This is a genomic window from Jeotgalicoccus huakuii (assembly GCF_036665975.1).
In the GTDB taxonomy this organism is placed as follows: domain Bacteria; phylum Bacillota; class Bacilli; order Staphylococcales; family Salinicoccaceae; genus Jeotgalicoccus; species Jeotgalicoccus marinus.
Genome location: NZ_JAVIYN010000018.1, coordinates 1 through 56,852, shown reverse-complemented (window position 1 = coordinate 56,852; position 56,852 = coordinate 1). Strand labels below are relative to the sequence as shown.

The window sequence follows — 56,852 nt, the reverse complement described above, 5'->3', positions numbered from 1 at the left end:
AAAGGAGCTTGCCACTTTTTCTATAATTATTATGTTCTGTCTACAACTTCGCGAACATTTTTGATTACAAAGCCACTCTTAACGTATCCTGGGATACTGTTTAAGTCCACTTCTAAATCTTGTTCTGGAACATCATAAGTTATTTTTTCTGCAAAGTATTTCATTGTTTCTTCCATGATGATTACTGTGATCCATTCACCTGCACAACGGTGATTTGTCCAGTAATCTCCACCACCTTGTGGAATAAGGTCAAATGGTGATCCGTCCCAAGTTTCGAATCTTTCTGGGCGGAATTCATTTGGATCGTCCCAAAGTGATTCATCATGCGTTGTACCATAAACATCTAATGCAAGACCTACACCTGCAGGAATTGTAACGCCTTGGAAGTCGATGTCTACTTTCGCTTTACCTGGAAGGAATGGAACGAATGGATAGTAACGACGAACTTCTTGAGCGAATTTATATGCATAGTCAGGTTCTGATTTAATTTTTTCACGTGTGATTGGGTTTTCGTTCATCGCGTGTAAACCGAATGAAACGAATCTGTTGATTGCGATTAATGGGCGGAATGTGTTCATTAAGTCAATCGCACAAGTTCTTGAGTCCATTGGGTTACCTAAGTAGTCTTCCCAATGTGCAAATTCGTAAAGTGCTGTACCTTCTGGTGGATGAGTATTCCCTTTACGAGTCTCAATAATTTGTTCTTCTAACCAATCTTCAACACGACGACGTGCTTCTTTTGATGCCTTGTAACCTTTAAAGACACCACCAAGTGCTCTAAATGAATCGATCATGATGTCCATGTCTGTTGCGATTCTTTCGATATCTTCAGGTGGTGCTTGAACGCCTGCCCAACGTGTTCCTACTTTTGTAAGTAGTACGATAGATTCACGGTAAATATTTACCTCATCCATACTTTCCATACGTTGTGTGTTCGCATGCCATAATGTACGCGTTAATTCTCGTACATAATTCAAGTTACCTTCAGTCATCAAGCTCATGAACAATGCTTTTCTGTCTACGTGTTTTTTACCATCTACCGTATGGATTGCACCTTTACCAAAAAGCGTATTAACGATACGTTTAGGTAACATGCCTTCACGTTGAACAACATCATTGTTGTAGAACATTTCAGCGCCTTCCTTACCAGTCACAACTACGAATGGTTTACCACCGAGTGCTTTAGTTTGGAAAACTGATGTGTTTAGACGATTTCTCTGATTTGTTGTGTAAAGATAACCTTGCTTTAATACTTTCAAAGTATTATCTAGGCCCTTATCCCTCTTAAGTGTTGCCATAATTTCATTCCTCCAATTCGAATGTACTCCACCATTATATATAAACAGTAAAGCCAATGCCAATATTTACTTAATTTTCAACTGTTTCATTTATAACTTCTTCACCATCAACTTCTACTTTGTATGATCCATCCTGTCCTTCTTCAAGGACTAGAGAAATTGTGTGATTCGTATCTTCGGTAATTTCTATCGTCTCTGCTACTTCACCTATACCATTATCCTTATCGTCAATATAAATTTTTGCATCCACAGGTTCAGATTCCTCTTCTTCAGAGTCACTCTCTGATTCTGATTTTGAATCTGAACTTTCAGAACCAGATATTGATGATTCAGGATATGGTAGATTTAGTGAAATTTGATAGGTCGTTTCTTCTGGCGGTGCTTCTCCTAATGACACGATAACATTAATTTGTGATCCAGGTAAAAAATCTCCATAAGAAGGGTCTTGAGAAACTATCGCACCTTCTGCTACTGAATCACTGTAAACTTCTGTTGTCACATTTACGATGAAACCTTGAGCTTCTAATTCTGACTTAGCAGTGTCAAAGTCCGTACCTGTATAGTTAGTGATTGGTATTGGTTCATGTCCTTCTGAAACTGTCAAAGTCATCGTCTCTTCTTCTGGATAAACTTCTTCATCTTGTTCGATAGATTGACTAAGCACTGTACCCACTTCTTGATCAGAATATTCATACTCAGCGACCACATTTGAAAAACCAGCTTCTTCTAAAGCTGCTTTGGTTTCTTCAAAGTTCGCACCTGTATAATCTTCAACTGTAAATGGTTGTTTTCCTAAACTTACTAGAAAATCGATTTCACTTTCTCTTTCAACTTCGGATCCAGAAACTGGCGTCGTTTCTATAATTGTACCCTCTTCAAAGTTATCGTCATAGGTCTCCTCTATCTCACCTAAGACCAGAGACTCCGATTCAAGGTAAGATTCAGCTTCTTCGACTGTCATATTTTGTAGGTTCTCAATCTCTACAGTCGGCGGTATTCTATCCCATAAGAAGAAGGCTGCACTTGCTGAACTTGCTAACAACAAGAAGATAAGTAAAGCAATCCAAGGCCACTTACGCCTTTTCTTTTTTAGTTTTTCTTCTTTTGGTTCATTCACAACTTGAGAGTTTGCCATTTGTTGTTTAGGCGCTGTTTTCTCTTCTTTCTTAACTGGGACAACCGGCGGAGTTACGACCGTCTTGTCTTGGGTGATTTTTTTAACCGGCTGATATGGTTCTGTCATATCTTTATAATGTACGAGTGCAGAAAGTACGTCATTTGCGTGACGATAACGATCTCTTGGATCTTTCTCTGTACACTTCATAACAATATTTTTTAAACCGATTGGAATTTCTCTGTAATCATTGATGTCCGGAAAAGGATCTGAGATGTGTTTTAAAGCAACGGAAACAGCTGTCTCAGCTTCATATGGTAAACGTCCTGTTAACAATTCAAATAGCATAATGCCAAAAGAATATATATCCGTACGTTCATCAGTATTTTGCCCTTTCGCTTGTTCAGGTGAAATATATTGTACCGACCCTATGACTTGATTGGTTTCAGTCATGCGCGTCTCACTCAGTGCTTTAGCAATACCAAAATCAGTAATTTTGATTCTGCCTTTTTCATCTAAAAGTAAATTTTGAGGTTTGATATCTCGGTGAATAATCCCTCTATCATGAGCATGTTCTATACCCTTTAAAGTCATCATTGCAATACTGACTATTTCATCGATATCTAAAGGATTGTTTTTCATAATGTACGCTTTTAAGTTTGGCCCGTGGACGACTTCAGTCACAAGAATATGATATTCTTCAGTGTCATCCACATCGATTACGCTCACAATATTCGGATGAGAAAGCTGGATTGTACTCTCCACTTCTCTTTGAAATCTTCTTACTGACTTCTCTTTGTCTAACGGATCAGATTTAATCATTTTAACAACGACGTCTCTATCTAAAATTATATCTTTAGCCTGATAGACTGAACTCATGCCGCCGCCGAGATATTTTTCTATTTTATAACGCTCTGACACTACTTTTCCGATCAATTCCCGTCACCTCGTCTCAAGTCAGCAACGACAATACTAATATTATCTCGAGATTGATTGTCCTCTGCTGATTGAACTAGGTGTTCTGCCTTTTCTTCTAAGTTGAGCTTAGCACTGTACATCAACTTATGAATTTCGTCCGGTCGTAAAATATCCGTTAATCCATCTGTCGCAAGTAAGGCATAGTCATACTGACGTGCTCTTAATCGGAAGACATCGGCTTGAATCATCGGTTCAGTACCCATAGCACGCGTAATCAAATTACGTCTCGGGTGCGATAAAGCTTCTTCTTTAGTAATCTCACCACTGGCAACAAGTACATTAACGAAAGTATGATCTTCTGTAATCTGATCAATCTTACGATTGTTCATAACATAAGCCCTCGAATCACCAACATTCAAGACGAGCATACTCGTATCTATAACAGCAACTAATACCAAGGTCGTGCCCATACCTTTATACTTAGTGTTTTCTTCCTGATAGTCATACAGTTCACGGTTGGTCTTTACGACGAGGTCTCTTAAAAATGCTTCAGCCTCATCTATATTAAATAAATTCTTCTCTTCCCAAGCGTGCTTAATTTTATCATGTACGAATTGACTCGCCACTTCACCATATTGGTGCCCGCCCATACCATCAGCTATTAACAGCAGTTGTTGGCCGGTTTGGTTGGTAAAAAAACCTGTCATATCTTCATTTATTTCTCTGAATTGTCCACATATACTTTTCGAAGTTACTTCCAAGGTAAACCCTCACTTCCGTTGATCAACTTTGTGACTTCTTAAATCTTGCTATAAAAAAGCCATCTGTATCATGTTCATAGGGTAAGATTTGTCGGTACGGTCCGGTAAAATCAAAAGCTGGAATGGAGAAATCATCAAACTCTATGTCGTCGTGTTTCTTTTTGAAGGTAAAAGCAACATTTTCATTCTCCAACTGATGAATGGTACACGTTGAATAGATTAAAATCCCACCAGGTTTTAAGTGTTTTTTTACATTATCCAGTATTTCTAATTGTAATTCAACGAGTTCTTCTATACTGTCAGAAGATCGTTCATATTTAATTTCAGGTTTTCGCTTAATTACACCGAGTCCTGAACACGGTGCATCAACAATAATGCGGTCAAACTGTCTACCGTAATCAAAACTTTTCGCATCTGCTGATAACGCTTTATAATTGGTATGTTTTAGACGTGTTGCTTCATTGTTAATCAATGTAATTTTGTGGTCATGTAAGTCAGCGAAAACGACTTCTCCACCATGCATCGACTCTAAAGCATGCATGCCTTTACCGCCTGGTGCACTACATGCATCTAATATTACATCATTATCTTCTGGTTTTAGCGCCATAGCTACAAACATCGAAGAAACATCTTGTATTGCAAACAGTCCATCTTTATAACTTTGGGATAAAGTAATATTTTGTCCATTGAAACGAATCGCATCGGGATGCAAGTCTGATGGTGCCACCATGTATCCTTCAGCGGTTAATGTTTTGATTAAATCATCTCTATCAATTAATTTCTTATTCGTTCTTAAATACATTTGTGGACGCTCATTCAATGCATCTAAAATCTTTTCAGTTTCATCATAACTATAATGTTTAAACCAATGTCTAATAATCCATTTAGGCATGCTATACATTAATGATAACCTGTGTGCATCGTCTTTAATATTTGTAAAACCAGGACGTTCACTTCTTAAGTAAGCTCTTAATATCCCGTTAATTTGTTTAGCTGAGCCCGGACCACCTTCATCTTTAGCGATTTCCACCGCTTCATTGATAACCGCATAATCCGGTACTCTATCTAGATATTCTAATTGATAGACACTTATAAGGAGTAAGTGTCTTTGCCAACGTTTTAACTTAGTCCTAACAAATGGCTTAATAAAGTGCTCTAAAGTCAACTTTCTTTGTAAGGTACCATATAGTATTTCAGTCAAAAGTCCCTTATCTTCAGTTGATAGGTCTTCATATCTTAAGGCTTCATTTAAGGCGATATTACTATAGGCCTTATCCGTTATTACAGCCTCGAATAAGTCGAGTGCAATTGCTCTAACTGTCATGATCCACCCCTAGTCTTTCCCCTATTAGGTTCTTTTGATTATTTATAAAATCTAAGGCTTTTACACGCTTTTTACCAGCGAGTTGTACTTCTGTTAAATTGATGAGTAAACCATCTCCTGTCGCTACTAAAAAGCCATCGTCAGACAGTTTGACAATTGTTCCAGCAGGCTTGTTGGTTGTTTCATTTGTTAAGGACGCACTAAATATTTTTAAGCGTTTATCATCTAAGGTCGTATGTCCAACAGGCCATGGATTTAAGCCTCTAATTGTATTAAAGACATCTCTTGCGTCTTTAGTAAAGTCAATGATTTCATCCTTTTTAGAAATGTTAGCACTGAAAGTTGCTGCGTCATGATCTTGTTCTGTTCTCTCATTTTCTCCACTTAAAACTGAAGGTAAAGTTTTCATCAATAAAGATGCACCGACATAACTTAATTTATTAAATAAGGTACCCGTATCATCTTCATCTTTGATTTCAATACGCTCGCTACTAATAATATCCCCTGCATCTAGTTTTTTCGCCATATACATAATCGTCACACCAGTATGTGAGTCACCGCTCATGATCGCACGGTGAATGGGTGCACCCCCTCTATGTTTAGGTAGGAGTGAAGCATGCACATTTAAGGCACCGTATCTTGGTACTTCTAGAACGCTTTCAGGTAATAATTGCCCAAATGCAGCGGTGATAATTAGGTCTGGCTCAATGTCACTTACCTTTTGAAGGGCTTCATCAGTCTGCATTGTTTCTGGTTGATACACCTCTATACCGAGCAATTTAGCTGCAACTGCAACGGGTGGATCTGTCAGCACTTTTTTTCTGCCGACTGGTCTAGCAGGTTGAGAGATAACTAAATCAACACCGTATTCTTTTTGAAGTTCTTTTAAAATTGGCACCGAAAAATCAGGTGTACCCATAAATATTATTTTTGTCATAATTAAACTCCTACATTATGAATTGTGGATCGACATCAATTTTTAATGATATACCACTTTTCTTATATAACTCAGTATATTTTAAATCAAGCTGATTTAATACATCCATCAGGGCAGGCTCTCTCTTATATTTTAACAGGATTTGAAAGCGATGCTTGTTCTTAATCCTTTCAATTGGGCTTGGTGACGGTCCGATAATATAAGCAGAAGTGGATACACTATCAACAAGCGTTTGATGAATATCTGTCGTTGCATTTAAACAATCCTTAATCTGCTCACTAGATATGGTGAATAGGACATGAAAATAATACGGTGAATAACGCGCAAACTTTCTAAAGTCCATCTCTTTGCTATAAAAATCAATATAGTTATTGTCCTTAGCCATAGTGATTGTATAATGCGTTGGATTGTACGTCTGATAAATGACCTCTCCAGGTAGACTGTGGCGCCCTGCACGCCCTGCAACCTGAGTGAGCAATTGAAAGGTGCGTTCATTCGCCCTAAAGTCTGGCAAATTTAACATCGTATCTGCGTTTAGGACGCCGACTAAGGTCACATTGGGATAGTCTAAACCTTTAGCAATCATCTGAGTCCCAAGGAGAATGGGAACTTTTTGTTCTTCAAAAGTTTTCAGTAATTGTTCATGTGCTCCTTTATTTTGGGTAGTATCAACATCCATTCTGACGATATCGACACCAAAAGTATCTCTTAAAATTTCTTCAACTTTTTGTGTCCCAGTCCCTCTAAAGGTTACATCACTCGCGCCACAGTCTTGACACTGCTTCTTGACCGCTTCCTCATAACCACAATAGTGACACATCAAACTCTGATTCGTCTTATGATAGGTTAAGGAAATATCACAGTTCGGACATTGTGGTACATGTCCACAGTTTTGGCAGATTTGAAAGTTTGCAAAACCGCGTCGGTTTAACAAGAGCACGGTCTGTTCACCTTTGTCTATTCTCGAATGAATCGCTTCTTTTAAACGTGCCGATAAAATTCCAGCATTACCTTCTTTATGTTCCTCAGCCATATCGACAATTTCTGCGGTCGGCAATGGATTCATATTTGGACGTTCGCTTAAAGTAAATAAATCATACACACCTTTTTGTGCACGAGCAAAACTTTCTAATGACGGTGTCGCTGAGCCTAAGACGACTGGACAACTATGGAATTCCGCTCTTAATTTTGCCACTTCAGCAGCATGATACATCGGTCTTTCAGATTGCTTATAGGTCGTTTCGTGCTCTTCATCGATGATAATTAACCCTATATTTTTAAAAGGTGCAAATATGGAAGAACGTGCACCTACTGAAACACGCGCACGTCCATCACTAATCTTTCTCCACTCATCGTATTTTTCACCATGGCTTAAGGCGGAATGCAGTACAGCAACATCATCACCAAAACGCGCCTTAAAACGGTTAACCATCTGCGGTGTTAAAGCAATTTCAGGTACGAGCATTAACGCTTCTTTTCCTTCTTTTAGTGTTGTTTCAATGAGTTGTAAATATACCTCAGTCTTCCCACTACCGGTCACACCGTGTAAGAGATAGGTGTTAATTTGGCCCTCTATAACTGCTTGGTTAATCGACTTAAATGCTTCATCTTGTTCTTTGGTTAAGGTTTTCTTCTGGTCTGCTTCAAAAACCTTCCCATCAAACGGGTCTCTTTCAACGACAACGTCTAACTTTCTAACAAAACCTTTTTTCTCTAATTCTCTAACAATTGCTTCAGAATATCCTTGGTCCTTAAGATCGCTTAATAATACAGGTTCCTCAGCTTGTTCAACAGCATAGAGCGCTTCAAGTTGCTTGGGTGCACGTTCCAATGTTGATTTATTTAGGTAGAGTGACTCCACCGCTTTTTGGGTTTTCTTTCTCGTATGTTGACTCAGTTGAATATCCTCATAAACCTCACCCTGATTTATATAGGGTAAAAGTGATGCAAGTTCTTTCGTTGATAAACTTTTCGTCTCTATAAGTTGACCATTGTTTAAGGATTCATACATGAACCGAGCTTCTGCTGTCGCATTATCATTTAAATGTAAGACTTTTTTTGCTTTGGTCTTCAAGGCTGCTGGTAATATCGTTTCAATCACTGATATATAGGGTTCTATATAATAGTTCGCAAGCTTTTTTGATAAGGCGACTAATTCTGTTGTTAGAACCGGCTCAACATCCATGACTTTAACAATTTCTTTGACCTTATTTTCAGGGACATCACTAATTTCATTTAACGCCATGACATATGCTTGGATATGTCTCGGACCAAAGGGTACAAACACCCTGTGTCCGACTTTAATCACATTTCTTAAATGATCCGGTACCTTATAGTCAAACAAACGATTGACATCTTTTGAAGTCACACTCACGATGACGGATGCATACATTAATCTTTCACCCGTTCTTTTAACACTTCTAATATCTGATCAGCTAATTGACGTTTACTCATTTTTTGTAATGGGTGTTTTGTACCATCTTTAAATAGCATCGTCACTTCATTGTCATCTGAGTTCATACCAATTTCAGGATTTGATACATCATTCATAATTATTGCGTCAGCTTTTTTACTTTCAAGCTTACCAAGCGCATATGATTCAACGTCATGTGTCTCTGCTGCAAAACCGACAACATACATATTCTTTGAATTGTGACCCACATATTTTAATATATCTTGTGTTTCGATAAGTTCAATTGAAGGTAACTCACCATCGACCTTCTTCATCTTATTACTACTTACATCTTTTACTGTATAGTCAGAAACTGCCGCAGTGAAAACACCTATATCGTTATTCATTTGTGCTTTTACAGCCTCAAACATTTCCTCTGTTGACTCCACATCAATTCTTCTAACTCCAGTCGGAGTCGGGAGGTTGACTGGCCCACTTATTAAAGTGACATCTGCTCCCTGTGCTTGAAAGGCTTCAGCAATACTATAACCCATCTTGCCACTTGAAAAATTAGATAAGAAACGTATTGGATCGAGTTTTTCACGCGTTGGGCCAGCCGTAATTAACACTTTCTTACCAAGAAAATCTTGTTTTGCTGTGACCATTCCTTCAAGCTTATCCACAATCTTAACGACATCTGCTAAACGTCCTTTAGCATTATAGCCACATGCTAAAAAGCCTGATTCTGAGTCAATGAATGTCACGCCTTGTGCACGCAGTTTATCGATATTGTTTTGTACTGAAGGCTGATGTAGCATGTGTACATTCATTGCTGGCGCCATTAATACCGGCTTAGTATTCGCTGCGAGTACATTGAGTAACATGTTGTCATAGATACCATTCGCAAATTTCCCTATAGTATTTGCAGTCACTGGTACAACTGCAATTACATCTGCCCATTCACCAATTTTAATATGTGCAATTGAGGCTGGGTCCTCTTCTAAAAAAGTGTTGGTATAGACATGGTTACGACTGATAGCTTGAAAAGCGAGTGGTGTAACGAATTCTTGGGTATTATCTGTTAAAACGACTCGAACTGCATGGCCTCTTTGAACAAGTTTGCTCGTTAAATCGATCGCCTTATAACTGGCAATGCCGCCTGTAACACCGATTACGATATTTGCCAAATTTCCCACCTCTTTAAAAAAAGCTGACAATGACTTGTCAGCGTTATTTTTTGAACTATTTTTCTACTGTCACTTTGCCGGCCGCAATTTCTTCTAATGCAAAGCCAACATTTTTCTTAGAACGATATGAGTCTAAAAGCTTACGATCAGGATGCTCTTGTAAGTCCCTTGCACGCTTCGCTGCCATAGATACAACTAGATATTTTGAATCAACATGTTTTTTTAATTCGTGACCTGCTGGGTATAACATTAATTATTAGCCTCCAATAATAATTTTCTTAACTTATTTTCTACACGTGAACGCTCCAAATGACTCGCTTCAACAATGCACTGTACACTTTCTCTCGCTTTTGTAACATCGTCGTTAATTACGACATAGTCGTAAAGATTCATCATGTTCAGCTCACGTTTCGCTTCTCTAATGCGGTGGTCGATGACTTCTTGTGAATCTGTTCCACGGCCGATGAGTCGTTCTTCTAATTGACTAAGTGTTGGTGGTGCTAAGAAGATAAACAATGCCTCAGGGAACTTTTCTCTGACTTGTTTGGCACCTTCCACTTCAATTTCTAAAAAGACATCATGACCATTAGCAGTCGTTTCTTTTACATAATCCACTGGAGTACCGTAATAATTACCGACGTATTCTGCGTACTCGATAAACTTATCTTGACGAATTAATGTTTCAAATTCTTCCCTAGTTTTAAAGAAGTAATCGACACCATCAACTTCGCCTTCTCTTTTGTTTCTTGTTGTCATTGAAATTGAATATTTAAAGTTGGTCTCAGGATGATCGAAAATAGCTTTACGAACTGTGCCTTTTCCGACACCAGAAGGTCCTGAGAGTACGATGAGCAATCCTTTATCAGATACCATGGAATGTAACCTTTCTAATTTTGATTACTTCTTAATGTATCATAGATCATCTGAAATTTCATCAATATTGCCGACATTGACCCGACATTCATGATAAAATAATATGTAATCATTTTGAGGAGGAATACCCATGGCATTAGACGGAAATTTTACACATGCACTTGTAGACGAATTACAATTTCTAGTGAGTGGTAAAATTAATAAAATACATCAAATGGACCAGACTACCCTTCTCTTTAAAATGCGTGCGGCTGGTAAAAACCATCAGTTATTAATCAGTAGTCATCCGATGTTCTCAAGATTTCATATTACTGCAGAAAAATATGAATTTCCATTTGAACCCCCAATGTTTACTCGAGTATTAAGAAAACACATCGAGGGTGGCATCATCACTTCAGTAGAACAACAAGGTAACGATAGAATTGTTCATATTCATATACGTGCTATAAATGATATTGGCGATGATATCGAAAGAATTTTAATTTTAGAAATTATGGGACGTCACTCAAATATAATTCTTACTGATCAAACCTATAAAATTATTGAAAGTATCAAACACCTCACACCAAACAATAATGCACGTACTATCATGCCAGGCTTTAGTTACGAAAAACCGCCGACAGGTAAGAAGCTAAATCCAAGAACTTCAGAAATTGACGAGCTACCGAAGTTTATCGATTGGAATAAGGGTAAGGTCAACAAGCAAATTTTAAATCATATCGAGGGCTTCAGCCCACTCTTTATAAAAGAAGTTGAGTCTAAGGTAACCTATTTTAATAAGGAAAATATCGTCGATGCGATTAAAGATACCTTGGATGAAAGCCAAAAAGTGGAACCCGTTTTTTATAATCTTGACAAACCTGCCTTTTATTTTACTAGACTCCACCATCTTGGAAATCCAACAAAAACATACGATAATTTAAGTGAACTTATGGATGAGTTTTACCATCAGAGAGCTAAAAAAAGTATGATTAAACAAAAGGCGTCTGACTACTATCAAGTGATAGAACGTGAGCATGATAAGACACTTAGGAAGATTGACAAGCTTAAAGATGATCTAAAAGAAGCAAAAGAAAAAGACAAATATCAAAAGTATGGTGAATTGATAACGGCATATATGCACACGATTAAACCATTTCAAGAAAATGTTAAGGTACTCGACTATTACACAAATGAAGAAATCGATATTCCTTTAGATCAACAACGGTCACCATCAGAAAATGCACAGTACTATTACAACCGATATAATAAGTTGAAAAATAGGGAAAAGATTGCTGAAGAACAGCTAAAAATTGCGCATATGGATGTTGAATACTTTAATAATTTACTGCATCAGATGGAGAATATTTCGACAGAAGATGAAGTAGAGGAAATTAGACAAGAGCTTGTAGAAGAGAAAATCATAAAAGCACAAAAATCTAAGAAGAAAAAGAAACAGAAAAAGATTCAGCTACATGAATTTGTGACATCAAACGGCTTACCTGTCTTTGTCGGTAAAAATAATAAACAAAATGACTACCTAACTAACCGTCAAGCTCAGAACAACCATCTGTGGTTCCACACTAAAGATATTCCAGGTTCACACGTCGTTATTGCACATAATGCGAATGATATAGAAGAAGCGGATATATTAGAAGCAGCAATGTTAGCTGCATATTATTCTAAGGCAGGCCAATCTGCTGGAGTACCGGTTGACTATACAGAAGTCAAACATGTTAAAAACATACCGGGCACGAAACCAGGCTTTGTTAGCTATTCAGAACAGACGACAGTTAATGTGACTCCAGATAGCGACAAAATTAAAGCGATGGAAAAATAAATATTGATCTTATTTTAGGTCGGCTCACTGTGTGTTTTACAGTGAGCCGATTTTTGTTTGGCGGGCCGCTGTCAACTCCACAGTGGCACAATAATCCATAATCACGCCATTGTCGAGATCACAGTGGCGCAATAATCCATAATCACGTCACTGTCGAGACTACAATGGCGCAATAATCCATAATCACGTCACTGTCGAGACTACAGTGGCACAATAATACATAATCACGCCATTGTCGAGATCACAGTTGCGCAATAATCCATAATCACGCCGCTGTCAACTCCACAGTGGCGCAATAATACATAATCACGCCATTGTCGAGACCACAGTGGCGCAATAATACATAATCACGCCACTGTCAGATTCACAGTGGCACAAGACCTTACAATCCATCTCTAAATTCTAAAATCTGAGCATGCTCATCTGAATTAATGACGCCACAATCAACCGCTTCTCTTAAAATCGTATCTAAATTAGTCAGCACCTCTAATTTACAGTCTGCTTTGGAGAATTTTTCTTCTACTCCTGCAATACCGTAAGAAAATATAGCAAGTACGCCGACAACATTGGCACCTTCTTCTTTTAAAGCTACAACTGCATTAAGACTGGAGCCGCCGGTCGAAATCAAATCTTCAATCAATAATACATTTTTACCAGCGACCGGCGCCCCTTCTATTTGGCGTCCTGTGCCGTGTGATTTTTTACTGCTTCTTACATATGCGGAAGGTAAGTCTAATCGATCTGCTAACAATGTGGCATGCGGTATACCCGCTGTTGCTGTTCCGGCTACTACATCAATAGCGCCGTATCTTCCTGCCAAACTTTTAAACTTTTCAATAACTGTTCTATGGGAATTAATGTCTCCTAAAATTTGTCTGTTATCGCAATAGATTGGAGACTTTATCCCGCTTGCCCATGTAAAGGTTTCACGTGTCGATAGCTTAACCGCACCAAGTTTTAGTAGTATTTTGGCAATTTCTTTAGACAATTTACTTACCCTCCCATAGTTGTTTAATATGATGATACGCACTTCTTGGATCATCACTTCCCGTAATTGGTCGACCGACGACAATATAATCCGAAGTTAGCAGTCGTGCACGTTCTGGTGTGACAACACGTACCTGATCATCCGCCTTATTGTTAGTCAAACGTATGCCTGGTGTGACTGTTAAAAAATCATCAGCAATCTCGTTATGAATCAAGCGACTTTCTAATGGTGATGACACCACCCCATCCAAACCAGCTTTATAGGCAAGCTTGGCATAATGTAAGACGCTGTCTGTCATAGAAAGTGATGTTTGCTGTTCTTTTTGCATCGTTTTTTCATCAAAAGATGTCAATTGCGTCACTGCAATAATCTTGCCGTTCTGATTTGCTGCTTTAAAAGCTACACTTGCTCTGCTCATCATGTCGAAGCCACCTTGAGCGTGAACATTGATCATATCAACATCTAAATGACCTAAGACTGCCATCGTTCTCTCTACAGTTGTCGGAATATCATGTAGTTTTAAATCTAAAAACACCTGATGGCCCGCACCCTTTAGATAAGAAATCACATTCGCACCTTCTTGCATGTATAATTCCATGCCAACTTTGACATAGAGCGGCTCATCGAAATGATTTAAAAACTGTTTTGCTTCTTTTAAGTTTGGATAATCCAAAGCGATAATTAGTGAATTCGTCATTATATTTCTCCTCTTAGACAAGTGCGCGTCCTTTAATATCGTGTATGTGGTTTAAATTCATGTCACTCACTTTTTTTGATAAAAGCTCGATAAGCTCCTTACAAATAAAAGGATTCGTAAAATTCATTGTCCCTATTGCAACCGCATCGGCGCCCACACTGATGAAATCAATAATGTCATCAACGTTACTAATCCCACCCATAGCGATAATTGGTATATCTGGTAGTGCTTGACGCACTTGATAGACCATATTGATTGCAACAGGTTTTATAGCTGGCCCACTGAGTCCGCCAGTCTTATTATTGAGCAATGGTTTTCCGTTACTATCGAGCTTCATACCCACTAAGGTATTGATCATCGTTAGACCATCAGCATACTCACTCACACTTTTTGCCATCTCAACAATACTTGTAACATTTGGTGAAAGTTTTACATAGACCGGCTTTTGACTGACTTCTTTAACAGCCCGTGTTAATTCTTTTGCCGTCTTTGGATCTGTTCCAAATTGGATGCCACCTTCTTTAACATTTGGGCAAGATATATTTAATTCCAAAGCCTTTACTGTAGGTGAAGCTGAAATTTTTCTTGCAACCTCAACATAATCTTCGATTATTGTGCCCGCAACATTAGCAATGATAGGTACATCGTATGTATCTAGAAATTTTAATTCGTTTTCTATAATATGATCAACACCAGGGTTCTGTAGACCAATTGCATTCAACATACCACTTGATGTTTCTGCTACACGAGGTGTTAAATTACCCGCTCGTTCTTCTTCTGTTGCAGCCTTAATCATAATGGCGCCAAGTTCAGATAAGTTGTATAGTTTACTGAATTCCTGTCCAAAACTAAAGCAACCAGAAGCCGGCATGACAGGATTTTTTAAGTCTAGACCAGGTAAAGAGACCTTTAATTTGTGATTCATAGAATAATCGCTCCCTTTTCAAATACTGGTCCATCTGTACATATTTTAAGCTGCCCTTGTTTCCTACTTTGACACACACAGGCATAACACACCCCGATGCCACAACCCATTCGTTCTTCTAAGGAAATATAGCCATCGATAACTAATGTTTCATCTAGGACTTTTAACATTACCTTCGGACCACAAGCGTAAAACTTATCAAAAGCGTCACCGATTTCTTCAATGACATCTGTGACAAAGCCAGGATTGCCATAAGAACCATCAGCAGTGGCAATATAAGTTTCACCAAGCGCTTTAAATTTATCTTCGTAAAACACATCTTTTTCACTGTTAAAGCCGAGAATATGTGTCGTCCTTAACCCTCTATCATTTAATCTTTTAGACAATTCGTAGAGTGGCGGTACACCAATGCCTCCACCGATAATGAGGACACTATCTCCTTGGTTGACATCATCTAACTTATAGCCATTTCCTAGAGGTAACAATAGGTCTAGATGCTCACCGACAGCAGTTAGTGCTATTTTATTAGTACCGCTCGTTTGGTCACCAGCTCTAAAAACAAGCGTGATTGTATGATTGATTGTATCAACAGAAGAAATTGAAATCGGTCGTCTTAAGACGTGTTCTGTCGATTCCGAGACCCGTACATGCACAAATTGGCCAGGTCTAATTTCTATATTTTTGAGGTCGACTGCAATAACAAACTCAAACACATCTCTTGCTATGTAACTTTTAGCAACCACTTTACCTTCTCTAAGCATGAGGCACCCCTGTTTCACATATTTTGGTAGACGATACGACCTTGAGATATAGTTAAGACAATATCACTGTTTAGTTCCACACCATCAAAAGGCGTGTTCTGCGATTTCGATAAAAAGTCTTTTTTATTTAAGGTATAGGTTTTTTCTAAATCAATTAAAGTTAAGTCTGCTCGTTGACCAACCTCTAACTTCCCGCGATCTAAGTTGAAAACTTCAGCAGGTCTTACTGTCAACCAATCAAGCAGTTGTTCGAGTGTAAAGACGCCTGTTTGTACAAGTCTCGTGTATAGTAACTGGAAGGCATTTTCACTTCCGGTAATACCAAATGGCGCTTTTAATATGCCTACATTCTTCTCATCTTCATGATGAGGTGCATGATCAGTGGCAATAAAATCAATCGTCCCGTCTAAGAGCCCTTCTATTAGCGCTTGTTTATCTGTTGATGCTCTAAGTGGTGGGTTCATCTTAAAGTTAGGGTCTCGCGTTGTAATATCATTTTCGTCTAAAACTAAATGGTGCGGTGTGACTTCAGCAGTAACTTTAATTCCTGCACGTTTCGCATCTCTAATCACTCGAACACTTTCTTTCGTTGAAACGTGACAGACATGATAATGACAATCTGCCGCTTCAGCTAAGAGGACGTCTCTTGCGATCTGAACAGCTTCTGTAATCGATGGGATACCAGGAATATCTAATTTTTCACTTATCTTACCCTGGTGAATGACACCACCGTATATAAGAGAATTTTCTTCTGTATGCGCGACAATAGGCATATCAATTTCACTAGCCTTTTGCATAGCACGGTACATCATATCCGCACTTTGGACACCGACTCCATCGTCAGTAAATGCAAATGCGCCAGCTTTCTTTAAGGCAGGGAAATCAACGAGCGTATCCCCTTGTAACCCTTTTGTAATCGACACATAAGGCAATACCTCAATCACTGCATCTCTTTCTATAATTGCATTAAGCTTATTAAGTTCTTCGATAGAATCAATGATTGGGGATGTGTTTGGCATTGGACAGATGGTTGTAAAGCCACCACGAGCAGCAGCCTTTGTGCCTGTTGCAACAGTTTCTTTATGTTCAAAACCTGGTTCTCTTAGATGAACATGGACATCGACAAATCCTGCAGATAAAAGTTTCCCTGAACAATCAATCTCTTTGTCAACGCCAGTTAATGATTCACCAATTTCAGTGACAATACCATCTTCTATACGAACATCTCTCGTAATTTCAGACCCTTTATATAAGAGCGTAGCGTGCTTTAGTAGCATTGACATATGATTCTTCTCCTTCCAGTACACGTTCTAAAATACTCATACGCATGAAAACACCGTTTGACATCTGTTCAAAGATGACACTTTTTTCGCATTCAACCAGGCTATCTGTTATTTCAACACCTCTATTCATAGGTGCAGGGTGCATAATAATGGCGTGATCTTTCATTTCCTTTAAGCGTTTTTCATTCATGCCGTATAAGCGGTTGTACTCTGACTTATCCATCTCTTCAAAAGATTCATGTCGTTCATGCTGTACTCTAAGTAGCATAACAACATCACATGTTTTAACTGCTTCATCTAAATCGATATAAGGTACATTGAGTGACGCTTCTTGCAGGACTTCTGGTCCTGAGAAATAGACGTCTGCACCCATTTTAGAAAGCGCCTGTGCATTTGATTTAGCGACTCTCGAGTGCTTGATATCACCTACAATCGCAATTTTTAAGCCTGCAATCCTACCTAAGTTTTCATAGATGGTCATCATATCTAAAAGTGACTGTGTTGGGTGTGAACCACTGCCGTCACCGCCGTTGATTATGGGAATATTGATATTATCTAATTCTTGATAATACTTATTATCAGGATGTCTAATGATCAGTGCATCCGCTCCAATTGCTTCTAGTGTTTTACATGTATCGTAGAGCGATTCTCCCTTAGACACTGAACTCGTTGCGATATCAAAAGGTAGCTGGGTTAGGTTCAAGTTTTTCTCAGCCATTTCAAAGCTGACCTTTGTACGCGTTGAGTTTTCATAGAACAAGTTGACGACGGTTTTATCGTTTAACTTCATCACTGGCTTACCGTATTTAATCTCTAATGCTCTCGTAATTAAAGCTTCAATGTCATTTACGTTAACTTCTTCCATTGATAATAAGTTTTTCATTTAGTCCATCTCCTTGTTAGGTAAAATTAGATTTAATATTATGCCTGCTAAGGCTGCTAAGGCCATGCCCTCTAAGTTAAAAGGAATGTTTCCTATAGTGAAATCTAGATGCGCCTTACCGATACCGATGACGAGTATGACCGACGCGATGACGAGATTTCTCTTGTTATCAAGGTCAGTTCTCGCATCTATGAGCATGCGTAAACCACTGGCTGCGATGATCCCGAATAGCAGGATGGATACCCCTCCCATGACTGGTGAAGGGATACTTTGAACTACGGCTGTAAATTTACCAACAAAGCCGAGGATGATTGCAAGTACAGCCGCCCCGCCGATAACCCAGATCGAAAAAATTCTCGTTATCGCAAGCACCCCAATGTTTTCACCATAAGTTGTTGTTGGTGGACCGCCAATCGTGCTCGCAAACATGGTCGCAAGACCATCACCTAAGAGCGAACGGTGTAGACCAGGTTTTTTAAAGAAGTTCCTGCCGACAATCTTATTGATGACCACTTGGTGTCCAATGTGCTCTGAAATCGTTACGAAGACGATTGGTAGCATGACGATGAAGAGTCCGATATTCATCGCTGGTGTGTAGTCTACAAACGGTACGTACAAGTCAGGTAAAACAAACCAACCCGTGTCTCTGATAATACTCAAGTCGACGATGCCGAAGATTAAGGCTGTAATGTACCCTCCGACTATACCGATTAGTATCGGTATCAAGCCGAGTACACCTTTTAAGAATATGGAAGCTAAAATTGTAATCACCAAGGTAATTAGAGCGACAGTAATATAAGTCATGCTGTAACCTTGCTGATTCCCTGAGTCCGTGTACATGGCCATATCCACTGCAACTGGAGCCAAGCCAAGTCCAATCACCATAATGACTGGTCCTACAACTATCGGCGGTAACATTTTCATGATCCAATCGGTACCAGCGAGCTTTATTATGAAGCCTATCAATACGTAGAGCACACCACTAAAGAAGAGCGCAGTCAATACTTCACCAAGGCTATTCGCACCGAGTGCAATCGTAATCGGTAGTATAAAAGCAAAACTTGAACCGAGGTAAGCTGGTATCTGTCCCTTGGTGACAAGAATATAAATCAGTGTCCCGATTCCACTTGCAATCAGTGCCGCGCTGACTGGTAACCCAGTTAAGAAGGGTACTAGTACTGTGGCACCGAACATAGCGAAGAGGTGCTGTGAACTGAGCAATAGCCCTTGTAGCGGTTTGGGTCTTTCATGAACATCTAACTTTGGTTCCACCGTTCTTTCAAATAAGGCATCTTCGGTCGTTTTACCTGACATGTGTACATCTCCTTTTACTATTGGATTGTGACGCTCGTTTCCCCGTCGACTTCGTCAACCTTTACAATGACCTTCTCACTTTTAGATGTCGGTATATTTTTACCGATATAGTCTGGGCGAATTGGGAGTTCTCTATGGCCTCTATCAACTAATATGGAAAGTGAAATGGTCTTTGGTCGAGCTAAGTTTAAAATCGCATCGATAGCTGCTCTAATGGTGCGTCCTGTTTCTAATACGTCATCGACAATCACTACATTTTTATCTGTATAATCTGCCTCAGTAATCACTGCATCACTTGACTTCGCATCTTCTGGTCGATCATCTCGATAACCGCTAATGTCGATTGTTCCGGTTGGGATTTTTACGCCTTCTATTGACTCAATTTTTTCAGTGATGCGCCTTGCTAAGTGCTCACCTCGCGTTTTTACTCCAAGTATGACGATGTTCTCAGGCCCTTTATGTTTTTCTAAAATTTCATGTGACATGCGGGTAATTGCCCGATTAATTTGTGCTTCATCCATTATTATCTTGACTGACATTTTATTCCCTCCAAATTTATAAAAAAAATACTCATGTCCGAAGACATGAGTATATAGATATGCTCTATTATCACATGGAAAAGACACACCTATTCTAGGTGGTTTTCCATGTGCGCGTCACGTCTTCTTAGCCTCACAGGACTAAAATTTAAAGACTTCGTATTCATTTGATTGAAACCATCATAACAATCGACTTATCTTAAGTCAACAAAACTTTTAACTTTCTGTTCGTTTTAATTCATCTAGTTCACGTGTGAAGTACTCAGGTAATGGCTGCTTAAACTCTAAATACTCACCTGTTTTAGGATGATTAAAACCGATCACACCTGCATGAAGTAACTGACCATCAGTGTCTATTGTTTTTCTCGGTCCGTACTTAGGATCTCCAGCTAAAGGATAACCAATATACTTCATGTGTACCCTAATCTGGTGTGTACGACCTGTTTCTAGGATACATTCAACAAGGGTAAAATCTTTAAAGCGGTCAATAACATTGAAGTGCGTAACAGCATCCTTACCGTCATCGACAACGGCCATATCCTGTCGTTCCTTAGGATTGCGCCCAATTGGCGCTTCAACTGTACCTAAATTATGCGGTATCACACCGTGAACAAGGGCTGTATACTTTCTCGTCACTGTCTTATCCATAAGTTGTTCAACCAAGGCTCTATGTGCCACATCATTTTTAGCAACCATCAATAAGCCAGACGTATCCTTATCAATACGATGGACAATACCAGGACGGAGTTCTCCGTTAATACCAGAAAGATTATCCAATTGATACATCAGTCCATTGACGAGTGTTCCAGTTGCATGACCAGCAGCAGGGTGAACAACCATACCGCGCGGTTTATCCACAACGGCTACATCTTCATCTTCATAGATTATATTCAAATTTAAATTCTCAGGCGTGATATCAGACACTATCGTTTCTCTCTCTAGAAACTCAATTTCATCGCCTGTTTTCACCTTATAATTTGATTTTACAGTTTGACCATTGACTGTAATATGGCCAGATTTAATTCTATTTTGAATGTCTGTTCGTGACGTATCGGGTTCGGTTTTAGAGAGCAACGTATCTAGACGATCGCCTTGATTGGAACTTTCAATAATTAATGTCATTTCGTTTCCTTACCTTTCCCCGTTATAAATACTTCGATTAATAGAATAATGACGCCGACTGTTAAGGCACTATCTGCTACATTAAATATTGGAAAATCATAATTGATAATCAACACATCGACAAAGTCGACCACCTCTTGAAACAGTAATCGGTCTATAAAGTTACCGATAGCACCTGCTAACAACATAGCAATACCGATTTGCATCATCAGATTGTTGTTTGCCTCTGTTTTATAAAGATAAATTAAGAATCCAATCACAATAACTGTGATGATGTAAAAGAATATCATACGACCTTCAAACATGCCCCAGGCAGCGCCACTATTTCTATGTGAAGTAATCTGTAGCGTTTCTCCAAAAACCGGTATAGATTCTCCGAGCGACATCTGTGTCGCGACTAAGAATTTAGTGACCTGGTCAAAGATGAGAATGCCAATGGCTAAGATTAACATAGGACCAATTCTATATTTTTTCATAACTTAAAGTGCATCCACAACTTCACGGCAACGTGGGCAAATATCATCCTCACCGCTCACAATTGAATCTGCCGTTGAATAGTTCCAGCAACGGTTACAACGTTCACCTTCTGCATGCTCAACTTTGACCTTAACGTTGTCATAAGCTGTACCGTCAGTGAGTTCATCAACTACTTCAACCTGAGACACGATGAAGAACTGTGCTAAGCTACCACGTATATCGTCTAAGTCTAAGTTTTCTGGTTGACTGATAGTCACTTTAGCATCTAGTGATTTACCGATGACTTTTTCGTTTCTTGCAACTTCTAAAGCTTTATACACGTCATCTCTAACTGCCATGAATTTCTGCCATTTTTCAACGAGTGCTTGATCTATGTCTTCACGCTCTGGATAGTGTTCTAAGTGCACACTTTCTTTTTCTGTAAACGGTGTGTGCTCGTAGATTTCCTCAGTTGTATGAACAAGAACCGGTGTTAGTAATAAGTTCAATTCTTTAAGAATCTTATACAATACTGTCTGTAAACTACGTCTGATTGGTGCATCCGCTTTTTCAATGTAAAGAATGTCTTTACCATAATCTAAGTAGAAGTTAGAAAGATCTACATTGATAAAGTTCTGTACGGTTTGATACATCGTTACATAGTCATACTTATCATATGAATCTAGCATGAATGTTTTTAATTTATTAAAGCGATTGTACATATACTTATCCACTTCAAATAAATCATCGTAAGCCACTGCATCAACATTTGGATTAAAGTCATTGACGTTACCTAGTAAAAATCTAAATGTGTTACGGATTTTGCGGTAAACTTCAGATACTTGTTTAAGAATATCGTCAGACACTCTAACATCTTCTTGGAAGTCAGATGACATAACCCATAAACGGATAATATCTGCACCCATTTGCTGCATTACTTTAGTCGGTAGGATAACATTGCCTAGTGATTTAGACATTTTTTTACCTTGGCCGTCCATAACGAAACCGTGAGAAAGTAGTTCTTTGTATGGTGAGTGCCCTTTTGTTGCCACACTCGTTATCAGTGATGAGTTAAACCAACCACGATATTGGTCTGAACCTTCAAAGTAAAGATCAGCAGGATAAGTCAGATAATCTCTATAGTCTAAGACACCGCGGTGTGTTGACCCAGAATCAAACCATACATCCATAATATCTGTTTCTTTAGTGAATTCACCATTTGGTGAGCCTTCATGGCTAAAGCCTTCAGGTAGAAGATCTTTTGCATCCCATTCAAACCAGATGTTTGAACCGTGTTTTTCAAAGAGTGTAGCAATGTGCTCAATGACATCTGCATCGATGATTTCCTGACCATCTTCTGCATAGAAGAACGGTAGTGGCACACCCCAGACACGCTGACGAGAAATGATCCAGTCTCCTCTGTTCTTAATCATGTTGTACATGCGCTTACGGTTCCATTCTACTTGGAATTTAGTATCCATTAAGGCATCTAAGATGTCTTGACGTACACCATCGATTGATGCAAACCACTGTGGTGTGGCACGGAATATAACCGGTTTTTTCGTACGCCAGTCATGTGGATATGAGTGTGTATAGAATGACAGTTTTAAGAGTGCGCCAGCAGCTTCTAGATCTTCAGTGATCACCTTATTAGCTTCATCATAGAAGAGTCCTTCATATTTACCAGCCTCACTCGTAAATACACCTTTGTCATCTACTGGACTCAAGACGTCTAAACCATACTGTTGGCCAACTTTAAAGTCATCATCTCCGTGACCAGGTGCAGTATGAACTACCCCAGTACCTGCTTCAGTAGTTACATGATCACCTAAAACCACTAAGCTGTCACGGTCGATTAATGGGTGACGCGCAACAAGACGATCAAGTGCCTCACCTTTAAACTCTTTTGTACGGGTTACTTGTTCCTTATCGAATTCAACTTCTTCACAGAAGAAATCTAATAGGTCTTCAGCGACGATGTATTCTTCACCTTGATAGTTAAACTGAACATAGTTTAAATTCTTATGGACAGCCAGTGCTAAGTTTGATGGAATTGTCCATGGTGTTGTTGTCCATATGACAAATTTCACACCGTTATCGACAATACCTTTACCATCTGTGACTTCAAATGCAACATAGATAGATGGTGATTTTTTATCCTTGTATTCTAATTCAGCTTCTGCAAGAGATGACTCACTTGTAGGAGACCAGTAGATTGGTTTTTTCCCTTTATAAATAAGACCTTTTTCTACCATATCTTTTAAGACACGGACTTGAGATGCTTCAAATTCAGGTTTGTAAGTTAAATAAGGGTTGTCCCACTCACCATCAACACCCATACGTTTAAATCCTTCACGTTGGATATCAATTTGAGAGTTTGCAAACTCAATACATTTATTTCTAAATTCTTCAATCGACATCGATTTTCTGTCGACACCTTTGTTTGTTAAGGCTTGTTCGATTGGCAGACCGTGTGTATCCCAACCAGGTACGTAAGGTGAATAATAACCTTGCATTTGTTTATTACGGATGATGAAGTCTTTGATGATCTTGTTCAAGGCATGCCCCATATGAAGATTACCGTTCGCATACGGTGGACCATCATGTAATACAAATGGTGTGTTACCTTCATTCAATTTAAGCTTTTTGTTATAGAGGTCAATATCACGCCAATGATCTTGCATTTTTGGTTCTTTATTGACTAAACCGCCACGCATTTTAAAAGCTGTTTTTGGCATTAACAGGGTATCTTTATAATCCATGTAAATTCTCCTTTTATAAATTAAAAGGACCCTAAGCAAAACAAGGGACGAATAACCGCGGTACCACCCTTTTTGACTGCTTAGAGTCCTCTTTATATATATTCATTATAAATCATTAGTGATAGACTGCGTTCATGTTTGTCGAGGCTCTCACCTTCCCTCGCTCGCTGAACATCTTATGAACACTTTCCGTGTCTAATAATACATACTAATTATGCTAAATTTCTCTTCATTCGTCAATGTAAATTTACTGTTTGTCAAGGTTCTCATCATCAAGTTTCAACATTTGCTCCCAATCGTCTGTTTCGATCAAATCTAGTTGTGCTTGAATCAGCATTTTATATCGCGCTCTGAATACTTTTGCTTCTCTTCTTAAGTTATCAGTATAAGACCTTGCTTCAGTTGCTTCACGTTCTGCTCTTTCTTTAATCTGAGCCGCTTCATTATGTGCTTTTTCTACGATACTATCCCCAAGATTTTGTGCTCTTAGTTTAATATCATCACCTGCTTTTGTTGCGCTCAGAATCGCTTCATTTATTGAAGATTCAACGCTCTTAAAGCTGTTTAAATTTTCCTGTCTATCATTTAGCGTCTCTTCGAGTTGTCTGATACGTTCATCTTTACTATCTATAAACTTTTGTACTTCTGATAAATGTTGTCTGACAGCTTGTTCATCAAGTCCACGGTAGACCGTGGTGAATTTTTTATTAACAATTTCATCTTTGTTCATTTTTACACCTCAATTATCAGTGACAATCTTAACATCAACTTTATACTTTCCTTTTTTAGTTTCAGCGAGTTGCTCAGAGACTATAAAACGTCCGAAACCTCTAACTGATATGATGTCACCAGATTCTATTATAAAGGATGGTTCATCGACAATCGAATGATTCACTTTCACCTTTTCCTTTTGTACTCTTTCTTTAGACTTTGCTCTTCCCTCTTTTAAAACATGTGAAACGATAGCATCAAGCCGATATGAACTAGACATTATAGATACATGTTTAACAGTCAATCTGTTATCTTGAAACAACTGATGCGGTATAACTTTTAAGGATATTGGTGCATTTTTTATTTTTGTTAACTCGTTAATAAATAAGTCCTTATATGGTGATGATACCGCAAATTGTATTTTTTCACCAACTATGATGTCGCCAATAATCCCTCTATCCAATCCTAAATTCATCACTGCACCCAATATATTTCTATGACTTAAGGTTACAAATTTTTCTGGATAGGAGACTTCAAACACCGTAATTTCAAAGTCGTCTAAAGTGATTTCTATAAACTCTGGTGATAACAAGGCGCGCATTCTTTCGCGTTCCTCATTATTACCCCCTCCGTAATATTCTACTTTTATATCAGGAAATGAACCACTTAAGCTCTCGACCATCTTTCTTTCTCTCGGATTTAAAAAATCCGTGACAACAGCATAATAATTACGGTCAGCTGTCTCAAATTTACTATTTAAAAGTGAGAGCATTTCATGCTCGTCCTTTCTAAAATGTTGCATTATGCCTTTCAATCAGATCACACCTTAAATATAATGACCCGCGCTTAGATTTATAAACAAGCGCGGGTACAAGTCCTACATTCTATTACACTCTTAAGCAAGCCAAGAAAAGATGACTTGGAATATTTCATTCATGCCTCGTCCGAATAAATTCAAAATGATAATTAAAATTATTGGAGATAGGTCAATCATGCCAGCAAGTGGTGGAATAAGTTTTCTAAATGGTTCTAAGAGTGGCTCATAGACCTTACCTAGAAATTCTCCAAATGCAGACTCTCGTAAAGCTGGAAACCATGAGGATAATATATAAATAATAAGTCCCCAGGTGAATATCGGCCAAACAAAATTAAAAAACTGGACGATATAAATAAGTATTTGTATTAGTAATGAATTATCCAAATATATTCTCCTTACATTTCATCGAAAAGTGCTTCTTTGTCGGAGATTTCTCCCTCAACACCAAAGCTGTCTGGTGTACATAAAAAGATATCAGTGCCGACTCTTTGAATATCACCTTCCAAAGCATATACCGTACCACTTAGAAAGTCCACAATTCGCTTCTTAGCCACACTATCAATCTTCGTTAAATTCACAAGTGCTGCTCGGTTACTTTTTAATTCGTCTGCAATATCTTGTGTTTCTGCAAACACTCTTGGTTCAAATAAGCAGACTTTTGTACTTTGATTATTTGCTGACATTGCACGATTCTCCCCGCGGTTCGATTGTGACCTATCTTCAAATTTTCCTTGATGACTTTGCTTTCTTTTCGATTGAATCATTTTTTCTTTCTTATCGCTGTCTTTGACATCAATCAACTTAGATTTGGTTTCAGGTTTTCTCTTCTCTGCCGCCGCTTTGTGACGACTATTGTTCTGTTTATCAGTCTTAAGATTAGTAACTTTCGATACTGAAGATTGTTCTTTTTGAACTGGTACCTCTTCTTCAACATCGACGACAAATAAGTCCTTTATAAACTTTGTAATAGCCATATAATCACCTAGTTCCCCATTATTTTACTCCCAATGCGTATAAAAGTCGCACCAAAACTTACAGCGCTAGGATAGTCGTTACTCATACCCATACTCAACTCAGTGACAGTTGGATATTTAACTTGAACTTGATCTCTTAAGTCTCTTAAACCTTTAAATGTATCATCAATTACAGCTTGGTCTTCTGTTGCTGGCGCCATCGTCATCAATCCGATGACATTGACATACTCATAGGCTTGTAGGGTCTCTAAAAAATCCTCAAGAGCTTCAGGTGCGATCCCGTGCTTAGAAGATTCATTGGACACATTTACCTGTATAAAACAGTTTACAACATGATGTGCTGCCTGTTCAATTTTTTTTGCAACACTTTCTCTCTCAAGTGAATGGAGATAGTTTAAATTTTCAATCACATCTTTAACTTTTCTGGATTGCATCGTACCGATGAAATGAACTTCAGCGTCTTCAGGTAAGGCTTTTCTTTTCTCTATAAAGCCCTCTACCCTATTTTCACCAAAATGACGCACCCCACTATTATAAGCTTCAAGTGTTTCCTCTACACTATGATATTTCGTCACGGCAATGATATTCACACCATCGCCAACTTCATTTCTAATCTGTTCGTAATTTTCCTTAATCATCTTTACGCTTCCTTCCAATAAAAGCAAGTGCACGACCAGTTTTCCCTTTTTCTAACCGATAGGAGAAAAAGTCCGCTTCTTCTGTGCCAAAATCAGTCACGTGAATATGGTTTGAATCAATTCCTGCATGCTGAGCTTGTTCACTATTCACATTTTTTAAATCTAATAAATAACCTGTAGATGTCTGGCTATATGACTCGGTTGATAAGGGGCTAAGTGCATCGATAACTTTGTCGTCCACTTCGTAATTGTCCTTGTTAATACCTGGACCAATTACAACTCTAAGGTTCTCTATATTACCTTTATAAGCTTCGATTAGCTTTTTAGTAATATGGGCTTGTGTCCCACGCCAACCCGCGTGAGCTAAACCAATAAAGTCATCCAATTCACTCCATACATAGACTGGAATACAGTCCGCATAGTTCATCGTTAACAGAACATCTCTATCATAAGTATAGACACCGTCTACATCATAAAATGACTCACTGAGTGATCTAATATTGGTTCCTCGGTCAACTAACTTAACTTCTCTAATGTTACCGCCGTGACGTTGAATAGGTAAGACCCAATTTTCTACAGGGAAATCAATTTTTTCACCTAATATATCCTGATGGCGGTGGACATTATTCTCTTCATCATCGATGTAAAGTGCCATATTAAAACTTTTTTCAGGATATTCACTGAAACCATCCACACGTTTTGTATAACCCAGTGTGAGTTCGTCAGTTACATAGCCAACAAAATTATCGAAATGTCTAAAAGAAAAATTATCAATCACAGTAAACCCCACCTAGAAAGAAAGGAGACATTGGGCTGCCAATATCTCCTTTAAAATCTATCAAAATTCGCTTATCTTCTGCGTCTTTCTCTTCTAGAACTATTACCTTTTAAGAAAGTTGGAACATCTGGCTCATCTTTGCCTCTATCATCAAATCGATCGTTAGATTGTGAAAGTGTATCTTCTTCTACGATGTCTCTTTGATTGTATGAAGTACCCTGACTGAAGTTTGAACCTCCACCACGTGTTTGAGTATTGTTTTCAGATACTTCAGGACGTTCACTTGAACGCTGAATTGATTTTTCATTAAATCCTGTTGCAATTACAGTAATGACCACTTCATCTTCAAGTTCTGGGTTAATCACTGTACCAAAAATCATATTTACATCTTCGTCAGCAGCATCTTGAACGATGTCTGCAGCTTCTTGTGCTTCAAAGAGTGATAGTGATTCTCCACCAGTGATATTCATTAGGACACCTTGTGCACCAACGATTGAAGTTTCAAGTAATGGACTTGAAATTGCTTTTTTAGCAGCTTCTACCGCACGGTTTTCTCCTGATGAAATACCGATACCCATCAATGCAGAACCTTGGTTTTGCATGATTGTCTTAACGTCAGCAAAGTCTAAGTTGACTTCCCCGCTTACAGCGATAAGGTCTGAAATACCTTGTACACCTTGACGAAGAACGTTATCTGCTTCTTTAAATGCTTCCATCATTGGAGTAGATTTATCAACGATATCTAATAGACGGTCATTTGGGATGACAATTAACGTATCGACTGCAGCTTTCATTTGTTCAACACCAGCAGCAGCTTGCGTTTGTCTCTTGCGTCCTTCGAATGAGAATGGGCGAGTTACAACACCCACTGTTAAGGCACCCATTTCTTTAGCGATTTTTGCAACTACTGGTGCAGCACCAGTACCTGTTCCACCGCCCATACCTGCCGTTACGAAGACCATATCCGCACCTTGGATTGCGTCTTCAATTTGTTCACGTGATTCTTCAGCAGCTTTCTTACCTATATCAGGGTTTGCACCGGCACCAAGTCCGCGTGTTAATTTATCCCCGATTTGGATTTTTGATTCAGCTTTAGATAAATTCAATGCTTGTCCGTCAGTATTGATTGCAATGAATTCAACATTGGACATGCCATCATCGATCATACGGTTAACAGCGTTATTACCGCCGCCGCCAACACCGATAACTTTTAACGTTGCCATGTGGTTGAAACCTTGTTCAAATTCTAACATTAATCTTTCCTCCCAAATGTACTTCTACTCAAATAAGTTTTTCAGTATTTTTTTCATTTTACCGCCAATATTGCCTTCTTCTTTGGCTTCTTTTGACTCTGAAGATCGCCTTGATTCCTCTTGGTCATCTTCGTAATCTTCATAATCATCATCAGCGATGTAATCATCTTCCCTATCGTAAGAATTTTCTTCTTCAGGGTAGTCATAGTCATCTTCGTCTCTTTGACGCTCTACTTCAACTGCTGCTTCTTCATCACGATTGACTTGCAGTTCATTCTCTTCTTTACGCTTATTGAAAAGGCTAGTAAAGAAGTTCGTTGACTGCTCCTCCTGTACTTCATTTTCTTCATTATCCGATGATGCTTCAGGATAGTCATCATAATTATCAATTGTAACATAATCCAGCAACTCATCAAACATAATTCCGCTCGATAAAGTGGATATCGCACTAGAAAATTCGGGTTTTCTAGCACCCATTTGATTTGGTATATGAATTCTTACTTTTTCAGCAACCAAATCTTGAGCAAGCTCTTTAACCCCTCTGATGTTTGCCGTACCACCAGTGATTACAAATCCACCTTGAACTTTGTTAATGCCATTAGCTGCTATGTTCTCAAAGACGCTCATAAAGGCATCTTCAATCACTAGCTCAATTACATCAGCTAAGTCTTTAGATGTCACTTGAAGTGGTTGATCTGAGTCAGACTGACTGAGTGTAACTTTCTCATCATCACTCGCGTGATCAAAGAATGCGTGACCATATTGTTCTTTTGCTTGGTCCGCTTCATTATATGAAGTGTTAAACTCATCGACAATATCTAAGGTAATATCTCTACCGCCGAGCGCTACACTATTTGCATATTTAAGTGCGCCTCGTTCATAGTAAGCAAATTGTGTGAGATCCATTCCAATATCAATAACAACCGCGCCGAGCTCAATTTCTGCATCAGTTAATATGTGTTGGTAGTTTAGAGCGTCTGAATAAACATCTAAAATCGTCAGTCCAGCTGCTTCTACACATTTCACAAGATTGATTAATAATGAACGATTTGCTGTAACCACCCCTGCTTTTACAGCTAGGCTTTCCTCTACAACCATATCTTTTGGATCGCTTACTTCATGTAAACTATCTACGATAAATGAAACAGGGTAAACACTGACAACCTCTTCATTACTCTCAAAACCACTTTGACGTACATTTTCAAGTAACTCTTCAATATGTTCACCGGTTATTTCAGTCGCCTGTCCACCAAATCGAATGACATCTTCAGTAAATCTGATACGTGTATCAGCAACTGGAACTTTTACAAATACTTCATCGATATCTATACCAGAAGCAATTTTAGCTTTTTTAATTGTATCAATAATTGCATTTTTAGCCTGATCAAAATCATTGATCATCCCTTTAGAAACTCCATCAGTGAAGGTTTGGCCGGTACCGATTACATTCACACCATTGTGAAATTTTTCTCCGACAACTACTTTGACACTGGATGAGCCGATATCAAGGGCAACATAATAATGTTCCTTCACCTTATTGCCTCCTACACAGCCATTTTCATAATACTAATACTAGTTTACATTATACTCTGATTAATGTGAACTATTTCAAAAAATTTGTTTACTTTTATCCATTATTCTGCTGATCCTTCACCTTCAGAAGATTCTGTTTCAGCTTCTTCAGCAGTTTCTGATTCTTCTTCTTGGTCCATTCCAGAAAGTGTATCACGTACGCCATTAAGTGATTCATTGATGTCTTCAATGTAAGTTGCACTTGTCGGTTCATTATAAATATTTTCTTTTATTTCTCTAGCATCCGCACTATCGTAAGGTAAGAAGCTAGTACCGACCTCCATATCAATAATGCCTTCAGCATCTTCACCAATTTCTTGACGAATTCCAATATAGTAGTTCATCTTTTCACTAAAGGTCTCATAATCAGCAACAATTTCCTGGCCGTCATTCATAAAGACATGAATCCGTCTTCTTGAATTATCTGTCGGTCTAAAGTAAATTTCTGAAATATTTTCTAGAATATCGCCTTCTATATTATTCAATGCCTCTACTAAAGCATCAAATTCTTCACCTTCAAAGTTGTAAATGATGGGCGCATTTCTTGGTGCACTTGGATATCCTCTTTGGATTCGGCTATTTTCAAGAACTGGGAAATAAAGATCTTCACTATTTATATAGGCTACTGCTTTATATTCTTCGATATCAATGGTAACGCCGTTCGGCCAATCGCGACTCGCATTGACTTCTTTAATAACAGGCAATAGTTCGATGTTCTCACTTGCCTTACCTAATGAGATACTGAACATCTTATCACCTTCTTGAAAACCAATTCTTTCCTCAAGCTCACTTTCAGAAACAATACTATTACCAGTGAAGGTAATTTCTTTTACATCACTTGCACTTGAAAAGACATACCATAACAAAGTCCCTAAGAGAATTACCAAGACCACAATACCAATGATATAAGCATGCACTCTTTTAAACTGAAACTTCTCTCTCGGAGGTTTATCTTTCTTGTCAGACTTAATCTTGTTCGTTTTCTCTTTTTTCTTAGTTTTTTTCTCTTGATCTTTAGCATTACTTTTTTCTTTTGTATCCGGTGATTTTGCATTCTCATCATTGTCAAAATCTTTATAGTGTTCGACTTTCAAGTCATCAGACGGTGTTGATTTTATGTCTTTCTCTGACTGATTCGCTTTAGCCTCTTTTTTTAACCCACTATCTTTTGGGACTTTAACTTCAACATCTTTGTTTTCTTCACCAGACTTATCCTTATTTCTTAATGACCTCGGGGTATAGCCGGTGTACTCGGTGTTTTGACGTTTTTTCTTCAGTTTTTCTTTTATATCATCAGCATTGTTGTCTTTCTCTGACATCGGCTATCCCCCTATCATTTTAATTGGCTAAAGCCTTCTTTGAAGTGATCGCCTCTTCTTTCATAATCCTTATATTGATCCCAACTTGCACAAGCTGGTGAGAAGAGTACAGTATCTCCAGCTACAGCATGTGCTTGTGCTAAGGCGATTGCTGAATTTGGATTAATTGTTGTTTCTACCTGAATACCTAGTTCATTGGCAAGTTCAACAAATTTTCTTTGAGTCTCACCGAAGGTGATAATTTCCTTAACATGAGCCGTAAAAGGCTTTAAATCCTCCAGTGATTGTCCACGGTCTAATCCACCTGCAATCCATATCACTGGTGTTGTAAAGCTTTGGAGTCCAAAGGAAGTCGCTAAGTTATTGGTCGCTTTTGAATCATTATAATACGTGACATCGTTGACCGTTCCTAAACGCTCAAGACGATGAGGTATACCACCAAAAGATTGCAAGGTTTTAATAATTGCCTCATCACTCACTCCATGTGCTTTTGCAACCAGCAAGGTAGCGAGTATATTTTCAATATTGTGATTCCCTTTTAACACCAATTCGTCTATAGGCATGATTTTCTCATCGTGTACAATTAAATACTCACCATCTGAGTATGCATCTGCCTTGTTTTTAATATCAAAGTATTGAACCTGACAGGAAATATCTTGGCCTTCGAGTAATTCTTTTTGGTTGTTGTTAAAGATTAATAGATCATCTGCTGTCATGTTTTCAAATATTCTAAGTTTAGCTTTTTTATATTCTTCTTTTGAACCATGATAATCTAAATGGGCCTCATAAATATTTGTAATCACTGCGATATTAGGTCGGAACGTTTCTGTCCCGAGGAGCTGAAATGATGATAGTTCCATTACTAAAGTATCATCTGGTGTTGCTTCCATGGCAGCATCTGTTGCTGGATAGCCTATGTTACCACACAGAATTGGATGAGATCCGCCGTTTTCAAGCATCTCACCCAAAAGATGAGTACAAGTTGTCTTACCATTCGTACCTGTTAAGGCGTAGATTGGTGCTTCACTTAACAGATGCGCAATTTCAACTTCTGTAACAATCGGTATATTTCTCTCTGTCGCTTCTACTAAAAATGGAATTGAGTAGGGTATACCTGGGTTTTTAACGATGAAATCAGCATCATTTAATAGATGTATGGGGTGGTGCCCATCTACAATTTCTACACCCCATCCATTCAGTTTTTGTTCGCTCTCTTCATCAGAAAAAACTTCATTTGTAGTCAGTGTTACATTGGCACCTAAAGTAACCAGAGCATTAACCGCGCTCTTACCACTTTTACCGTAACCTAGGACGATGACACTTTTATTTTCAAAACCTTTATAATCTTTCACCTTACATCACTCCTAAAATAACACCGATAACACCACAAATTAGCCCAAATGACCAAAACACAATAACAATCTTCCATTCGTTCCATCCCGATAATTCAAAATGATGATGGATCGGTGTCATTTTGAAGATTCTCTTACCAGTCAGTTTATAGGATGTCACTTGCATCATGACACTCAGTGTTTCAATGACAAACACTAGGCCAATTAAAAGTAGCAAGAGACTGTTATTCAACATGATTGATACGATAGCTATAATCCCACCGAGTGCTAATGACCCTGTGTCACCCATGAACAATTTGGCAGGGTACTTATTGTAGATTAGGAAGCCAATTAATCCACCGATTAATATAAATAGGAACAGGGCAATTTCCATTTCACCTAAAATTAAACTAATGACCAAGAATGAACCAAAGGCGATAATGGATGTACCTGTCGATAAACCATCCAAACCATCAGTTAAATTAACAGCATTTGAGAAACCAACTAGCCAGAAGACAATCCACACAACGAAAAATACTCCGAGTGGGATTAAGAAATCTGTTCCTGGAATTCTTATGCCAGCATCAATATCAGGAATCCAGTTAATCATTATAATGTAAATTATTATCGCAACAAGAATTTGGAAAATAAATTTTTGCTTAGAGGATAGGCCTGCATTGTTCTTCTTAACTACAATGATATAGTCATCAACAAAACCAATTAAACCAAATCCCAAAGTAACAATAATCAAGACAAGTAATTTGTAGACATCATCTACAAAGAAAAGCCCAATAATTGAAAGTACTACAGTCACTGAAATAAATGATAGACCACCCATTGTCGGTGTGCCCGTTTTAACCAGGTGACTCTCTGGTCCTTCTTCACGTATCGTTTGCCCAAACTTCATTCTTTTTAATAAGGGAATTAACAATGGGATGAGTACAGCTGTCAATAAAAAAGCTGCTATAAGAAATATATAATTCATAGGTCCTCCTTAATCATTCGGGTCATTTGACGATAGAGTTACTTCTATTGCAGTATCCTCAGTTATGACTGTTCCTGGTTCTACAGACTGTTCATTGGAATATCCTTCTCCACTTACCGAGACATCGATTCCCATAAAGTCACCAAGTAGTAATACTTCTCTCTTAGACATACCGGACATATCCGGAACAGTAGCTTCACCGTCTGTTTCAATAAATAAAGTGTCATATGGTAATAGTGTGTCATCCTTAGGATACTGGTCAGTAATCTCAGTGCCTTCACCGACTATTTTTACTTCAATTGTATCATTTAATTCTTCTTCTAGAGTATCGATTTCACTACCTGTATAATCACCGATTTCAATGACACTGTGCTCTTCCGATACATCAGCATTTGATACTTCTAAATATTTTAAAGTTCTTTCCATAAGTGGATTAAATCCTCTTGCAACACCGTTGTCCCAAGTTTCGCTTTTATTTTCACTCGCTAGCTTAATACCATAATAGATGATCACCTCAGGGTCATCCTTTGGCGCGTAACCAAGGAAGGAGGTGAAAAATTCATAATCTCCGTCTAAGTAGCCACCAGTTTCTGGATCATATACCTGAGCAGTACCTGATTTACCTGTCACTTCGTAATCATCTAATTTGTACTGTGAGTTATGATCTAAGGACCCATCGATTAAAGTATTCATTTCTTCAACTGTTTTATTGGCAGCTTCTTTGGAAATCACTTGTCTCACATTTTCTTCCTTGCCATCATAGACCACTTCGCCATCTTCATCAGTTATCTCGTCAACAACATAAGGTTTCTTCATCTGACCTTCATTTAATAAAGCAGTCATACCTTGAATCATTTGTATTGGAGTCACCGTTGAAGTTTGTCCGAAAGATGTGGTCTTTTGTTGAAGTTCATTATCCCATGCAAGTTGACCAGGAGATTCTGTTGGTAACTCAGAACCTGTCGTTTGACCAAAGCCAAATTTTTGATAATATTCCAACATTTTATCGGCGCCAACTTTATTTTGTAAAATCATCATTAATACGTTTGATGAGTACTGCATTCCCTCGTTGTATGTAATGTCTCCCCATCCACTTGTTTCCCAGTCGTAAATAGTTGAACCCATTACATCCATAGAACCGGATGTATAAACTTCATTGGGATCATAGACGCCCTCTTCAATAGCGGCAGCCAAACCAAATACTTTAAATGTTGAACCAGGTTCGAATGAATATTCATAGAGCATGTTCAACCAAGAGTTACCAAAGCCTTCTCTCGTTTCAGGGTTAAATGACGGTCTTTGACCACTTGCTAAAATTTCACCAGTGTCTGCGTCAGCGACAACTGCCATTAATTCTTCAGGTTTAAAGTGTTCTTCCATATCATTTAATGAATCTTCTAGGTAAAGTTGAATGTTTGAGTCAATTGTTAATTTAACGTCATTACCATTAACCGGCGGTTGAACATTATCAGAATTTGGCACTATAGAACCCCAAACATCTTGGTTATAGTCAATCGATCCATCTTCTCCAGCTAGTAGGTCATCGTAAATTTTTTCTATACCTAGCTGACCTTGTAGTTCGTTCGTCTCTTCATTTAATTCCGCCATGCCAATTAAATGAGAAGCAAATTGACCATTCGGGTAAAACCTTCTTGTTTCTGGTTCAAAGACAAGACCCGTTGCTTCAGACTCCTCTAGAAACTTCTTATCATTGTAAGAAATATTTCGCCCGGCTTGTCCGAGTTCCATTTGGAATCGTCCTTCTTTTACACTCTTTTCAATTTGCTCTTGTATTTCTTCTTTTTCCGTATCTATGACTTCTGCGACAAGTGATGCTGTCTCTTCTGGGTTAGATACATGGTTTGGATAATTATCATCCGTTATCAACACTAGTCTATAAGCTTCCATGTCTGACGCAAGGACATTACCTGAGCGGTCTGTAATATCCCCTCTCTCTGCTTCAGTGACTGAAGAAACAGCATACTTATCCTCACCGCGTGCGATTAGGTCTTCGTCATCTATTGTTTGAAACACCATCAATCTAATAAATTGACCGATTATCAATAGAAAAAGCACTCCTATACCGATATATATCAGGAGTGCACCAGGTGTGGTCTTTATATTCTTCAGGCTGATTTTTCTTTTATTCTTGACCATACTTTTCTACAACCTTTACATTGCTATTGTTCAGATCTAAGCCCAATTCTTGAGCTTTTTCATATATGCGATCGTAGGAAGCAAGATAAGTGACTTCAGTTTGTAATTCACTAATTTCACCATCTTTTACAGAGATGGATTGTTCTATTGATGATTTTTCATTTTGGTAGTTGTGAGCTTCCATTTTTAAAGATAGCACATACACTGAGGCTGCTGCAATCAGAACAACTAGCGTTATGTATACTGCCATTTCAAATCGTTTTATGCCGACGACTTTAGCCTTTTTTCTTATATGTGTTTGGCTCTCCTGGCGTCTGGTCGTCTTAGGGGATGGATGGACTTCAGTATATCTTTCTACTACCATGTCAACACTTCCTATACTTGTTTCTCAGCAATCCGAAGTTTTGCACTGCGTGCGCGTGGATTATTTTCTAAACCTTCACCTTGTGCAGTAATCGGCTTTCTATTCACTCTTTTTAAGGAAGGCACGTATCCTTCAGGAATAATCGGCATATTCTTTGGGAGTTCTGGGCCTTTTTCATATTCGACAAACATTTGTTTACAAATTCTATCTTCCAATGAGTGGAAGGTTATTACCGAGACACGTCCGCCTTTTTTTAATAAGTCAATCGCCTGTTCAAGAGATCGTTCAAATACTCCAAGTTCATCATTGACAGCAATTCTTAAAGCTTGGAATATTCTTTTTGCTGGGTGGCCGCCTGTTCGTCTAAACTTCGCTGGAATTTGAGATTTTATAATCTCTGATAATTCTGTCGTTGTTTCTATAGGTTGAATCTCTCTAAGGCGTTCTATTTCTCTAGCAATTTTTTTTGAAAACTTTTCTTCACCATAGCGAAAGAATATGCTGACTAATTCTTGGTAAGAATAGTGATTGACAATTTCATAGGCATCGAGGTCTTGTGATTGATCCATCCGCATATCTAAACGTGCTGTTTTTGAATGGCTAAAGCCACGTTCTGTGACATCAAGTTGTGGACTAGATACGCCTAGATCGTACAAAATACCATCGACCGTTGTGACACCATATTCCTTTAGTGCTGAAGTTAGATTTTCAAAGTTTGTGTGTATTAAAGTCACCTTGTTTGACCCTTCAAATTTCTTACTCGCATTTTCAATTGCTGTAATGTCTTGGTCAAAAGCATAAATGTGTCCAGTGTCCAGTTGGGACATAAGATAAGCAGTATGTCCGCCCCCACCAAGTGTGGCATCCACATATATACCGTCCGGTTTAATATTTAAACCGTCGACCGTTTCTTTTAGTAAAACTGAAGTATGATTAAACAAAGTGTCACATCCTAAAGGTCAAAATCGATTAAGTCTTCTGCTATTTCTTCAAAGTTATCTTCAGATTCTGTATAAAAATCTTCCCAAGATTCCGTGTCCCAAATTTCAATGCGACTCGATACGCCAATAACCGTGCAATCCTTCGAAAGACCAGCATAGTCTCTTAGATTCTGCGGTATATTAATACGTCCTTGCTTGTCGATTTCTACGTTTGTGGCACCTGAGAAGAATAATCTCGTAAATTTTCTAGCGTCTTTTTTAGTGAGTGGTAGAGTTTTTAGTTTTTCTTCGATTCGGCTCCATTCATCCATCGTATATGCGAAAAGACAACGGTCCAAACCGCGGGTAATGACGAATTGTTCACTGAGCAAATCTCTGAATTTACTCGGCACAATGATGCGTCCCTTAGTATCCAAATTATGTTTATATTCACCCATGAACATATATCTCACCCCGCTATACATTTAATTTACCACATCTCCCCACAATCCTCCACAATTTATAAAAAAGAATCCAAAAAAATATTGCAAAATTAAAAAGCGATTCCCTTATTAAAGGAAATCGCTTGATATAGAGCCTTTTTATTTTTTTATTATGACTAAATTTTCCGTGTAAGAAAGTGGGGAGTAATCCCATAATTCAGCAGATAATTGCCATGGGTGGTAGATACGTTCTTGAAGCACACCATTTGGGAATAATTTTTCACTCAATTCTTCAAGATTGTGGAGATCTTGCCTTAATGAACGTTTAATTTCAATATTATATCTGTTCTTTAAGTAATCCAGCTGTAGTTGATGTTGTTTCTTATTGCTGTCGATTAACTGACTATTGAAATACTCATCCTTCTTTTTGTATAAGACTTCAAAAGCTTCGTCTATCGTTTCTTTAATATGATCTACCTCTTTTAAAAGTGCTTCATCAGTGTGATTATCAATTAAAGTACGTTTTAATTCATTGATGTTCTGAACGAGTGCATCGTCAAAGTTGAGTTCATACTTATTTAGTAACTTTTGAATCCGTTCATCCTGGTAAACAAATTCCATACGTTTTAGAACTATGGGCATCTGTAAATCCATGACCTCAAAGGTTTTGTGGATTTCACCCCAGTACTTAACCTCTGCTCCCCCGCCTAAAAACACAGCAGTATTAAACAATGCTTCTTGCATTAGTGGTCGAGTGACGACATTGTTGGAAAAACTTTCAGGTTTCTCTTCGATTAAAGCGAGTACCTCATCATGGCTATACGTCTCACCACCTAAGTGATAAGACCCGTCTTTATAGAGAAGTAATTCACGCTCAGTATCTGCATTACCAAACAAATGAACTGTCGTTTCTGTATCAATAACCGGCGCCGTTTTCATTGCTTCATTATACTGCTTCTGCCCATCTTTAAATGCTAAATCTATCGCTTGATGATTTTTAAACATCTTTTTAAGAATCGGTTTCTCCAATTCTCTTACTGCTTTTAGATGTGAATTAAAAATGATAAGTCCATGCGATTTAAAGGTTTCATGTACCAGTGAATGAAAAAGTTCAGTCCAGCTTGTACATCGCTCTATTTGATGACTGACCGACTCTTTTAATTCAGTTACATAAGTCGAATCACCTAGGTAAGCCACTAGTTTATTCAAACTTTCCTTCATCGCATTCTTATCATACTCATAGAAACCCACACTCATCGGTACACTTAAGTTTGGTTTATAGGAAACTTTAACCCGTCTTCTGTAGTAACTGTCGTAAACAAAAGTATGATTCACTTCTTCAAAATCATGGTCTTCACCAGCAACCCAAAAAACGGGTACAGCTTCTTTGTTATGCACTGTGTTTAACTCATTAGTTACAATTAAGAGTGAAATAATTTTATGTATGATATATGATGGACTCATAAATAAGCCAGCCTGTTGACCACCGATAACAACTTTTCTACCTTCTCTAAGGCGCTTTAGGTTACCCCTTTGAGCATCGCTTAAACCGTACTGTGCCATATCGGATTCAATAAGATCAGCTATTGCTTCTGTATGTGCATGGTTGGGTCTATCAAAAATGGTATCTATATCATTTTTATTGTACGATAAACTACTATAAAATAGTTTCTTGTCTTTATTACCAGCTGCTTTTACAGCTTGATCTACAGTCTCAAATCGCATATATATTTCTCCTCAACATATCGTTATTAAAAGTATAAAATTTATTTAAATATAAAACAATTGAACGGCTTAAGAATTATGAATATACTTAAGAGAAAAGGGGCGTTTTAAAAATGGTAAAAGTAAATAATTTAGCAATCAACTACAAAACAGCGGAAGAGTTTAAGAAATTTAGAGAATATGGTTCTCAGGAATTACATATGATGAATGAGCTTGAAGCTAATGTAATCGACGCGAATATCGACTCACCATTCTACGGTATTTACCAGGGTGATGAGCTAGTAGCGCGTATGTGTTTATATCGCCGTGAAGATACTGATCATCCAATAGATGAAGATACGAGTGACTACCTGGTAATTTGGAAATTAGAGGTGCTTGAAAAATACCAGGGTCGTGGTTTTGGAAGTGCTATGATTGACTACGCTAAATCTTTTAATTTACCAATTAAAGCAATTAGTCGTTTTGAAAACTCTAGAAAGTTCTTCGAAAAACATAACTTTCAAGGGCACGATTACGATATTGAACGTGATCTAGCAGACGAATCTCTAATGTGGTACCCACAATAAAAAAAGACCTGGAAATCTTAATTGATTTCCAGGTCTTTTTTTAACTTATCTTAGTTAGTTACGACTTCTTCACCTTTGTAGCTGCCACACTCTTTACATACGCGGTGTGCTAATTTAGCCTCACCACAGTTTGGACATTCTACCATACCTGGCATTGAAATTCTCATGTGTGAACGGCGTTTATTTTTACGTGTTTTAGAAGTTCTTCTTTTAGGTACTGCCATTATTATTCCTCCTCATCGTTCAGCTTTAAAGCTTCTAGTTTTTGTAATCTCGGATCAACTGCAGGTTTTTCACTGTCAGCCTCCGCTTCCTCTAGTACTGTCCAACCACTTGCGCCTGATGACCCGGGTAGTTCATCACTCTCAGTATAAACTGTCGGTAAATTGACGATAATTAATTCTCTAACAATCGGTTCTAAGTCAATCGTATGATCTACTGCGTGTAGATTGTCATCTTCAATTTCCTCATCATCAAGGTTCTCATCGAACACTTCAACGGATTGTACTTCAAGCGGGTAATCTACTACTTTACCAGTCCGACTGTCGATCATCTTAACAGTGGCAGATATAAGTAAATCAACGTTTATACGTTGAGTCCCTATAAGCATACTAGCAGATACATTTATATCTTCAATCGCTAATATGTCTTCTCGATCATACAACTTGTCTATTTGGACAGTTTCATTAAAAGTGAATTTGTCATTGGTATACTTTCTTAACTGGGAAAGTGACCATTTCATATAATTCCACCTCTTATGAGCACAACAGATATTGTACAATTATAAAGAAAAAGTGTCAAGTTTATTTCTTAACAAATCACTATTAAATGCTCAATATTTTGGTACACTAAGTATAACATTTTCCGGGGGGTTTTGTATGCGAATTTTAGCATTAATTACAGAATATAATCCATTTCATAATGGTCACATTTATCATATAGAAAGTGCCAAGGCACTCGTAAATCCTGATGTAACTATTGCGATAATGTCAGGAAATTTCACTCAGCGAGGTGAGCTAGCAATTACAGATAAGTTCACCCGTACTAAAGCATGTTTAAAACATGTAGACCTCGTCTGTGAGCTACCATTTTTAAATGCGGTAAGTTTTGCCGATGATTTTGCCAGAGGTGGTGTTCATATAGCCGGTTTGATGGGCGCTACAGATTTGGTGTTTGGCAGTGAGTCAGGTGACATCATCGGCTTGAGTAAAGCTGCTAAAGAATCCAACGATTTAAGTGAGTCTGAAGCATTCCATGACTTATTAAGAGCTGGTAAAAGCTATCCGAGGGCTATGGATGAATTAAGTCAGTCAGATTTTCTATCCTCACCGAATAATACTTTGGGGATCGCTTATATTAAAACGGTAGAAGAAATGGGCTTAAAAATTAAAGTTGATACGACAAAGAGAACCGGAAATCATTATAGTGATCAAGAACTATCAAATCAGGCTTTTTCTAGTGCCACAAGTATAAGACGCACATTATTTAATCATGATATCGACGATGCAAAACAATTTATGCCTTCAGCTTTAGTTGATGAAATAATGTCTAGTCACCTCGCATCAAACGAAGATGTATTTACAACGTTAAAAACAATCATTTTAACTAAAAGTTTAAGTGAGCTTAGAGAAATTTACATGATGACAGAGGGCTTAGAATATCGACTTAAGGATAAGATTAAAACATCACATAGCTACAGTGATTTCATCTGTCAAGTAAAAACGAAGCGATATACATGGACTCGCCTAAGTAGATTAATGATCGCTATCCTCATGAATATTACAAACAAAATAATGGAAGAACATCGGTTATCTAACAGTGTCCGTGTGCTTGGTATGAATAAGACCGGTCAAGCCCATTTAAAATTGTTAGATGAAGTTGAAATCATTACCAACGTAAATAAAAACAACCGTAGCTTAGTATCACATGAAGTGACAGCTACGGAAGTATATAACACTTTTACAGGTGGTACTAAAAATGATTTCAATACACCTGTAATTATTGAGTCTTGAACTTTTCTTTTAAGGCATCTTCAATTAACGGCGGTACAATGTCTTCGACTTTGCCGCCGTATTTTGCAACTTCTTTGACAATAGATGAGGATATGAATGAATAGTTATTATTTGTCATTATATACATCGTTTCGATTTTACTATCTAATTTTCTATTCATACTGGTCAACTGCATCTCATACTCAAAGTCACTGACAGCTCTTAAACCTCTAATAATCGCATCTGCTTGAACTTGCTGACAGAATTCGATTAGCAGTCCATCAAACTGGATGACTTCAACATTATCAAGATGTTTTGTTACACCTTTAATTAGTTCGATACGTTCTGTCGGTGAGAATAGACCTTGTTTTGATGAATTCCTTAAAACTGATACATAGACTTTATCAAAAATTTTACATGCTCTTTCAATGATATCTAAATGCCCATATGTAATCGGGTCAAAACTACCAGGTACAACTGCAACTTTATTGCTCGCCATAATATCCTCCTAATGATTGTCCAATTCGAGTAATTGTACTTTTATGGTGCCGTAAGTGTGTGTTTTAATTTGTTTGAAGCCATCAATATTCACAGTTTCGTCAGCAGAAGTTTCAACGACAATTCTACCGTTGGGTTTGAGTAAACTTTCTGACTTAATTATCTCTAAGCTCTTATCCACTAATTTCTTTCTATATGGTGGATCTAGAAATATTAGATTAAAACTTTTCTCTCTTTTACTCATCGCCTTCAGTGCTCTTCTATAGTCATTTCTATATATTTCAATAGGTTCCTCAATACTATCGGTGTTTTCTCTGATTATACGAATTGCATCCTTTGCCCCGTCTATAATCATTGCAGAGGTTCCGCCGCGGCTTATTGCTTCAATTGCTAGTGCACCAGTACCACCGAATAGGTCTAAAACATCTCCTTCTACTACTCCAAGCATACTAAAAATACTTTCTCTAACCTTGTCACTTGTTGGTCGTGTATCACTAGACTTAAGTGTGTTTATTTTTTTCGACTTATATTTACCGCTTATAATTCTCATCTGTCTGCCCTTTCAATTACTAGCCTACTCATATAAAATACTTGTTAGGAGTTGATGATATGCAAAAATTTATAACGATGGGAGAAGGCTACCGTGAAATATTTGAGTTACATGCCCTCATCGAATATAATCACCAACGTGTAGAACATGCAGTATTTTGCTACAATGACAAATCACCTGCAAGTTTTTTACTCATTATGAAACCTGTAGAACAAAATGTGCAAGCAGTCTACACAATTTACAATGGCATCAAATATGAAACAGGTGCAGGTAAAAAATATGAACTTATAAAATCATGGTGTGATGATAATAACATCAATGTGATTGAGATAAAAACACAATCACCTGAAGATTTCTATGAGCAAGAACAATTTTATCAGTATTTAACAGGTCTATTGAGGCTCAATCATTTACTCTTACCGATGACTTAAATGACTCGATAATCTTTCTCCTCATAGTCTTCACTGCTGTATTCTCGGCTAATATTATGATATTCGGATGTTGTAATATCAGTAACAAATTTTAATTTACCGAGTTCGATTAGGGTGTTTTCAAGCTTATCTTCATTGACGTAAATTAAGGCGTATTTCTTATCTTTGTTAACGTATATTAAATGTCCGTGTCGTTTCAATTGTCGAATGAATTTATTTTGTTTAAAATAAACATATATTCCGATACGTTTTACTATCATTGGCTGACCACCTATCTGAATCTTTATGGTTATAATAACACATTATACAAGAGTTTTTTAAATGAATATCTCATGGAGGTTATATCATGGCAAATTGCTTTAAGAAATTAATGACAGCTGCTGGAGTTGTAGCTGGGGTAACATTAGGAGTATGGGCAAGTACTAAATTGACTGGTGATGTGACAGTACGCGATATCAAACCATACTTCAAAAAACGTTCACCTTATGTCTTTGCACACCGAGGTGGTATGGGGTTAAGACCTGAACATACTAGACTCGCTTTTGATAAGGCATCAGAATTTAATGTCGAAGGTTTTGAAATAGACATTCGTCTGACTAAAGATGAAGAAATCGTTGTCCTCCACGATGCATATGTTGATAGAACATCTAATGGCGCTGGTAAAGTCAGCAATCTAACACTTGAAGACTTACGTGCTTTAGATTTCGGATATCATTTCACAGATGTCGAAGGCAACCACCCATACAGAAATCATGAGAAAGCAAAAATTGTAACATTGAAAGAACTCATCGAAGAATATCCTGACAAATTGATTAACCTTGATATTAAAGATGATCCAGAAACATATGCTGGTAGTTTGGTACCTAGCCTACTCTACCGATTAATTACGGAGCTTGGTGCAGAGGACCGTATTCTTGTGACAAGTTTCTATGATTCTCAAATTAAACAATTTAACTTATACGCAGACAATAAAATTGCTCTAGGAGCAGGTGTTGATCAAGTATCGAAAGCCTACTTCTTACAAAAACTAGGTTTTGGTCATTTGTATACACCAAAAGCAGATACCTTCCAACTGCCAACTGAATATAATGGTATCCCACTAGATACTGAGAAATTCATTGAGTTTTTAACTAGTTTAAATATCGCTGTTGGTTTCTGGAATATTAACAAGATGGACAAGATGGATGAACTTATTCAAAAAGGTGCACATACTATTGTGACTGATTACCCAGATATTAGTTACCACTTAATGAAAGACAGATATTAAAAAGAGTGATCCCCGTGGAAAATAAATTCCACGGGGATCATTTATATATTTAGCTTGCACAACTACAACTTCCGCCGGTTGCACATCCACTATTAGAACTATTTGCGAAAAACGGATTGCTGCTGACAATATTTGCATGAGGACTTACAGCTTGCCCGATATGGAACAGTACTTCATCAAGTAAAGATTGAAGTTGAAACTCTGCACGACGATATTCCATTACGATAGGGTTCATATCTAAATTCTTCTTAAATTGGTTAATTTCCCTACGCTTTGTACTAAAGTCAGGATGATATTTACCGAAGCGTTCCACTTCTTCAAAATCCTCTTTTAGGATGACAAAGTCTTTAATCATTTGTGAGACTTCACTGTCTGTCTCAAGAAGATTCTTATAGTAGCAATAATTATTATATTCCTCAGTGTCAGTGACCATTTCATTAAGAGAGTCGAGCAAATCCATTATTTCAAAATCTACCATTGTTTGCATTTAATCACCTCTCAAAAACTATTCTATCATACCGTTACATTTGTTACTATATTAGAAATACCATTTGCAAGTCCATAGGGAATAGATTAAAATTAGGGTAATGGAAAAATGATAGGGGGCAAAATGATGGTTTTTGAAAACTCAGGTATCGAAAAAGTAGTCATCCCACAGGGCTCACTGCAAGAAGTCATGAACCACAATGGTTGTGTACTCGGAGGCAGCTGGGACTATGAACGTATGACTTTCGACTATAAATATGAAATTCCTGAAGGAATTTATTACTTGCGTTTTCCTGGTTACGCAATTGATGGTGACGTTGGTTCAAACAACGCCACACTTCAATTAATGGATCCATACATGGGTAAACATTACTATCCAACAGGTATCGAATACGGTAGCGACGAAGTATTCCCAGAGCGTATTGTTGAACATGCAATTAATAAAATCAGAACAATTTCTACTGAACTTACAGCAGTTGCTGAAGCTTAATACTTAAATAACGGCACTTTGTGAAAATCACAAAGTGCCGTTATATTTTTATGTCTTCTCCCCCACTCGTAAAAACAACGATGAATCTTTTATTAGATTCATCGTTGTTTTATATTAATGGAAGATAGCATCCCAAAGGCCAGTAGTTTCTCCACCTGGATATAAAATATATAAGATAACATATACCATGACTCCAGTTATGGCTGTAAAGAACCATATAGTCGCAGCTGTCATCCCCATTTTTCTATGGGTTCTTAATTTGTTTTTCTTACCAGTGAATACTTGTATTCCACCTAGAATACCACCAATTGTAGCTAAGCAAATGTGACTGATTAAGAATGTCACATAATAAGGTTCTAATGATGCTGGTCCACCGAATTGAGTGTTACCTAAGAAGATCGTCTTCGATACGTAAATAACGAAGAATGCTAAGGCTGACCATGCTGCTAGAGTCATGACTTTTTCATGTGTTTGGACATTGCCTTTTTTAATATGATAAACACCTACACCCATCAAAATCGCACTCAATATTATAAATGATGTACTAATTGTAGGTAGGATAAAATGTATATCCACTTAACTTCCTCCTAAACTCTGTGGCTATTGTATAGCTCTTTTTGTTGTTGTGCTTTAATGAGTGCCTGCTCAGTAATTTTGTCCTCATCTCTATGTTCATCTTTATACCACTTAGAGAAGATAAACCCTAGCATAACACCGAATATTATTTCCTGTAATACTTTCATAATAATTCCGCCAGTTTGCTGATCATTGAGCGGGGTCGAATTTGTAAAATATTCAGGCCCTGATATCATCCCAGATCCTGCAATGCTGTCTAATACACCTGCTGGTACACATAACTCCATAGCACTTAACCAAGCTTCACCTTCTGTAAACGTTGCGTACAACGGTTCACTGGAGAAGATAATTAGCGCACATGCAGGCGTAACAAAGGCACCAATACCAAATATATAAAGTAGTTTAAATAAGCCGCCCATGTGTGTTTCTTCAGGTTCTACCTTATTAAAAATTGGGTAAAATGCCATCACTGCAGTTAAGAACATTATTGCGAGTACTAAAGTATTTAAAGTCGCACTCATTTTTAAGTTATCCATTACCACTGGAAGATGGTAGATAGAAAATGCTGCAATAAGTAGCATTAATGAAAATAATGGTTTCTTTGCACCTAAACGTAATACAGGTCCAATAACAGGGAGACTCACAATATATTTTTGTAGGTACTCTGGTATTGAAAAGTATAGTAATGGTGCAATTAAAAATAGCACAAAAGCCATCTGAATCATGTGGAATGTAAATAAAATATGACTCAGAATATCTACTGGTCCACCGTACATTAAGTATAAAAGAATCATATTTACGACGAATAATGACCCTTCCTTAGACGTCAGTGGACGACCACCTTCAAAGTCTTTATACCACCTTACAGTAATAAGAAAATACACAACTGTAAGCATAATAACAAAGGCCATAAAGAATGGACTCCAGTTTGCCATGAAACCGAAAATCTTTATAGAAGTTATGTTATCCATACATACCACCTCGAATTTAACCTATATACCTAGTATAAATTCATTGACTTTATAAGACAAGGCGCTAAAAAGTAACAAAGTGACAAAGTAATGAATAAAAAAAATGACCCCTATCGGGGTCATTCTTTAGATTGGTTGTCCAATCCATACTATAAAAATAAATGTTACACAGAACGCTATTGCAAAGTACATACCAACAATCATAAATAGTTTTACAAATTCATGCCCTTCATCCTTAATGTGCATGAAGTAGTAGAACTGTAAAATTACTTGGATGAATGCAAATAGAATTACAGATCCAGTAATGAATGTTGCATTAAAGTCTAGAGCAACCATACCAAATGCCATAAATGTTAAGAAAATCATAAAGGCAAAGCCAGTAAGCTGTAAACGCATTTCTTTCGTTCTTTGACGTCGTATATTTCTAAGTTTAATATCGCTCATTGGTTTGTTATTTAGTTCAGCCATCTATAACACTCCTAACAAGTAAACAATTGTGAAGATGAATACCCACACAACATCGATGAAGTGCCAGTATAAGGCAGCAGTATTAACTTTAGCTGCTGTGTATACTGATAAACCACGAGTCGCGTTACGGATAATTAAACTTGTAATCCATACTAGACCAATTATAACGTGGAAGCCGTGTGTACCTATTAGAATATAAAAGGCACTACCAAAAGCACTAGATCTAAATGTGTGTCCTAAATGTACATATTCATAGAACTCATATATCTCTAAAGCTAAGAATCCTGCACCGAGTAATACTGTAATGGCTAACCATAATTGCATCTTAGTAAAGTTGTTATTACGCATATGATAGATTGCATATACACTTGTTAATGAAGATGTTAAAAGTAACATTGTCATAACAAAAGCAAGTTCTAGTTGGAAAAGATCAGCTGCCAGTAAGTGATCCTCACTTGGCACGCTACCTTTAAGTGCTAAGTACGTCGCAAAAAGTGATGCGAATAGTACAGTTTCTCCACCAAGGAAAGTCCAAAATCCAACGAATTTATTCTTACCTTCTTGCGTCGCTGTCTCCGGGTGCTCAGGCCATTGTTCATTAGGTACATTATATTTCATTTCCGCCATTATTTTGCACCCCTTTCAAGCTCTTCAAGGTCTTTTAATACTTCTTCTTTCTTCACATAGTAACCAAGGTCATCTTTAAATGAACGTACAATCATTGAAATTGCAGTAATCGCTAAACCGATGATTAATACCCATACTGCCCAAGGCTTTTCTGGTAATCCTGATACTGCATCAATTGCCCAATCTTTACCTGCGGCAAAGTATAATGCACCAAATGATGCGATGAATAAACCAAGTGACATAATAAATGGAATGATTGAGTTGTTTGGCATATGGAAGTCATCCAGTGATTCAGCTGGAAGCATTTCTCCATTACCTTCTTTTTTCTCTAACCAGAATGCATCTAAACCACGAACAAGTGGAATCTGTGCAAAATTGTAATACGGCACTGGAAGTGGTAATGACCACTCAAGTGTACGTCCGTCACCCCATGGGTCACGCCCAACTTTTTGGTTTTTAACAACTGTCATTACAATATTTATCAGTAAGATAATAACTGCTAGGGCCATCAATAGGGCACCTACTGTAGATATCATGTTCGCTACATTATAACCTTGACCGTCTAGGTATGTGAATACACGTCTTGGCATTCCCCATAGTCCTAAGAAGTGTTGGATAAGGAATGTTAAGTGGAATCCAAAGAAGAATAACCAGAACGTAACCTTACCAAGTTTTTCACTGAGCATTGTTGCAAACATCAATGGCCAGTAATAATGTAAGCCTGCGAGTAATGCGAATACTACCCCACCAACGATAACGTAGTGGAAGTGAGCAACGATGAAGTAAGAGTCATGGTACTGATAGTCAGCTGGCGCTACTGCCTGCATGACACCAGTTACCCCACCCATTACGAATGATGGAATAAACGCGAGTGCATACATCATCGGTGTTGTAAATTCAATACTACCGCCCCAAACAGTAAAGATCCAGTTGAATATCTTAATACCAGTCGGAACTGCAATTGCCATAGTAGCAAGTGCAAAAATAGCATTAGCTGTTGGTCCAAGGCCTACTGTAAACATGTGGTGAGCCCAAACCATGAATCCGAAGAAACCGATCAATACAGTAGCGAATACCATGGCAGAGTATCCAAACAATCTCTTACGTGCAAATGTTGCAAATATTTCAGAGAAAATACCGAATGCTGGAAGAATTAATATATAAACTTCCGGGTGACCGAAGATCCAGAATAAATGCTCCCAGATAATTGTGTTACCCCCAGCTTCTACGATGAAAAAGCTGGAACCAAACATTCGGTCAAAGATTAATAAGAATAAACCAATTGTAAGCGGCGGGAATGCGAATACGATAAGAACAGATGCTACAAGTGTAGTCCACGTCATTAGTGGCATTCTCATGTATGTCATACCAGGCGCTCTCATTGTAATAATTGTTGTTACAAAGTTAATACCTGAAATTAAAGTACCTGCACCAGATACCTGTAGACCAAGTGCATAGAAATCAATACCATGTCCAGGTGATGATATAGAGAGTGACGCATAACTTGTCCACCCTGCATCAGGTGCACCACCTAAGAACCATGAAAGGTTTAGGAAGATACCACCAAAGATAAATAACCATACACCTAGAGCGTTTAGGAATGGGAATGCTACGTCACGAGCCCCGATTTGCAGCGGCACTGTTGCATTCATAAATGCGAACAAGAGTGGCATCGCTGCTAGGAAAATCATCGTTGTACCGTGCATTGTAATTACTTCGTTGTACAACCCTGCAGATAGAAAATCATTGTTTGGTACTGCAAGTTGCAAACGAATAAGCATTGCTTCAATACCACCGAGTGCGAAGAAAAATCCACCGGCAATCAAGTAAAGTATAGCAATTTTCTTATGGTCAACAGTAGTTAAGTATTCCCAAATTGTTGCCCAAAAACCAGTTTTTTTCGCTGTTGCTTCAGACATTACTAGTTACCCCCCTCTTCTGACTCTTCAGAAGCTTCTTCATCTGAAGTTTCTTCACCTTCAGCGGCTTCTTCTTCAGCAGGTTCTCTTAATGTAGAAACGTCTCCAGAACCTTCTTCAACATTCAGTTCCATCAAGTAAGATGCAACTGCTTCGATTTCATCATCAGATAATTCATATTGTCCTGTCATCTTGTTTCCAGGCTTGAATGATTCTGGATCAGAAATCCAAGCTTCAAGATTTTCTTGGTTGTGTTCTAAGAAACCAGCAATTAATTCACGGTCTCCAAAGTTAGTTAAGTTAGGACCCATTGCGCCAGATCCTGTTGGAGTAGTTGCGTGACAGCCCATACATGAGTTATTAAAGATTTCTTCACCACGTTGTGCGTCTTCAGAAGATGCTTGAACTGGCTCTTCAATTGCTTTCATGTCCGCTAACCACTGATCATACTCTTCTTCCGGTAATGCTTTAACCTTAAAGTCCATCAATGCGTGTGATGGTCCACATAATTCCGCACATTTACCATAGAATAAGCGATCCGCATCTTGTGATGCTTCATCATCAAATACTAAGTAGAAACTATTGATACCATCGATATTGGTATCCATCTTACCACCAGCAGCTGGCACCCAGAATGAGTGTTTTACGTCTGCACCTTGTAAGTTGAAGTAAACTTTCTTATCAGTAGGAACCACAAGTTCTTGTGATGTCACGACTTGCTCATTCGGATATTCAAATTCCCACCAGTACTGGTAAGCTCTTACGTTAATCACTGTTTCTTCCGCGTTAACGTTACCGTCGGCATCTGTGCTCGCTTCGGTATCTGCTTGTTTAAACACGAAATAAACTGTTGGAACAGCTAAGACAAGTAGTAACAGGATTGGTATAGAAGTCCAAATAATTTCTAAGGTATGATTACCTGAAACATCTTTCGGTTCAAAATCTTCACCTTTTTTACTTCTGCGACTCTTCAATACCGCAATAGTAAATAATACTGTTACAACAACAATAACTAAAATCATAATGATGATAGAAATTAACATCAAGTTGAACTGTTCTTGTCCAACTTCACCTGCAGGACGTAGTGTACTTAATTCATTTGTTCCACAACCTGCAAGGAAAAGTGTTAATACAGACGCTAATAATAGCCCTTTTCCTTTAAGAAAACTAAAGTTCATTGTGTTAGACCCCTCTTTCATTCATTTACTTTACTAAACATTCACAAGTAAGCCGGCTACGATAACCATGACAAAGAAAATCACAACGTAGTTGAGTGAAAAGACAAATATTCGCCCGGCATAGCGATTATAGTCTGTAATCTGTTTGAACTGGTTAACACCCAAATAGAACCAGACGAGATTTAATGCTGTTACTAATAGAACAAACCAAGTCCCCAGCTCAAACATCATTAGTGGTGTGAACAAAAGAAGTGTCACCCAGAAAATAATCGAGTGCTTAGTTCGATTATTTCCTTTTACAGAAGGGAGCATCGGTATACCTGCATGACTGTATTCTTCACTTCTCTTAATGGCAAGTGCATAGAAGTGAGGCATTTGCCAGATGAACATTACAATAAACATCGCTACCGCTAAAATATGTAGCTCTGGATCGAAAATTGCCCAGCCGATAAGCGGTGGCATAGCTCCAGGTATTGCTCCTATAACTGTGTTTGCCACAAGATGTCTCTTGGCAAAGATCGAGTACACAACTGCGTATCCGAAGGCTGCAATTAATCCGAGTACACCAGCAGCAGTATTAATGAAAAATAACATGACAAGCCCAATTGCTAACATAGAAAAGCCGATGATTAATATTTCCTTACCGGAAAAAGTGCCATCAATACTCGGCCTTTTGCTCTTTGATTTCATTAGCACATCAATATCTCTGTCATAATAATTATTTAGGGCACAAACACCTCCGATGACCAGCGCTGTACCTACTAACATCAGCAGCATGACTGGAATTGCATCAAAAAATGAAATGTTATAATACATAACCGCTAAAAACCCTGCAGCAAAAGCTGGAATTAAATTTGCTTTGATTATGCCATCCTTGATGAGTGCTTTAATTGCCTTTAATTTTTTACTGCGTGCTGACTGATGTATCTCCTCTTGGTATACATCACTGTGCATCTATTCGCCTCCTTTCATTAACAAACACATTTATATTTAATAATAGATTATCCGGGACATATTTTCTATACATATTTGAAATAAAATTGTTACATTTTGCATTGTTCAAGAATTATTCATCAATATGTATGAATAAATGTCCTAAACTGTTTTATACTCAAATAGTATAAGTGTTTCCCTACACTATTAAATTTTACCACAGTTTACGGAATTGTTAAGGGTATTTCACAACTTTGCGGATTGCAAAGAGTGCAATTCTGATATATATTTAGTAACTGTACTAGAGACAGATACACGATTGTTTTGAGGTGTTTTATTTGTATAAAAATTTAAAAATTGTAGCCGTGATCACTACACTGATTATGGTCTTCGTTCAAATCGGAGGTGCACTGGTTACAAAAACAGGTTCAGAAGATGGCTGTGGTGAAACCTGGCCCTTGTGTCACGGTCAGCTTATCCCACGTGATTGGCCTATCGACACAATAATTGAACTTGCGCACCGTGGTGTCTCAGGTATAGCAATCATATTTCTGATATTACTTGCATACATGGCTTGGAAACAGATCGGTCATGTTAGAGAAGCTAAATTTCTTATCTATGTTTCCTTAAGCTTTATACTCATCCAATCCTTAATTGGTGCGGCAGCAGTAATTGGCATCTGGGAAGGTGACTTTGTTCTAGCAGCACACTTTGGGATATCTTTAATATGTTTTTCAGCGGTCTTGTTATTAACCTTATTAATTTTCGAAACATCTTATGGTCATGAGGACCGTAAAATTTTTGTCAGTCCATTCTTAAGATATAACACTATACTGATAACGATTTATATTTATTTTGTTATATACAGCGGTGCACTTGTTAGACACACTGACTCATCATTAGCATGTACAGAATGGCCGCATTGTATGCCAGGCCAAATCATGCCAGGTAATTTTTACCAAGCTGTGCAAATGGGACATAGATTCCTAGTTGGAATTTTATTCATTTGGATGATCATTATCGTTGTCCATGTCCTAAGAAACTACAGTGATTCAAAAATCATCAGAAATGGTTGGCTTATCGCGTTTACCTTACTGATTTTACAAGTCATTACAGGTATGCTTTCAGTCATCACTCATGTCAATATATTTATTGCCTTATTCCATGCCTTGTTTATCACCTTGTTATTTGGAGTATTATGTTACTTCATCATGTTACTATCAAGAAACAAGGGTTAGTCTGGATATTAGTACAGGAATCTTATTATAAGATTCCTGTTTTTTTGTCTTTATGTCTAAACAAAAAAACGGATGTCACTCAAATTGAGCGACATCCAGTTAAAAGTTCATTTATATTTAACGACCTTTTAATTCAATTTCAGCAGATTTTACATGTTTTGCTGCAATGACTAATAGACCAATTGCTATAGATACACTTAAGAATGATGACCCACCGTAACTTAACAATGGTAATGGAACACCCGTCAGTGGAATAATCTTAGAAATACCACCGACGTTTATGAACACTTGCATGGTAATATACATCGCGACCCCAACACATACAATTTGGTAAAATGTGTCTGTTGACCGTCTAGCATAGGACATCGCTTTAATAATGATTACTAGATATAGAGCGACGATCAGCAGTACACCGACCAATCCTAACTCTTCAGCAATTACAGCCATTATGAAGTCGGTGTGTGGCTCAGGTAAATAACCAAGTTTAATGACACCGTTACCGATACCTGTTCCAAAAATACCACCGTTAGATATTGCCATCAATGAGTTTGTCAGCTGATAACCACTACCTGCTGGATCACTAAATGGATGTAAGAATGTTTCGATTCTCTGCATTTGATAATTAGACAGAATTTGCCCATTAATCAAATACATTATTCCGCCGCCAACTAATAAGGCACCGCCGATTGCAAGTCCAGCTCTAAAAATAAATTTAAACGGTATTCTTAAGTACATGAATGTACTGATAATAATGGCTGCAATTACCAACCATGTTCCAGTATCATTGATGATTACTAGACCAGAAATTGCAAATATAAAAATTAAGGGTCCAGTACTAGATTCATTCGCACTGCCTAATCGTTTTTCTCGTCTTGAATATATATACGCGAGATATAAGATTGAAATTACTTTAAAAAACTCAGATGATTGTAAACCAAATGGTCCAAACCTTATCCAATTTCGCTGTCCATTTACCTCAGTACCAATAACCATAGTTAGAATTAAGAGTATAACAATTATTGTTATCATGAGTATTTGGACACCCTTCATTTTAAAGAAGTTTCCACTCATAAAATACGTCATGAAAAATACAATAATAAAACCGAGTATTAAAAATGCGAGGTGCCTATAATAGTAAAAAGTTGAACTACCTTCATTCATCTCTGCAGGTACCATGCTTGCGCTATAGACCATCACCAGACCAATTAAAGATAGGGCAACATAAGCGATTATTATTAAAAAATCAACATACTTAGAATATGACTTCACGTAGTTGATAAAGTTTTTTATGTACTTCATCTGGGCTGGTCCCTCATTTAAAAAAGTCTAAAGAAATTTTCTTTAGACTTGGTTTTTTTCTCTTTCCATATATGCTTCGTGTACCTTAGATACTTCTACTTCTAGGTGATCTAAAATAGCACGTCCGTCTTGTGCGTCAACTAAGCCTAATCTAACAGCAAAGTTTATTTCTTTCGATAGGCCAAACATCTGAGTGTCAAGAACTTCTTCAAACACTGGACACTGCGGCATCGTTAAGTTTTCCATCTGAACTTCAATCAGCTGGAGAATTCTGTCGGCGTCCTTATCTAACTGGTCATAAGCATTTTTGCTCATTTGTTTTACTTCAGACACGCGGTTCCCCCCTCAATTACTCTTCATAAAAGTTTATCTCAAGACCTAAAAAAAATCAAGCAGATATGTAAGCGAGTATCATGATGTATACTATTCATTCTATAATTTTTTTACAATCTTTGCTATACTTTTTTAACAGAGGGAGCGATTAATTATGATTATTCAATTAAAAGGAAATATTAAGTTTCAAATTACACTAGATCCATCAACTTGGATTTTTGATGATAGAAAGATTAAGTTAGAAGAACTACTTAAAAATGATAAGGATAGCGAAGAAATTACCTTTCAGGATCAGACAGAGTGGAACCGACAAATTATTGAAGGTGAAACAAAGCCACCAACTTTAAAATCAGAGAAAAAATATAAAAAAAGAGAATTACTGGATAGTTCTTTTGTCATTTGCCTTCAGCCATTCCTTGAATACACAGAACCGCACAATGGAGAAGATGCAAAAATCAACTTCATACATAAAGACAGCACGACTCAGTTAGACTACAAGGACCGTCATAGCTTCTATGCTCACTTTTCAAATGAGGGTAAACGACTTTATGATGACAGTATGTTTGACCTACTAGTTGTAACTAATGGTAATCAAAAAATAAAATTATCACATGTTACAGGCATCGAATTTGAATAATAAAAAAGCTCGGACAAATGTCTGACCTGGTACCTCCTAAGTTTACAGATGAAA

The 56,852-nt window shown here is 37.8% G+C and carries 58 protein-coding genes and 1 pseudogene; 8 read left to right on the top strand and 51 right to left on the bottom strand.

All coding sequences use genetic code 11. From position 1 onward, the window contains the following. Positions 1-29: 29 nt before the first annotated feature. The 9 genes from V6E76_RS09795 to gmk form a co-directional block, all read right to left on the bottom strand. Positions 30-1,298 carry a cytochrome P450 gene (locus V6E76_RS09795; RefSeq protein ID WP_247352363.1) on the bottom strand — a complete coding sequence of 423 codons (1,269 nt, stop codon included), beginning with the start codon at positions 1,296-1,298 and terminating at the stop codon, positions 30-32. A 70-nt stretch (positions 1,299-1,368) separates the two neighbouring features. Continuing rightward, complete coding sequence (gene pknB, locus V6E76_RS09790) at positions 1,369-3,333, bottom strand: Stk1 family PASTA domain-containing Ser/Thr kinase (RefSeq protein WP_499797804.1); 1,965 nt, start codon at positions 3,331-3,333, stop codon at positions 1,369-1,371. A gap of 11 nt (positions 3,334-3,344) precedes the next feature. Next, entirely contained in the window at positions 3,345-4,091 is a 747-nt protein-coding gene (locus tag V6E76_RS09785; RefSeq protein ID WP_156889186.1) for a Stp1/IreP family PP2C-type Ser/Thr phosphatase, read from the bottom strand. A 22-nt stretch (positions 4,092-4,113) separates the two neighbouring features. After that, positions 4,114-5,415, bottom strand: a complete 1,302-nt coding sequence (gene rsmB, locus V6E76_RS09780; protein WP_247352367.1) for a 16S rRNA (cytosine(967)-C(5))-methyltransferase RsmB — start codon at positions 5,413-5,415, stop codon at positions 4,114-4,116. Then, on the bottom strand, positions 5,405-6,352 hold the full coding sequence (gene fmt / locus V6E76_RS09775) for a methionyl-tRNA formyltransferase (RefSeq protein ID WP_026867556.1): 948 nt from the start codon (positions 6,350-6,352) through the stop codon (positions 5,405-5,407). Before fmt ends, rsmB begins: the two co-directional genes overlap by 11 nt. A 10-nt stretch (positions 6,353-6,362) precedes the next feature. Further along, positions 6,363-8,744, bottom strand: coding sequence for a primosomal protein N' (gene priA, locus V6E76_RS09770; RefSeq protein ID WP_247352369.1), 2,382 nt, complete (start codon positions 8,742-8,744; stop codon positions 6,363-6,365). Then, entirely contained in the window at positions 8,744-9,931 is a 1,188-nt protein-coding gene (gene coaBC / locus V6E76_RS09765) for a bifunctional phosphopantothenoylcysteine decarboxylase/phosphopantothenate--cysteine ligase CoaBC (RefSeq protein ID WP_247352372.1), read from the bottom strand. The genes priA and coaBC overlap by 1 nt, the downstream gene beginning before the upstream one ends. Before the next feature lie 55 nt (positions 9,932-9,986). Then, positions 9,987-10,181 carry a DNA-directed RNA polymerase subunit omega gene (gene rpoZ, locus V6E76_RS09760; RefSeq protein WP_247352374.1) on the bottom strand — a complete coding sequence of 65 codons (195 nt, stop codon included), beginning with the start codon at positions 10,179-10,181 and terminating at the stop codon, positions 9,987-9,989. Further along, positions 10,181-10,804 carry a guanylate kinase gene (gene gmk, locus V6E76_RS09755; RefSeq protein ID WP_247352376.1) on the bottom strand — a complete coding sequence of 208 codons (624 nt, stop codon included), beginning with the start codon at positions 10,802-10,804 and terminating at the stop codon, positions 10,181-10,183. Before gmk ends, rpoZ begins: the two co-directional genes overlap by 1 nt. Positions 10,805-10,934: 130 nt before the next feature. Between gmk and V6E76_RS09750 the strand changes: the two genes are divergently transcribed. Next, positions 10,935-12,623, top strand: coding sequence for an Rqc2 family fibronectin-binding protein (locus tag V6E76_RS09750; protein ID WP_247352378.1), 1,689 nt, complete (start codon positions 10,935-10,937; stop codon positions 12,621-12,623). A gap of 382 nt (positions 12,624-13,005) precedes the next feature. On the opposite strand, the gene pyrE is transcribed toward V6E76_RS09750, so the two are convergent. The 27 genes and pseudogenes from pyrE to bshC all read right to left on the bottom strand — a co-directional run bounded on the left by pyrE (position 13,006) and on the right by bshC (position 40,340). Continuing rightward, positions 13,006-13,611: an orotate phosphoribosyltransferase gene (gene pyrE / locus V6E76_RS09745; protein ID WP_247352381.1), complete on the bottom strand. Its 606-nt coding sequence runs from the start codon at positions 13,609-13,611 to the stop codon at positions 13,006-13,008. A gap of 1 nt (position 13,612) precedes the next feature. Further along, positions 13,613-14,308, bottom strand: coding sequence for an orotidine-5'-phosphate decarboxylase (gene pyrF, locus V6E76_RS09740; protein ID WP_247352383.1), 696 nt, complete (start codon positions 14,306-14,308; stop codon positions 13,613-13,615). A 13-nt stretch (positions 14,309-14,321) separates the two neighbouring features. After that, complete coding sequence (locus V6E76_RS09735; RefSeq protein WP_247352384.1) at positions 14,322-15,233, bottom strand: dihydroorotate dehydrogenase; 912 nt, start codon at positions 15,231-15,233, stop codon at positions 14,322-14,324. Next, positions 15,230-15,994 carry a dihydroorotate dehydrogenase electron transfer subunit gene (locus V6E76_RS09730; protein WP_247352387.1) on the bottom strand — a complete coding sequence of 255 codons (765 nt, stop codon included), beginning with the start codon at positions 15,992-15,994 and terminating at the stop codon, positions 15,230-15,232. The genes V6E76_RS09735 and V6E76_RS09730 overlap by 4 nt, the downstream gene beginning before the upstream one ends. A gap of 14 nt (positions 15,995-16,008) precedes the next feature. Then, positions 16,009-17,277, bottom strand: coding sequence for a dihydroorotase (gene pyrC / locus V6E76_RS09725; RefSeq protein ID WP_247352389.1), 1,269 nt, complete (start codon positions 17,275-17,277; stop codon positions 16,009-16,011). After that, entirely contained in the window at positions 17,240-18,160 is a 921-nt protein-coding gene (locus tag V6E76_RS09720) for an aspartate carbamoyltransferase catalytic subunit (RefSeq protein WP_247352391.1), read from the bottom strand. Before V6E76_RS09720 ends, pyrC begins: the two co-directional genes overlap by 38 nt. Then, complete coding sequence (locus V6E76_RS09715) at positions 18,161-19,474, bottom strand: solute carrier family 23 protein (protein WP_247352393.1); 1,314 nt, start codon at positions 19,472-19,474, stop codon at positions 18,161-18,163. A gap of 17 nt (positions 19,475-19,491) precedes the next feature. Next, positions 19,492-20,013: a bifunctional pyr operon transcriptional regulator/uracil phosphoribosyltransferase PyrR gene (pyrR, locus tag V6E76_RS09710; RefSeq protein WP_247352394.1), complete on the bottom strand. Its 522-nt coding sequence runs from the start codon at positions 20,011-20,013 to the stop codon at positions 19,492-19,494. A gap of 216 nt (positions 20,014-20,229) precedes the next feature. Beyond that, a complete protein-coding gene (locus V6E76_RS09705) occupies positions 20,230-21,135 on the bottom strand; it encodes an RluA family pseudouridine synthase (protein WP_247352396.1) in 906 nt (301 codons plus the stop codon). Beyond that, on the bottom strand, positions 21,132-21,611 hold the full coding sequence (gene lspA, locus V6E76_RS09700) for a signal peptidase II (protein ID WP_026867542.1): 480 nt from the start codon (positions 21,609-21,611) through the stop codon (positions 21,132-21,134). The genes V6E76_RS09705 and lspA overlap by 4 nt, the downstream gene beginning before the upstream one ends. 3 nt (positions 21,612-21,614) lie before the next feature. Further along, positions 21,615-24,353: an isoleucine--tRNA ligase gene (gene ileS, locus V6E76_RS09695; RefSeq protein WP_247352399.1), complete on the bottom strand. Its 2,739-nt coding sequence runs from the start codon at positions 24,351-24,353 to the stop codon at positions 21,615-21,617. 247 nt (positions 24,354-24,600) lie between these two features. Beyond that, positions 24,601-25,083, bottom strand: coding sequence for a DivIVA domain-containing protein (locus V6E76_RS09690; protein ID WP_247352401.1), 483 nt, complete (start codon positions 25,081-25,083; stop codon positions 24,601-24,603). 9 nt (positions 25,084-25,092) lie between these two features. After that, on the bottom strand, positions 25,093-25,866 hold the full coding sequence (locus tag V6E76_RS09685) for a YlmH family RNA-binding protein (protein ID WP_499797803.1): 774 nt from the start codon (positions 25,864-25,866) through the stop codon (positions 25,093-25,095). Between the two features lie 93 nt (positions 25,867-25,959). Then, entirely contained in the window at positions 25,960-26,265 is a 306-nt protein-coding gene (locus tag V6E76_RS09680; RefSeq protein WP_026867539.1) for a YggT family protein, read from the bottom strand. 11 nt (positions 26,266-26,276) lie between these two features. Next, positions 26,277-26,855 carry a cell division protein SepF gene (locus V6E76_RS09675; RefSeq protein ID WP_026867538.1) on the bottom strand — a complete coding sequence of 193 codons (579 nt, stop codon included), beginning with the start codon at positions 26,853-26,855 and terminating at the stop codon, positions 26,277-26,279. A gap of 8 nt (positions 26,856-26,863) precedes the next feature. Then, positions 26,864-27,493: a YggS family pyridoxal phosphate-dependent enzyme gene (locus V6E76_RS09670; RefSeq protein WP_035857257.1), complete on the bottom strand. Its 630-nt coding sequence runs from the start codon at positions 27,491-27,493 to the stop codon at positions 26,864-26,866. Beyond that, positions 27,486-28,271 carry a purine nucleoside phosphorylase YfiH/LACC1 family protein gene (locus V6E76_RS09665; RefSeq protein WP_156889185.1) on the bottom strand — a complete coding sequence of 262 codons (786 nt, stop codon included), beginning with the start codon at positions 28,269-28,271 and terminating at the stop codon, positions 27,486-27,488. The genes V6E76_RS09670 and V6E76_RS09665 overlap by 8 nt, the downstream gene beginning before the upstream one ends. Before the next feature lie 298 nt (positions 28,272-28,569). Next, positions 28,570-29,524, bottom strand: a pseudogene (ftsZ, locus tag V6E76_RS09660) (cell division protein FtsZ); the annotation flags it as partial. A gap of 24 nt (positions 29,525-29,548) precedes the next feature. Continuing rightward, entirely contained in the window at positions 29,549-31,057 is a 1,509-nt protein-coding gene (ftsA, locus tag V6E76_RS09655; protein ID WP_247352405.1) for a cell division protein FtsA, read from the bottom strand. A gap of 101 nt (positions 31,058-31,158) precedes the next feature. Further along, on the bottom strand, positions 31,159-32,415 hold the full coding sequence (locus tag V6E76_RS09650) for a cell division protein FtsQ/DivIB (protein ID WP_247352407.1): 1,257 nt from the start codon (positions 32,413-32,415) through the stop codon (positions 31,159-31,161). 14 nt (positions 32,416-32,429) lie between these two features. Next, positions 32,430-33,767: a UDP-N-acetylmuramoyl-L-alanine--D-glutamate ligase gene (gene murD, locus V6E76_RS09645; protein WP_247352409.1), complete on the bottom strand. Its 1,338-nt coding sequence runs from the start codon at positions 33,765-33,767 to the stop codon at positions 32,430-32,432. A 1-nt stretch (position 33,768) separates the two neighbouring features. Continuing rightward, positions 33,769-34,731 (bottom strand): phospho-N-acetylmuramoyl-pentapeptide-transferase, encoded by a 963-nt coding sequence (gene mraY, locus V6E76_RS09640; protein WP_247352412.1) that lies wholly within the window; start codon positions 34,729-34,731, stop codon positions 33,769-33,771. Positions 34,732-34,740: 9 nt separating this feature from the next. After that, entirely contained in the window at positions 34,741-36,888 is a 2,148-nt protein-coding gene (locus V6E76_RS09635) for a PASTA domain-containing penicillin-binding protein (RefSeq protein ID WP_247352414.1), read from the bottom strand. Then, positions 36,875-37,252 carry a cell division protein FtsL gene (ftsL, locus tag V6E76_RS09630; RefSeq protein WP_026867530.1) on the bottom strand — a complete coding sequence of 126 codons (378 nt, stop codon included), beginning with the start codon at positions 37,250-37,252 and terminating at the stop codon, positions 36,875-36,877. Before ftsL ends, V6E76_RS09635 begins: the two co-directional genes overlap by 14 nt. 11 nt (positions 37,253-37,263) lie before the next feature. Then, entirely contained in the window at positions 37,264-38,193 is a 930-nt protein-coding gene (rsmH, locus tag V6E76_RS09625) for a 16S rRNA (cytosine(1402)-N(4))-methyltransferase RsmH (protein ID WP_026867529.1), read from the bottom strand. 11 nt (positions 38,194-38,204) lie between these two features. Next, positions 38,205-38,636, bottom strand: coding sequence for a division/cell wall cluster transcriptional repressor MraZ (gene mraZ / locus V6E76_RS09620; RefSeq protein WP_026867528.1), 432 nt, complete (start codon positions 38,634-38,636; stop codon positions 38,205-38,207). A 138-nt stretch (positions 38,637-38,774) separates the two neighbouring features. Next, a complete protein-coding gene (bshC, locus tag V6E76_RS09615; RefSeq protein WP_247352416.1) occupies positions 38,775-40,340 on the bottom strand; it encodes a bacillithiol biosynthesis cysteine-adding enzyme BshC in 1,566 nt (521 codons plus the stop codon). Positions 40,341-40,453: 113 nt separating this feature from the next. On the opposite strand from bshC, the gene V6E76_RS09610 reads away from it, so the two are divergent. Beyond that, positions 40,454-40,906, top strand: coding sequence for an N-acetyltransferase (locus V6E76_RS09610; protein WP_247352418.1), 453 nt, complete (start codon positions 40,454-40,456; stop codon positions 40,904-40,906). A gap of 50 nt (positions 40,907-40,956) precedes the next feature. Here V6E76_RS09610 and rpmF read toward each other — a convergent pair whose 3' ends face one another. Both rpmF and V6E76_RS09600 read right to left on the bottom strand, forming a co-directional pair. Then, positions 40,957-41,130 (bottom strand): 50S ribosomal protein L32, encoded by a 174-nt coding sequence (gene rpmF / locus V6E76_RS09605; RefSeq protein ID WP_247352420.1) that lies wholly within the window; start codon positions 41,128-41,130, stop codon positions 40,957-40,959. Between the two features lie 2 nt (positions 41,131-41,132). After that, a complete protein-coding gene (locus V6E76_RS09600) occupies positions 41,133-41,648 on the bottom strand; it encodes a YceD family protein (RefSeq protein ID WP_026867524.1) in 516 nt (171 codons plus the stop codon). Positions 41,649-41,784: 136 nt separating this feature from the next. On the opposite strand from V6E76_RS09600, the gene V6E76_RS09595 reads away from it, so the two are divergent. Continuing rightward, a complete protein-coding gene (locus tag V6E76_RS09595) occupies positions 41,785-42,918 on the top strand; it encodes a nucleotidyltransferase (RefSeq protein ID WP_247352422.1) in 1,134 nt (377 codons plus the stop codon). Here V6E76_RS09595 and coaD read toward each other — a convergent pair. Then, positions 42,905-43,396: a pantetheine-phosphate adenylyltransferase gene (gene coaD / locus V6E76_RS09590; protein ID WP_166627304.1), complete on the bottom strand. Its 492-nt coding sequence runs from the start codon at positions 43,394-43,396 to the stop codon at positions 42,905-42,907. The genes V6E76_RS09595 and coaD overlap by 14 nt on opposite strands. 9 nt (positions 43,397-43,405) lie before the next feature. Beyond that, positions 43,406-43,945 (bottom strand): 16S rRNA (guanine(966)-N(2))-methyltransferase RsmD, encoded by a 540-nt coding sequence (rsmD, locus tag V6E76_RS09585; RefSeq protein WP_026867521.1) that lies wholly within the window; start codon positions 43,943-43,945, stop codon positions 43,406-43,408. 59 nt (positions 43,946-44,004) lie between these two features. Between rsmD and V6E76_RS09580 the strand changes: the two genes are divergently transcribed. Next, on the top strand, positions 44,005-44,376 hold the full coding sequence (locus tag V6E76_RS09580) for a DUF7147 family protein (RefSeq protein ID WP_247352424.1): 372 nt from the start codon (positions 44,005-44,007) through the stop codon (positions 44,374-44,376). Here the strand turns inward: V6E76_RS09580 and V6E76_RS09575 are convergent. Next, positions 44,373-44,636: a DUF2129 domain-containing protein gene (locus tag V6E76_RS09575; protein WP_026867519.1), complete on the bottom strand. Its 264-nt coding sequence runs from the start codon at positions 44,634-44,636 to the stop codon at positions 44,373-44,375. The two genes, V6E76_RS09580 and V6E76_RS09575, sit on opposite strands and share 4 nt — an antisense overlap. A gap of 86 nt (positions 44,637-44,722) precedes the next feature. Between V6E76_RS09575 and V6E76_RS09570 the strand changes: the two genes are divergently transcribed. Beyond that, positions 44,723-45,643, top strand: a complete 921-nt coding sequence (locus V6E76_RS09570) for a glycerophosphodiester phosphodiesterase family protein (RefSeq protein ID WP_247352426.1) — start codon at positions 44,723-44,725, stop codon at positions 45,641-45,643. A 49-nt stretch (positions 45,644-45,692) separates the two neighbouring features. On the opposite strand, the gene V6E76_RS09565 is transcribed toward V6E76_RS09570, so the two are convergent. Further along, complete coding sequence (locus V6E76_RS09565) at positions 45,693-46,130, bottom strand: YlbF family regulator (protein WP_247352429.1); 438 nt, start codon at positions 46,128-46,130, stop codon at positions 45,693-45,695. Positions 46,131-46,256: 126 nt separating this feature from the next. Between V6E76_RS09565 and V6E76_RS09560 the strand changes: the two genes are divergently transcribed. Continuing rightward, positions 46,257-46,619, top strand: a complete 363-nt coding sequence (locus tag V6E76_RS09560; protein ID WP_247352431.1) for a YugN family protein — start codon at positions 46,257-46,259, stop codon at positions 46,617-46,619. A 114-nt stretch (positions 46,620-46,733) separates the two neighbouring features. Here the strand turns inward: V6E76_RS09560 and V6E76_RS09555 are convergent, their stop codons facing one another. The 7 genes from V6E76_RS09555 to cyoE all read right to left on the bottom strand — a co-directional run bounded on the left by V6E76_RS09555 (position 46,734) and on the right by cyoE (position 53,312). Further along, complete coding sequence (locus V6E76_RS09555) at positions 46,734-47,189, bottom strand: DUF420 domain-containing protein (protein ID WP_499797805.1); 456 nt, start codon at positions 47,187-47,189, stop codon at positions 46,734-46,736. A gap of 17 nt (positions 47,190-47,206) precedes the next feature. Continuing rightward, on the bottom strand, positions 47,207-48,166 hold the full coding sequence (gene ctaG, locus V6E76_RS09550; RefSeq protein ID WP_247352436.1) for a cytochrome c oxidase assembly factor CtaG: 960 nt from the start codon (positions 48,164-48,166) through the stop codon (positions 47,207-47,209). A gap of 126 nt (positions 48,167-48,292) precedes the next feature. Next, a complete protein-coding gene (locus V6E76_RS09545) occupies positions 48,293-48,634 on the bottom strand; it encodes a cytochrome C oxidase subunit IV family protein (RefSeq protein ID WP_026867513.1) in 342 nt (113 codons plus the stop codon). Next, positions 48,635-49,261 carry a cytochrome (ubi)quinol oxidase subunit III gene (locus V6E76_RS09540; protein WP_499797802.1) on the bottom strand — a complete coding sequence of 209 codons (627 nt, stop codon included), beginning with the start codon at positions 49,259-49,261 and terminating at the stop codon, positions 48,635-48,637. Then, positions 49,261-51,180, bottom strand: coding sequence for a cytochrome c oxidase subunit I (locus tag V6E76_RS09535; RefSeq protein WP_247352438.1), 1,920 nt, complete (start codon positions 51,178-51,180; stop codon positions 49,261-49,263). Before V6E76_RS09535 ends, V6E76_RS09540 begins: the two co-directional genes overlap by 1 nt. Before the next feature lie 2 nt (positions 51,181-51,182). Continuing rightward, on the bottom strand, positions 51,183-52,358 hold the full coding sequence (gene coxB, locus V6E76_RS09530) for a cytochrome c oxidase subunit II (RefSeq protein ID WP_247352440.1): 1,176 nt from the start codon (positions 52,356-52,358) through the stop codon (positions 51,183-51,185). A gap of 33 nt (positions 52,359-52,391) precedes the next feature. Continuing rightward, a complete protein-coding gene (cyoE, locus tag V6E76_RS09525) occupies positions 52,392-53,312 on the bottom strand; it encodes a heme o synthase (RefSeq protein ID WP_247352442.1) in 921 nt (306 codons plus the stop codon). Between the two features lie 317 nt (positions 53,313-53,629). On the opposite strand from cyoE, the gene V6E76_RS09520 reads away from it, so the two are divergent. Next, positions 53,630-54,529: a COX15/CtaA family protein gene (locus V6E76_RS09520; protein ID WP_499797801.1), complete on the top strand. Its 900-nt coding sequence runs from the start codon at positions 53,630-53,632 to the stop codon at positions 54,527-54,529. Positions 54,530-54,646: 117 nt separating this feature from the next. Here the strand turns inward: V6E76_RS09520 and V6E76_RS09515 are convergent, their stop codons facing one another. Both V6E76_RS09515 and V6E76_RS09510 read right to left on the bottom strand, forming a co-directional pair. Then, positions 54,647-55,828 carry an FtsW/RodA/SpoVE family cell cycle protein gene (locus tag V6E76_RS09515; protein WP_247352444.1) on the bottom strand — a complete coding sequence of 394 codons (1,182 nt, stop codon included), beginning with the start codon at positions 55,826-55,828 and terminating at the stop codon, positions 54,647-54,649. Between the two features lie 42 nt (positions 55,829-55,870). Next, a complete protein-coding gene (locus tag V6E76_RS09510) occupies positions 55,871-56,143 on the bottom strand; it encodes an Fpa/YlaN family protein (protein ID WP_370545415.1) in 273 nt (90 codons plus the stop codon). 172 nt (positions 56,144-56,315) lie between these two features. Here V6E76_RS09510 and V6E76_RS09505 point away from each other — a divergent pair, with 172 nt between their 5' ends. Next, the gene (locus tag V6E76_RS09505) at positions 56,316-56,798 is read left to right on the top strand and encodes a hypothetical protein (protein WP_247352446.1); all 483 of its coding nucleotides are present in this window, start codon (positions 56,316-56,318) and stop codon (positions 56,796-56,798) included. The last annotated feature ends 54 nt before the right edge of the window (positions 56,799-56,852 follow it).

Bases quoted from the DNA above. Each gene is read 5' to 3' on its own strand.
- V6E76_RS09795 (WP_247352363.1), bottom strand. From the start codon at position 1,298: ATGGCAACACTTAAGAGGGATAAGGGCCTAGATAATACTTTGAAAGTA.
- rsmB (WP_247352367.1), bottom strand. From the start codon at position 5,415: ATGACAGTTAGAGCAATTGCACTCGACTTATTCGAGGCTGTAATAACG.
- fmt (WP_026867556.1), bottom strand. From the start codon at position 6,352: ATGACAAAAATAATATTTATGGGTACACCTGATTTTTCGGTGCCAATT.
- priA (WP_247352369.1), bottom strand. From the start codon at position 8,744: ATGTATGCATCCGTCATCGTGAGTGTGACTTCAAAAGATGTCAATCGT.
- rpoZ (WP_247352374.1), bottom strand. From the start codon at position 10,181: ATGTTATACCCAGCAGGTCACGAATTAAAAAAACATGTTGATTCAAAA.
- gmk (WP_247352376.1), bottom strand. From the start codon at position 10,804: ATGGTATCTGATAAAGGATTGCTCATCGTACTCTCAGGACCTTCTGGT.
- V6E76_RS09750 (WP_247352378.1), top strand. From the start codon at position 10,935: ATGGCATTAGACGGAAATTTTACACATGCACTTGTAGACGAATTACAA.
- pyrF (WP_247352383.1), bottom strand. From the start codon at position 14,308: ATGACGAATTCACTAATTATCGCTTTGGATTATCCAAACTTAAAAGAA.
- V6E76_RS09735 (WP_247352384.1), bottom strand. From the start codon at position 15,233: ATGAATCACAAATTAAAGGTCTCTTTACCTGGTCTAGACTTAAAAAAT.
- V6E76_RS09730 (WP_247352387.1), bottom strand. From the start codon at position 15,994: ATGCTTAGAGAAGGTAAAGTGGTTGCTAAAAGTTACATAGCAAGAGAT.
- pyrC (WP_247352389.1), bottom strand. From the start codon at position 17,277: ATGTCAATGCTACTAAAGCACGCTACGCTCTTATATAAAGGGTCTGAA.
- V6E76_RS09720 (WP_247352391.1), bottom strand. From the start codon at position 18,160: ATGAAAAACTTATTATCAATGGAAGAAGTTAACGTAAATGACATTGAA.
- V6E76_RS09715 (WP_247352393.1), bottom strand. From the start codon at position 19,474: ATGTCAGGTAAAACGACCGAAGATGCCTTATTTGAAAGAACGGTGGAA.
- pyrR (WP_247352394.1), bottom strand. From the start codon at position 20,013: ATGTCAGTCAAGATAATAATGGATGAAGCACAAATTAATCGGGCAATT.
- V6E76_RS09705 (WP_247352396.1), bottom strand. From the start codon at position 21,135: ATGACATTAATTATTGAAAGTTCCAATCAAGGCGATCGTCTAGATACG.
- lspA (WP_026867542.1), bottom strand. From the start codon at position 21,611: ATGAAAAAATATAGAATTGGTCCTATGTTAATCTTAGCCATTGGCATT.
- ileS (WP_247352399.1), bottom strand. From the start codon at position 24,353: ATGGATTATAAAGATACCCTGTTAATGCCAAAAACAGCTTTTAAAATG.
- V6E76_RS09690 (WP_247352401.1), bottom strand. From the start codon at position 25,083: ATGAACAAAGATGAAATTGTTAATAAAAAATTCACCACGGTCTACCGT.
- V6E76_RS09685 (WP_499797803.1), bottom strand. From the start codon at position 25,866: ATGCAACATTTTAGAAAGGACGAGCATGAAATGCTCTCACTTTTAAAT.
- V6E76_RS09675 (WP_026867538.1), bottom strand. From the start codon at position 26,855: ATGGCTATTACAAAGTTTATAAAGGACTTATTTGTCGTCGATGTTGAA.
- V6E76_RS09670 (WP_035857257.1), bottom strand. From the start codon at position 27,493: ATGATTAAGGAAAATTACGAACAGATTAGAAATGAAGTTGGCGATGGT.
- V6E76_RS09650 (WP_247352407.1), bottom strand. From the start codon at position 32,415: ATGTCAGAGAAAGACAACAATGCTGATGATATAAAAGAAAAACTGAAG.
- mraY (WP_247352412.1), bottom strand. From the start codon at position 34,731: ATGAATTATATATTTCTTATAGCAGCTTTTTTATTGACAGCTGTACTC.
- V6E76_RS09635 (WP_247352414.1), bottom strand. From the start codon at position 36,888: ATGGTCAAGAATAAAAGAAAAATCAGCCTGAAGAATATAAAGACCACA.
- ftsL (WP_026867530.1), bottom strand. From the start codon at position 37,252: ATGGTAGTAGAAAGATATACTGAAGTCCATCCATCCCCTAAGACGACC.
- mraZ (WP_026867528.1), bottom strand. From the start codon at position 38,636: ATGTTCATGGGTGAATATAAACATAATTTGGATACTAAGGGACGCATC.
- bshC (WP_247352416.1), bottom strand. From the start codon at position 40,340: ATGCGATTTGAGACTGTAGATCAAGCTGTAAAAGCAGCTGGTAATAAA.
- V6E76_RS09610 (WP_247352418.1), top strand. From the start codon at position 40,454: ATGGTAAAAGTAAATAATTTAGCAATCAACTACAAAACAGCGGAAGAG.
- rpmF (WP_247352420.1), bottom strand. From the start codon at position 41,130: ATGGCAGTACCTAAAAGAAGAACTTCTAAAACACGTAAAAATAAACGC.
- V6E76_RS09600 (WP_026867524.1), bottom strand. From the start codon at position 41,648: ATGAAATGGTCACTTTCCCAGTTAAGAAAGTATACCAATGACAAATTC.
- V6E76_RS09595 (WP_247352422.1), top strand. From the start codon at position 41,785: ATGCGAATTTTAGCATTAATTACAGAATATAATCCATTTCATAATGGT.
- coaD (WP_166627304.1), bottom strand. From the start codon at position 43,396: ATGGCGAGCAATAAAGTTGCAGTTGTACCTGGTAGTTTTGACCCGATT.
- rsmD (WP_026867521.1), bottom strand. From the start codon at position 43,945: ATGAGAATTATAAGCGGTAAATATAAGTCGAAAAAAATAAACACACTT.
- V6E76_RS09580 (WP_247352424.1), top strand. From the start codon at position 44,005: ATGCAAAAATTTATAACGATGGGAGAAGGCTACCGTGAAATATTTGAG.
- V6E76_RS09575 (WP_026867519.1), bottom strand. From the start codon at position 44,636: ATGATAGTAAAACGTATCGGAATATATGTTTATTTTAAACAAAATAAA.
- V6E76_RS09570 (WP_247352426.1), top strand. From the start codon at position 44,723: ATGGCAAATTGCTTTAAGAAATTAATGACAGCTGCTGGAGTTGTAGCT.
- V6E76_RS09565 (WP_247352429.1), bottom strand. From the start codon at position 46,130: ATGCAAACAATGGTAGATTTTGAAATAATGGATTTGCTCGACTCTCTT.
- V6E76_RS09560 (WP_247352431.1), top strand. From the start codon at position 46,257: ATGGTTTTTGAAAACTCAGGTATCGAAAAAGTAGTCATCCCACAGGGC.
- ctaG (WP_247352436.1), bottom strand. From the start codon at position 48,166: ATGGATAACATAACTTCTATAAAGATTTTCGGTTTCATGGCAAACTGG.
- V6E76_RS09545 (WP_026867513.1), bottom strand. From the start codon at position 48,634: ATGGCTGAACTAAATAACAAACCAATGAGCGATATTAAACTTAGAAAT.
- V6E76_RS09540 (WP_499797802.1), bottom strand. From the start codon at position 49,261: ATGGCGGAAATGAAATATAATGTACCTAATGAACAATGGCCTGAGCAC.
- V6E76_RS09535 (WP_247352438.1), bottom strand. From the start codon at position 51,180: ATGTCTGAAGCAACAGCGAAAAAAACTGGTTTTTGGGCAACAATTTGG.
- coxB (WP_247352440.1), bottom strand. From the start codon at position 52,358: ATGAACTTTAGTTTTCTTAAAGGAAAAGGGCTATTATTAGCGTCTGTA.
- cyoE (WP_247352442.1), bottom strand. From the start codon at position 53,312: ATGCACAGTGATGTATACCAAGAGGAGATACATCAGTCAGCACGCAGT.
- V6E76_RS09515 (WP_247352444.1), bottom strand. From the start codon at position 55,828: ATGAAGTACATAAAAAACTTTATCAACTACGTGAAGTCATATTCTAAG.
- V6E76_RS09510 (WP_370545415.1), bottom strand. From the start codon at position 56,143: ATGAGCAAAAATGCTTATGACCAGTTAGATAAGGACGCCGACAGAATT.
- V6E76_RS09505 (WP_247352446.1), top strand. From the start codon at position 56,316: ATGATTATTCAATTAAAAGGAAATATTAAGTTTCAAATTACACTAGAT.